This window comes from Cohnella sp. 56 (genome assembly GCF_037963805.1).
Classification (GTDB): Bacteria; Bacillota; Bacilli; order Paenibacillales; family Paenibacillaceae; genus Cohnella.
On record NZ_JAZDQE010000010.1, the window covers coordinates 230686 to 271422 of the forward strand.

Consider the following 40737-nt stretch of genomic DNA (forward strand, 5'->3'; position numbering starts at 1 on the left):
TCAGCGAGACGGCCAGATTGCCGGTATTCGGCATCAAGAGCGGCGAGCGCGCGCTGGTCGGCATCATTGAAGAAGGCGATGCGATGGCCAGCATCCAAGCCGATGTCGGCGGCAAGCTGAACAGCTACAACTACATCTACGGCAGTTTCCTGCTCAGGAGCGAGGACAGCGTACTGATGCCCGGGACCGGTTCGCGGCTCAATACGGTCCAACTCGTGCAGGCAACGCGGTACAAGGGTAATATGAGTGTCCGTTACGGGTTTCTATACGACGGAGAAGCCAGTCTCGGCGGCATGGCCGATATGTATCGGGCGCGGCTGCTCGGCGGGGAGCAGCCGACGGACGCGAAGCGCAGCGGCGCGAACGGAGCGCTGCCCTTTTTCCTGGATGTCGCGGGAGACATTCCGATTCGGAAGTCTGTGCTGGGCATTCCTTACGCATCCATGGAACCGCTCACGACCTTCAGGCAAGCCGGGGCGATGGTGTCGCAGCTGAACGACAAGCAAGTCGGGAATGTGAATCTGCGATATCTGGGCTGGTTCAACAAAGGCGTGAACCACAAGGTCCCGACGCACCTGTCCGTAGACGGCGCGATCGGCGGTGCAGCGGGTTTGAAGTCTCTTGCCGACAGCGTGGTCCAGGCGGGTGGCCGGCTCTATCCGGATGTGGCATTCCAGAAAGTATATCAGGACGGGGGCGCGTTCTCTCCCGCCAAGGATGCGGCCCGCTTCGTCACCAAGGACCCCGCGAAGCGTTACCCGTACGACCTGGCAAGGATGCGGCAGACCGCCGACAAGAAGCCGTATTACCTGCTGTCGCCTTCCCGGCTGGCTCCATATGCGGAGAGCTTCGCAAAAGCGTATGAAAGGCTGGGCATTCCGGGGCTGTCGCTGCGCGATCTGGGGGACGATCTGCACTCCGACTACCGGGACGGACGCACCTACGACCGGCAAGCAGCCGAAGCGGAAGTCGTCAAGCAGATTGCCGCGCTCAGCCGGACGGCGCCCGACCTGCTGGTCGCGGGCGGTAACGCCTATGCGCTCCCCTATGCGGCGCAGATCGTCGACGCACCGCTCGGCAGCAGCGGCTTCAATCTGGCAGACGAGACCGTACCGTTCTATCAGATGGTGCTGCACGGCTATGTCGATTATGCCGGTGAAGCGATGAACCTCGGTGATGAGCAAGATCCCGAGCTGCAGCTGCTCAAGCTGGTGGAATACGGAGCCAGTCCGCATTTTCTGCTGACAGACGCGCCGTCCTCGAAGACGAAGTACACCGCGTTTGACGATTGGTATTCGATTGGCTTCCAGGACTGGGCCGATACGGCCGCCGAGCTGTACGCCCGGGTTGCGCAAGCGCTGCAAAGCGTTCGCGGCGCGCGCATGTCAAGCTATGAGAAGCTGCAGGAGGGCGTGTACAAGACCGGTTACGACAACGGGCGCACGATCGTCGTCAACTATACCGATGCGGCTTATCGGGCGGACGGCATCGTCGTCCCGGCCAAAAGCTTCCTGGTCGGAGAGGGGGAAGGCTCATGAACAGGCCGCTGCTGACACTGGCAAGACGACGCGCTGCGCTGGGCTGGATATTTATTCTGCCTTGGGTGCTCGGCTTTCTGTTCTTGTTCGCCATTCCGCTTGCCAAGTCGCTTCGCTTCAGCTTCAGCAAGCTGACGGTCGTCGCAACCGGCTATCACCTCGATTATGTCGGCTGGCGCAATTATTTGGATGCGCTGTACGTGGACGCGAACTTCAACCGGATTCTGACGGAGTCGGTCGTCAACATGATCGTGAACGTGCCGCTGATCCTGTTCTTCAGCCTGTTCTCGGCTGTGCTGGTCAATCAGAAATTCCGCGGCAGGGCGATGGTTCGCGCCATGCTGTTCCTGCCCGTCATTCTGGCGTCGGGAGCGATAGCGGCCGCCGAGCTGTCCGGTCTTTTGGCGCAAGCCGGCAATACCGGGATGGCCCAGGACGGAGACAAGACGATCGGTGCCGCTGCGATGCTGGCGAGCTACAGGCTGGAGGATATTCTGCTTCAGTCGGGCATGCCGGAGTCGTTTATCGATTATATCACCGGGGCGGTCAGCCGCATCTACGACATTATCAGCAAGTCCGGCGTGCAAATTCTGATCTTCCTGGCGGCGCTGCAGTCCATTCCTTTATCCATGTACGAGGTGGCAAAGATGGAGGGCGCCACCGCCTACGAGACATTCTGGAAGGTGACGCTGCCGATGGTCAGTCCGCTGATTCTCACCAATGTCATCTATACGATTATCGATTCCTTTTCGGACAGCAAGGTGACGACCGCCATCACCTCGACCGCGTTCGCCTCGCTCAACTTCGGGTTAAGCTCCGCCATGTCATGGCTGTATACGGGCATGATTGCAGTCATCCTGCTTGCCATCGGCATCATCACTTCGCGGCGGGTATTCTATCACAATTGAATCGGCGGCAAAGGAGGGGAACCCGTGGACAAATCGGCCTATCTACTCGACTACAAGCTGAAATCGATCCGCTGGAGGAACAAGGGAGTGCAGTGGGCCTGGAAGCTGTTCCGCGCCATCCTGCTGGCGGGAATATGCTTTGTCATTCTGTATCCCATCCTGCTCAAAATCGCGGTCTCGATCAAATCGCAGACCGATCTGTACGATCCGACGATTATTCTCATCCCGCGCCACTTCACTTGGGACAACGTCCGTGCGGCCGTACATGTCATGAACTATGGGGTGACGCTGCGCAACACGCTGATCGTTAGCGGGCTGACGATGCTGCTGCAGACGATCTCCTGCGCGCTCGCCGGCTACGGCTTTGCCCGATTCGAGTTCCGGGGGCGCAGCGTGTTATTCGCGCTAGTCATTCTGACCATTCTCGTGCCGACACAGACGATGATCGTGCCGATGTACTTGCAATTCCGGCACTTTGACGTCTTCGGGCTTATCGGGCTGTTGACGGGCAAAGACGGCATCAGCCTCATCAATACATTCTGGCCGAGCGCGATCACCGCGCTGACGGCGAACGGCCTGAAGTCGGGCTTGTACATCTATATTTTCCGGCAGTTTTTCCGCGGGGTTCCGAAGGAGATCGAAGAGGCTTCGCTGATCGACGGTGCCGGAGGCTTCCGCACGTTTTTTGCCATCATGCTGCCCAACGCCATTCCGCCGATCGTCACCGTGATGCTTTTCTCGTTCGTCTGGCAGTGGAACGATACGTTTTACAGCTCGATGTTCATGGGGCAGATCGATCTGATCTCCAACAAGGTGACGACGCTCGCGTCCGGCATCGGCACTTACCTGGCAGGCATTTACGGCGTCAATGACACCAGCTATCGGCCTGACCCGAACTACGTGTCCATGATCGTCGATACCGGTGTGCTCGTCTCGATCGCGCCGTTGATCTTGCTCTACCTGTTCGTCCAGCGCTTCTTCGTCGAGAGCGTGGAGCGGACGGGCGTAGTCGGTTAAGCGGCGGGCGGCATCTGCTGCCCGCATCCCCCCGCAAAGGAGGTGAGGCTGTCCATTAAATCCGAACAGGAAGCGGCTACATACTGGACAATGAGGAGGAAGGAACGGAAATGAAAAAAGGATTGATCTTTTTGGTCATCGCATTATGGATCTCGCTGTTGCCGGATATGAGCAGCCGCGCGGCGGCAGCCCCGGTAACGTACGAAGCGGAGGATGCGGCTCTGAACGGCGTCAGCGTCTCGAGTGCGGGAAGCGGATTCTCCGGGAGCGGTTATGTGACGGGCTTCGACGATCCGAGCGATTCCGTCGCGTTTACCGTGAGCGTACCGTCCAGGCAGTTGTATACGCTTACCGTTCGATACCGCTCCCCGTTCTCGAACAAGAATACCGCTTTGTCCGTGAACGGACAATCCGCCGGCGAGCTCGTGCTGGCGCAGAGCGCCGACTTTGTAGATATGGCCGGCGGCAAAATCCTGTTGAACGCGGGTACGAACCAAATCACGCTGAGCAATGACTGGGGGTATTACGACATCGACTGCATCCGATTGGAACAATCGCCGGCGCCGGCGCCGCATGTGATCGACCGCGTCCCTGTCAATCCGGGCGCTTCGCCGGCCGTACGCTCGCTGCTGAATTACTTGGCGGATCAATACGGGACGCATATCCTGTCCGGCCAAGCGGATATGACCGGCGTCGACTGGCTGCAGACCAACATCGGCAAGCTGCCGGCGATCGCAGGCTTCGACCTGATGGATTACTCGCCGTCGCGAGTCGCCCGCGGCGCCACGTCCAACCAGATCGATCAGGCGCTCGCATGGGATCAGCAGGGCGGGATCGTGACGGTGTACTGGCATTGGAACGCGCCGTCCGGTCTGATCGACCAGCCCGGCAAGGAATGGTGGAGGGGCTTTTACACCGATGCTTCGACGTTCGATGTCGCCTATGCGATGAGCCACCCGTCGTCACAGGAATATCAGGACATCGTGCGCGATATCGATGCGATCGCCGTTCAACTGCAGAGGCTGAAGGACGCGAACGTGCCGGTGCTGTTCCGGCCGCTCCACGAGGCCGACGGCGGCTGGTTCTGGTGGGGGGCCAAGGGAGCCGGTCCTGCCAAGCAGCTGTATCAGCTGCTGTACGATCGGCTGACCAACTACCACCAATTGAACAATTTGATCTGGGTCTGGAATTCGGGCAACCCGGATTGGTATCCTGGCGATGCCTCCGTGGACATCGTCTCGGCGGACGTCTACTCTGCGGCCGGAGACTACAACCCGCTCAGCAGCGTTTACGACAGCATCAATACGCTGGGTCAGAACCGCAAGCTCGTCGCGCTCGCCGAGAACGGACCGATTCCGGACCCGGATCTGCTGCCGGTCTATCATGCCGACTGGAGCTGGTTCATGACCTGGCCCGGCGACTTCCTGACCGACGGCGTGCAGAACAGCCATGACCATCTCGTTCACGTGTTCAACAGTCCATATGTCATCACGAAGGACGAACTGCCTAACATCAAGACCTATACGAGCGTCAAAAGCAACAATGGCTATCCGCTGTTCAAGATCGTGAACCGCAACAGCGGAAAAGCGATAAGCGTGCCGGGCGTCGATCCGAATCCGGGTGCGAACGTGGCGCAATGGAGCTATGCGGGCAACCCGGATCAGTGGTGGAGTCTGGAGCCGACGGGCGACGGCTACTTCGTCGTTCGGGCGAACCATAGTCAGCTGGTGCTCGACGTGCTTAACTTCGGTACCAACGACGGTGCCAACGTGATCCAGTACAACGACAACCATACGGCCAATCAGCAGTGGCGGCTCATCTCGCTGGGCGACGGCTACTACAATCTGGAGAACCGCAACAGCGGCAAGATGCTTGATGTCGCGGGAGGCAGCACCGATGACAACGGCAATATCCAGCAATGGTCGGCGAACGGGGCGACCGCCCAGCAGTTCCGGCTGGAGCCGGTCGGCAACTTCAAGCTGATCAACGTCAACAGCGGCAAGGCGCTGGACGTGAACGGCGCGTCACTGGCCGACGGGGGCAATATTCAACAATGGGAAGACAACGGCTGCCTCTGTCAACGCTGGCGCTTCGATACGCTGGCGAACGGCTACTTCCGAATCGCCAACGAGAACAGCGGGAAGGCGGTCGACGTAGCGGGCCTGGTCGATGCCAACGGCACGAATATCCGGCAATGGAGCTATCTGGACAATCCGGGCCAGCATTGGCGACTGGAGTTCGCAGCCGACGGCTCCGTATCGCTGCGGCCAGAGCTGAACGGCAGCCGGACGATCGATGTGGAGGGCTTTTCGACGGCGAACGGAGCCAATGTCTCGCTGTACGACGCGAACAATACGTCCAATCAGCAGTGGCGGCTCACGCCTTGACCTTCGCAAATTGCAGGCTGCAAGGCTGAATACTTGATCGGAAAACCGAAGGGGATGAGCGGCGGCGAACATGGCCGTCTCCCTTCGGTTTTTCCGTTACAGCAGATGATTCCGGTATTCGCCGGGTGTGATGCCGGTTACTTTTTTGAAGGCGCGGTTCAGCGATACGGTCTCCTGATAGCCGACCAGGCTGGCCACCTGGTAGATTTTCAGCTCGGCGTCGGCCAGCAGCTTTTTGGCGGCTTCGATCCGGGTTTCCGTCAGATAGTCCACGAAGTTTTTGCCCGTACTCGACTTGAACAGCTCGCTGAAATAATTCGGATTCAAATATACGAGATCGGCCAGCGTTTTGAGCGTGAGGTCCATAAAGTAGTTTTTGGCAATATGGGCTTTGGCGATCTCGATGGCGCGATTTTTGTCCGATTTGCCTTCCAGGCCGCCAAGCAGGCGATCGAAGCGATCGAGCAGGTATGCCTTGGTCTCTTCGTAAGAATCGGAGTCCTGGATGCGCGACAGCGTCTCTGCATCCGGTTCCCCATCGACAAGCGCCTGCATCAGTCGGCTGAGCGAATGCTTCAGCTTGTCCGGCGTCAGCTTCAAGGCTTCCAGCTGGGCCAGCCTCTCCTCGAACTCCGTGCGGGCTTTGGCCGCGTTGCCCACTTTAACAAGATTGACCAATGATTGAAGCTTGGGGGACCGGAGCGGATCGGTATCGGTATCGGTGTCGGCCCGTTCAAACGCGGGCGTGTAGCAGATGATGGGCTCGTCCTTCCAGTAATACTTTTGGGAGAGCGAGACAGACGCTTCTTGGAAGGCTTGCCGGAATTGCTCGAAGTTCCCGTAGACGCGGCTCAGTCCGAAGGTTGCGGGGCTCAGCTCGCCGTTGCTGACGCCCTTGTAGAGCTTGACGATGCACAGCTGGAGCAAAGAAGAGGCGCTGATGGCGCTGCCCAGCACAAGAAACAGCACCTCGCGCGCATTCAGCACATGGCTGGTGACGAGGCAGTTGATCTCCTCCTGGAAGCTGGCCTCCAGCAGTGTCTGTATGCTGCGGACATCCGTCTCGTCCCCGTCCGCTTGCTCGGCGGAGACGAGAATCATCAAGTACTGATCGATGCGCAGGGCCAGCAGGTCGTTCATGAACGGCAGCATCAGACGCGGATTCGCGTCCGGCTTCGACAGATGCTGAAGCAGGTATTCTTCCTTCAGAAAGGATAAATGGCGAATGAGCTGCTGATGGGTGAGGAGGGCCTGCTCCTTTTCCTTCTCGAGCCGTATCGCCTCCTCCATCTCCGCCAGCAGCGCGCCCAGCTTGAGCGGATCGATCGGCTTAAGCAAATAATCCACGGCCCCGGTTCGCAGCGACTCCCGCACATAATCGAATTCGTTGAAGCCGCTGAGCACGATGATTTTGACGGACGGCAGGATGTCCTTGAGCCGGCGGATCAATTCGATTCCGTCCACGGCGGGCATTTTAATATCGGTAATTACCAGATCGACGCCCAGGTCCGGGATCTCCTCGAGCGCGATGCGGCCGTTGCTGGCTTCGCCGACGATCGCATAGCCGGGATCCAGCGCAGAGACGATCTCCCGCAGCCCGCGCCGTACGATCTTGTCGTCTTCCGCGATGTAAATGTTCATTTGTTGCTTCCTCCGTTCGGGTAATCGGACGGGCGCTCGCGCCTGCTTGCCGCGTTTACAAAGGACGGGTTATCTTCTAGTATCAGAAATATCCGTCCGTGGGGGAGATGCCGATGCTGAAGCTGTTCAACAATGTCCCGCTGTTCCGCAAGCTGATGTTCGTGTTCGGGTTCGTTTTTGCGCTGACCGTCTTGATGTCTTTCGTTAATTATAGGAACTATTACGATGACAAACAACAAATGACTCTAAATGTGCTGAGCCAAAGCAATGTACAGGCCGGCAACAAAATTGACGAGTATCTGACGGATATTAGCGGCTTGCTCAAGCTTCCTTATGTATTGAACCGCAACGACAGCTCCTTCATGGAGCTGCTGGCCGAATACAATCGGACCAATACGCTCGATTATCAGCTCAAGGTCGCGTTCAACGATATTTACAGCAACGTGTACGAGCTCAAGCGAAGCGTCGAATCGGAGTTTATTTTTAATATCAACGGGGCCAACGACTCGGCTTTTTACGACGACAGCAACATCGAGGCGGGCTATAATCCGAGCGGCGAAGCCTGGTTCGTTCAAGCGATCCAAAGCGGGGGCAAGCCTGTCGTGATCGGCGCGAGGGTACTGTCGACGCTCGGCAACGGCCAGCCGGTATATACCTTTTCCGTGGCGCGGGCAATCGTGGACTATCTGCAGCCTGCGACGCTCGGGGTCATGCGGATCAATACGAATGTCAACGAGCTGGACAAGTATTTGCGTCCGACGATCCTCACGCCTTCTCAGCGGATCCAACTGATCGACGCGGACGGCATGACCGTGTACGACAACCAGAAGCAGAATATGATGAAGCCGGCGCCGGACGATATGAAGGCAGTCATCCATTCGGGGCGGGACATCTCCCGCAGCAACGGTTGGATCGTGAGCAGGCACCATTTGCCTTTCTCTGGCTGGACGCTCGTCAGCATGGTTCCGGAGAAGGAATTGTACAAGGATTTGAACCGGACAACGCGATTTGTGTTGATCGTGACCGGCGCCGTGCTGCTGGCCACCACCTTTTTGCTCCTGCTGCTCACTGTCAACATCATGGCCCCGATCCGCAGGCTGATGACCCACATGAAGCGTATGGAGCTCGGCGACTTCAGCCAGGGGACGCTGGAGGATCGCAAGGACGAGTTCGGCGTCCTCTCCAACAACTTCAGCAAGATGGCGAAGCAGATCAAGAAGCTGATCGATGAAGTATACCTGGAGAAGCTGACGCAAAAAGAGCTTGAGCTGCAAATGCTGCAATATCAGATCAACCCTCATTTTCTGTACAACACGCTGGAGTCGATTCAGATGATGGCGATCATCAACAAAGACAGAGAGACGGCCGAGATGGTACAGGCGCTAGGCAAAATCCTGCGGTACAGCATCAGCTCGAAGGGAGACTATGTGAAGCTCGGCGAAGAAGTGGAGTTGCTCGGAGACTACATCAAACTTCAGCAGCAGCGGTTTGAAGATCTGTATCGGATACAGCTGGATATCCCGGACGAGCTTGCGGACGCTGTCGTGCCCAGGCTAATGCTGCAGCCCCTGGTCGAGAATGCGATCTATCATGGTCTTCGGAACAAGGAAGAGGGCGGCAGGGTGGACATCCGCGGACGCAGAGAAGGCCATGATATCATTCTTGAGGTGCAAGATAACGGCACGGGCATGGAGGAGGAGGAGCTGCGGCGGCTTCGACAATATATCGAGGACGACAGCGAGGAAAGTCACAGCATCGGACTTAAAAATGTAAACAAACGAATCCGGCTGTATTACGGAGATGAGTTCGGCATCCGGATCGACAGCGTGGCCGGCACAGCAACCACGATGAGCATCCGGCTCCCCTATTTGCTCCGCGATTAATTCGAGGCATATCGCACAATCAAGCGAATGATCTGAATTCAGGTTAAGAAAGACGAAGGTAAGCCATGTTGCCCAAATAAAGGACAGGTTACGATAAGAACGTCAGATCAAGCATGCGCACAAGCAACGAACCAAAATCATCGGTTGGGGGAAAAACAATGCGTAAAACAGCATCCACGATTGCGGCACTCACTCTGCTCGGAGGGCTCTTGGCAGCCTGCAGCAACGACAAAAACAATGCGAGCGGATCTCCGTCCGCAAGCGAGGCATCCGATCCATCGTCAGCCGCATCCGCGTCGAATAGCGAACCGAAGCTGAGCGGCAAGATCGTATTCGCGACGAACCGCACGGACAAAGCGGACTCGACCATCCGGGATCTGGCCGACGAATTCGAAAAGCTCCACCCCGGCACATCGGTCGAGATCGAAGGCATCACGGACGGCAATACGCTCAAGACCCGCGCGGCCGCCAACGAACTGCCCGACGTCGGCATCCCGATCCCGGATCTCCCGCTCGAGAAAATGCCGGACTACTATCTGCCGCAGGACGATCTGGGCTTCAGCGCGGATACGATCTCGTTCTACGACTATAACAAAGTAGACGGGAAAGTATACGGCATCCCGATCTCCGCAGGTTATCAAGGCATCGTGTACAACAAGAAGGCATTTGCGGAAGCCGGCATCACGACGGCGCCGAAGACGCTCGACGAGATGCTCGCGGACAGCGAGAAGCTCAAGGAGAAGGGGATCATCGCACTCGCGACGTCGTACAAGGATGGCTGGCCTGTCGGCTACTACACCGCGACGCTGCCTATGGAGATGGCCGGCGACCCTGACTGGTACGGCAAGCTTGCGGATTCCGATACGCTGTACAACGAGGACAACTACTCGATCGCGGTACTCGATTTCCTGACCCAGATGAACGACAAGGGATATCTGGAGCCCGATCTGATGTCCGCCAACTGGGAAAATCAGAAGCGCCTGCATGCGCAAGGCAAGCTGGCAATGGCGTATCTGGGCACCTGGTACCCGTCGCAGCTGGCGGATAACGGCGCCAACATCGAGGATATCGGCATGTTCCCGTTCCCGGGCATCAAGACGATATCGGGCGGTCCGGACGGGTCGCTGTTCATCAGCAAAAACACGGAAAATCCGGATCTGGCGAAAGCGTTCGTCAAATATTGCATCGAGAACGGCCGCTTCGCGATCGCCACGGGCTCGATTCCTTCGGACAAGAACGCGCAGCCGCCCGCCTATGTGACCGAACTGCTCTCCTCCGGACTGCCGGTCATCACGTCGTCGCCGACCTCCTCCAAGATTCAGGACATCATTAACAAAGGCAACATCAACATGACAGGCAATCTGCAAGAATACATCGTCTCCAAAAAAGACAAGCAAGCCGGTCTGATCGCGAAGTGGAACAAGCAGTTCCAGGACGCCAAGAAATAATAGGCTGGACAGGAGAAGCGGGGGCGCCGTGCCCGATGGCGCCCCCGCTTTTTGTTCTTCCGGCGCCCAAGAAGGAGAACCGACACATGAACAAAGCCTTGCAGCTTAAAAAACGGGGATCCATGAAACGCGAAAACACCGAAAGAGTCGTTCTCGGCACGTTGTTTCTTTTCGTTCCTCTGGCCTTTTTGATCGTGTTCAGCTATTATCCCGCCGTGCGGCTGTTCCAGCTGAGCTTCAGCGACTGGGACGGACTGTCGAACAACTTCCATTATGTCGGCTTCGACAATTACAAGTCGGTGGCCCGTGACGAGACGGTCATGCACGCGTTTCGCAATACACTGGCATATGTCGCCATGATGTTCGTTCAGCTTGCCATCGCACTTTATGTTGCAGTGGTGCTCGACAGCAAGATCAGAGCCAAAAACTTTTTTCGATCGGTCATCGCGCTTCCCTTCATTTTGAACGGCGCAGCCGTCGTATACCTGTTCACGCTCCTGTACGACTACCAGGCGAGTCCAATCAACTTTTTGCTGCAGAAAATCGGACTCGATCCGATCCACTTCCTTCCGAACAGCTATGCGCTGAATTTGTCTCTTGCGTTTATGGGATTGTGGAAAGGACTGGGGCTCGGCGTCATCATCTTCCTTGGTTCGCTCCAATCGATCCCCCGGGATCTGTACGAAGCGGCGGAAATCGACGGCGCCAGCTACTTTCAGGCCATTCGCTACATCTCCATTCCGAATATTACGCGAATCATCGAGCTCCAGCTGTTTCTCGGCATTACGGGATCGCTGCAGGCTTACGGAGAATCGCTTATTACTTTTCCGACCGGCGGGCCGGGAGGCATCGCCGATACGTTGATGACCCGGACGCTCAGCATTGCTTTTAAATATTCGCAGTTTGGCCGCGCAGCCGCGATGGGCGTCATGCTGATGATTCTCATTTTGCTGGTCGTCGGCGTTCAGCGCATGCTGCTTCGCAGAAATGAGGCATCCGAATGAAATCCGCCAACAAGAGCTTCGGCTTGAGGGAAAATGCCGCCGTCAAAGTATTGAATTACACGGTATTGATTTTGTTGACGATTATGGTGCTGTTTCCGCTTTATTTTGCCTTCGTCATTTCGTTCAAGACCAACCAGGAATACTTGAACACGAGTCCGATCAGCCTGCCGCACAATTTCCTCAACTTCGACAATTACCTGTTCCTGTTCAAAAATGCGAATCTTCCCCGCGCGTTCGGCAATACGATGCTGTTCGTCGTCACTTCGGTGGTGGGGAGCGTGCTGATGGGCTCCATGGTCGCCTTTGCGCTGGCCCGTCTGAACCTTAAGTACAGCAAGTACATCATGCTGCTGTTCATCATTCCGATGTTCATTCCGGGCCTGACGACCCAGGTGTCCGTATTCAACATCATCAGCAGCATGCATCTGTACAATACGATCTATGCGGGTATCGTGCTCTATCTTGCCGCGGATATCGTACAGATCTATCTGTTCACCCAATTTATCGAAAAGGTGCCGCGCGAGCTGGACGAGAGCGCCAGGATGGAAGGGGCGAGCTACTTCCGCGTCTACTGGAACATTATCGTTCCGCAGCTCGTTCCGGCTTTTGCGACCGTCGCCATCCTGCGGGTAGTTGGCATCTACAACGATTTGCTCACGCCGTACCTGTACATGCCGAAGTCGTCGCTTAAGACGGTTACGACCGCGCTGATGAGCTTTGCGACCGACCGGGGCACGCAGTGGAACATGATGACCGCCGGCATCGTGACGATTATGATCCCGACGATACTGCTGTATTTGTTCCTGCAGCGGTTCATCATTGCCGGCTTGACGGACGGCGCCGTCAAATAAATCAATAACGACGAAGGAGCCAGTTCATGATGTTCAGCATTTCGCTTGACGGAGCCTGGGGGCTTGAGAACGGACGGAGCGGCGAACGTTACCGGGCATCCGTGCCGGGCTTCGTGCAGAAGGATCTGATGGAGGCCGGCTTGCTGCCTAACTTGTACGACACTTTGCTCGAATCCAAGATTGAATGGGTCGAGCACGACGATTGGATATACAGCCGCAAGTTCCGCCTGTCTGAGGAGGCGCTCGGCAGCGAGGCGCTGGAGCTGGTATTGGAAGGCGTGGATACCTATGCGGAGCTTGAACTGAACGGCGTGGCGCTCGGACGGACGGATAATATGTTCCTGACGTACCGCTTCGATATCAAAGCGGCGGCGCAGGCGGACAATGAGCTGGTCGTCCGCATCCAGTCGCCGACGGCGACCCTGCAGGGCAAGGAGCGCGAATTCGGAGACAAGCTCACGCTCTGGAACGGCATTCCGGCTCGCCTGTTCGGCCGCAAAGCGCAATACGGCTACGGCTGGGACTGGGGCGCCAGGCTGGTCACCGTGGGCATCCACAAAGCGGTCCGCGTGGAGGGCCACGCTTCGATCCGCGCGTTCCAGCCGGCTTACGAGATCAGTCACCTGTCGGATGAGCTGGCGCTGCTGAACGTCAGCGTAGCGGTAGACGCCAAGCTGGCCGCTTCGACGGCGGCGAACTTCACCTTTCGCTTGTACGATGGCGGACAGCTATGCGCGCAGACGCAGCAGCCGCTGACGCTGAAGTCCGGGGAGCATCGCTATTGTGCCGGATTGAGCGTCGAGCGTCCGAAGCGCTGGTATCCGATCGGGCATGGCGATCCGCATCTGTATCGGCTGGAGGTTGTCGTCGAGGCAGGCGGAGCGTCCGTCTCCGCCGAATGCCCGGCGGGCCTGCGCGAGGTGAACATCTCCATGCCTTACGACGAGCAGGGGCGCAAGTTTATTATCGAAGTGAACGGCATTCCCGTACTGTGCAAGGGCGTCAACTGGATTCCGCTGACCCTGTTCCCGGGATTGGACACCGCCGAGGATTACCGGCGCGAGCTTGAAGCGATTGCGGACGCCAATATGAATATGGTTCGGATCTGGGGCGGCGGCAATTACGAGAATCACGATTTCTTCGACCTATGCGACAGGATGGGCATCCTCGTCTGGCAGGACTTTATGTTTGCTTGCGGCGATTATCCGGACGACGAGGCTTTCTGCGAGCTGGTACGGCGCGAGGCCGACTTTATCGTCGCCGAATACGGCGCTCATCCGAGCATCGCGCTGTGGTGCGGCAACAACGAGAATCAAGTGTTCGTGGAGCGCAGCCGGGAAAAGCGCAAGCAGGGGTACGGCGAAAAGCTTTACTTTGAGGTGCTGGACGACGTCTGTGCGAAGGACAAGCTGCGTCCTTACTGGCCGTCAAGCCCGTATTGTCTCACGTTCAACAGCACAAAGCTGGAAGGGGATTACGGAGACCAGCACTATTGGGGCGTATGGGGCGGCGTCGTTCCTTACGAGCAATACTTAAGCGTCAACGGCCGGTTCCTGTCCGAATTCGGCATGCAATCGTATCCGTCCATGCGAATTATGGACAAGGTGGATGCGGCATCGAGCCTGCGGGGCAAGCGGTTCGACGCGATGCAGAAGTCGCCGAACGGCATTCAGCGCCTGCTGTATTACACTTCCGGCGACTACTACATGCCTGCGGACAAGGCCGGCTTCGTCTATGTCAACCAGCTGATGCAGGCGAACGCGCTTCGGCTGGGCGTCGAGCACTGGGTGACGAGGATGCCGGATACTTCCGGCGCGCTCGTGTGGCAGTGGAGCGACCTGTGGCCCTCGATCAGCTGGTCGATCGTCGATTATGACAAGGTACGCAAGCCTTCCTACTATTATATGAAGCGGAGCTTCCAGTCGCCGGGCGCGCTTCTGAAGCGGCCGCCCGGCGCGGCGGAGTCCGAGCTCTACCTGGTCCATGACCGGGGGGATTTCCAGGGGCGGGCAGTCGTTGAGGTTTACGATATCGCGACGGAAGCCGTTGTGGATGCCGCGGCGTATGCGGCCGAAGGAAAGGGACACCGCTCGACGCGGATCGGCGGCTTTAAGACGGATGTCTTGAATCCTTCGCGTCATGTGCTGTTCGTCAGTCTGTACGATCATTCCGGCTCACGGCTGGCACGCAGCAGCTATCTCGTCGGCAAGCCGCATGAGCTTGCGCTGCGCCCGGCCCGCCTCGTCGTGAAGGAAGCGCGCGGCGAGAACGGCGAACGCCGCTACTCGCTGACCAGCGACGTTTTTGCCAAGGACGTCTGTCTGCCCAATGTGCCCGGCACGATATCGGACAACTACTTCGACCTGCGGGCTGGCGAGACCGCGGAGATTGTCGTTCATGGACCGATGCCTGCGGACTTCCTTGCCGCGCCGATCTGTTTGAACAATATCGGCACCATCGACTACGTTTAAGGAAGGTGCTTGACCTATGGCTTGGCTGGACTATGTAAATCCGCTGCAAGGCACAGCGTCCTACATGAACTACTCCAACGGCAACTGCCTGCCGTTGACCGCAAGGCCGTTCGGCATGGCAGCATGGAGTCCGCAGACGAACGAGGCGGGAGGGGGCTGGTTCTTCCACCCGTCTCACCGCTTGTTCGAGGGCATGCGGCTCACGCATCAGCCGAGTCCCTGGATGGGCGACTACGGTCATCTGACGCTGCTGCCGCAATCCGGCGCGCCGTTTCCGTCGGCGGCCACCCGCGGCTCCTCATTCCGTCCGGACGACATGGTCGTCAGACCTGATTATTTCCGGATCAAGCTGCTCCGCTATCAGACCGAGCTCGAGCTGACCCCGACCGTCCGCTGCGCTGCGCTCCGCCTTCGCTACCATCGGCCGGAGGAGACGAGCCGTCTCGTGCTGGCGCCGTTCGACGGGGAGTCATCCGTTCGCATCGTGCCGGCGGAGAGAAGGGTAACCGGCTATACGCGGGCCAACAGCCATGGCGCTCCGGCTTCATTCGCGCTGTACTACACGCTTGAATTCGACTGCGATGTGGACGCGGTGCAATCCGGCGTATTCGATCGGTCTTATGAACCGACCGCCGAATGGAGCGGGGAGGGCGATCGCGTAGGCGCCTCCATCGTGCTTGCACGGCCCGAATCGGGCGTCGTAAACGTCCGCATCGGCACCTCCTTCATCAGTCTGGAGCAGGCAGAACGCAACCTGCGGACGGAGATCGGGGAGCGGTCGTTCGATGAGGTCCGTGCGGAGGCGGCGGAAGTCTGGGAGCGCACGCTCGGCAGGATCGAGGCGGAGGACGAGGACCGGGGCAAGCTGGAGACCTTTTATACTTGCCTGTACCGGACGAGCTTGTTCCCGCGGGTATGGTACGAATATGACGAGTCCGGCGAGATGAAGCATTACAGTCCTTACGACGGGAGCGTTCACGACGGTCCGATGTATTCGGACAACGGCTATTGGGACACGTACCGGACGGAATACCCGCTGCTGTCGATTCTGGCTCCGACGGTGCTGGGCGAGATTTTGCAAGGCTGGGTGAACGTATACAAGGAAGGCGGCTGGATGCCGAAGTGGGCATCTCCTGGCGAGCGCAGCATCATGCCCGGCACGCTGATCGATGCGGTGTTCGGCGACGCCGCCGTCAAAAATATCGGGGGCTTCGATCTGGAGACCGCATACGAAGGGCTGCGCAAGCATGCGATGCAGGAGGCGGATACGCCGGCGCTCGGGCGCAGGGGACTGTCCGATTACTTGCGGTACGGCTTTTTGCCGAGCGACCGTTACCATGAGAGCGTCAACAACACGCTGGATTATATGTACGGAGACTTCTGCATCGCGCAGATCGCCGCGAAGCTGGGCAAGCGGGAAGACAGCGAGCTTCTGACGGCACGCTCGCGCGGCTATGTCAAGCTATTCGATCCGCAGACCGGGTTCATGCGGGGGCGATTGGCGGAGGGCGGCTGGAGGGAGCCGTTCGACCCGATTGCCTGGGGCGGCGACTATTGCGAGGGCGGGCCGTGGCAGTGCAGCTGGGCCGTTCAGCACGATGTCCGTGGGCTGGCGGCGCTCGCCGGGGGCAGCGGCGCCTTCAAGCAGCGGCTGGACGCGCTGTTCCGAATGGCGCCGGACTTCAAGATCGGCGCCTATCCGGTCGAGATTCACGAGATGACCGAGATGGCCGCAATCGACTTCGGCCAGTTCGCGCTCTGCAATCAACCCAGCTTCCACATTCCTTATTTGTATACGGCGATCGGTTATCCGGCGGGCGCGCAATATTGGGTTCGCCGGGCGATGGAGGAGCTGTTCAGCGCCGGTCCGGACGGCTTCCCGGGAGACGAGGACAACGGCAGCATGAGCGCCTGGTACGTGTTCGGCGCGCTTGGCATATACCCGCTGTGTCCGGGCGTACCGGAATATGTCATCGGCAGTCCGCTGTTCGCACGCGTGTGCATCCATCTGGAGAACGGCAAGAAGATTCGGATCGAGGCGGCGGACAACGGCTTGGACAACAAGTACGTCCGCAGCACCAGGCTGAACGGAGAGCTGCATCCCCATTTGTACTTCACGCACGAGGAGCTGGCGGCCGGAGCCGAGATTCGGTTCGAGATGTGCGATGCGCCGTCCGAGGAGCCGTACCCGGCGTCGGCGCTGCCTTATTCGCTGTCCGCCGCCGGCGGGGAAGGCGAGCGCATATGATGAAGCTGCTTCACAACGAGGCCGGCGCCGACAGTCCGCTTCCTTACCTGCTGGCGCTGCCCGACGGCTATGAGACGCCGCCGCCGGGCGGTTGGCCGCTCGTCTTTTTTCTCCACGGCGCGGGGGAGAGGGGCGCTGATCTGGACAAGCTGAGCGTCCACGGATTGCCCAGGGAGCTGGCGGCCGGCCGCTCGTTCCCGTTTGTCGCGGCGGCGCCCCAATGCCCGGAGGAATCCGACTGGTATTGGCATTTGAGCGATGCGGCCGAACTGCTGGACGTCCTGTGCGGACGACTTTGCGTCGACAGATCGCGCATCTATCTGACCGGCATCAGCATGGGAGGTTTCGGTGCCTGGGAGCTGGCGCTGCAGCTGCCCGAACGGTTCGCGGCGCTCGCGCCCTTTTGCGGCGGCGGCATGGCCTGGCGGGCCTGGCGCCTGTCGCATTTGCCGATCTGGGCATTTCATGGCGCGCTCGACGATGTGGTGCCGCCATATCTGACCGAGCATCTCGTGGAAGCGGTGCGCGGCAGCGGCAACGCGGCGATGCTGACCCTGCTGCCGGACGCCGGACACGATTGCTGGACGGAGCCGTTCGCCGGCGATGAGTTGTATCACTGGCTGCTGGCGCAAGCCAGGCCGCATCCGGATTCGGAAGGAGCTTAAGAGCGGCTTATGAGAGAGATTGATATAGATGTCGGAGCGAAGTCCGAGTCCTACGCGCCTTTGTGGAAAAAAATGATAACTGCCGGACGCGCCGCCGAAGGTCTTCGCGACGATTGGCGGCGGCAGCTGGCGGAGGTTCAGCGGGAGATCGGATTCGAATATATTCGGTTTCATGGCTTGTTCCACGACGATATGTTCATTTACAACGAACGTTCCGACGGCACCGTGTTTTACAATTGGCAGTATCTGGACAGCCTGTTCGACTATTTGCGCTCGATCGGCCTGAAGCCATTCGTCGAGCTGGGCTTCATGCCCTCGGCGCTCGCTTCGGGCACCACGACGATGTTCTGGTGGAAGGCCAACGTGACACCGCCGAAGGACTACGGGAAATGGACCGATCTCGTATCGGAGACGGTGAAGCATTGCGTGAACCGGTATGGCCGCGAGGAAGTGGCTGCATGGTACTTCGAAGTATGGAACGAACCGGATTACGAAGGCTTCTGGTCGGGCGACCAGGCGGAGTACTTCAAGCTGTATGAAGCAAGCGTGCGGGGAGTCAAGGCAATCGACCCGCGCTTCAAGGTGGGCGGCCCGTCCACAACGCAATTCAAGCAGGGGCAGGCACCTTGGGTGGAGGCATTTTTGGCCTATTGCGCGTCTCGGGAACTTCCGGTGGATTTTATTACGAACCACCCTTATCCGAACGATCTGATCACCGATCTGGAGGGGCATACGCCGCTCACCTATCGGGGCGAAGAGAGCACGGCCGATGACTTGCGATGGCTGAGAGCGGCCGTCGCCCGTTCCGCATATCCGCAGGCCGAGATTCATCCGACGGAATGGAACACTTCATTTTTCTCGCGCGATCTGGTGCATGATACTGCCTTTATGGCGCCTTACGTGATCCAGAACAACGTGAAGAGCATCGGAACCGCCGATTCGCTCGGCTTCTGGACATTTACGGATGTGTTCGAGGAGATGGGCGCCGGAGAGACCTTGTTCCACGGTGGCTTCGGCATGATGACGCTGCAGGGTCTCAAGAAGCCTTCCTATTACGGGTATTGGTTCCTCGCGCGGCTCGGTTCCGAGCGGCTGGCTTCCGGGGACGGCTTTTTCGCGGCGAGAAAAGGCGACCGCGTCCAAGTGCTTTTGTGGAACTACGCGCATTACGGCGAAGCGTTCGCCGCAGGGAACGCATCCGCCCTGAAGCCGCTCGACCGATATTCCATTTTTGATGGACAGACGCAGCGAATCGTTCTCTCGCTGTCCGGTGCGAGAGGCAAGCACCGTATTCTAACCTACCGCTTCGGCCGGGAGCACGGCTCCGCATACGACGAGTGGCTGGCTAACGGAGCGCTGTCCGATCCGACGGCAGAGGAGCTGTCGATCCTCGAATGCCGGACGGGACCGCAGGGAAGCATCGACACTGCGGATATGACGGAGAGCTGGCAGCGGGAGCTGTCGCTCGCGCCGCATGATGTCGTTCTGCTCGAATTCATTCCGGAGATGTAATTATAGACAATCAGCATTTGGAGGGGATTGGCCGTGACAACCATTGAAGACCAAGCAGTCGTCCTGTTTCAAGGGGATAGCATCACCGATTGGGGGCGGAACTACAGCGACTTCGGCAGCCTCGGGAACGGCTACCCGTTGCTTGTAGCGGCGGAGTTCGGCAGACAATATCCGGAAAAGCAGGTCACTTTCCTCAATCGGGGCATCGGCGGCAACCGTGTCGTCGATCTGGAACGGAGATGGCAGGAGGACTGTCTGGATTTGAAACCGGACTGGGTGTCGATCTATATCGGCATCAACGACACCTGGCGGCGGTACGACAGCGGCGACACGACTTCCGTAGAGGCGTTTTACGAACGGTACCGCAAGCTGATCGTACGTACGCGCGACGAGCTGGACGCGCGGCTTGTGCTGGTCGAGCCGTTCGTGCTGCCGGTTCCCGGCGATCGAAAAAGCTGGCGCGAGGATCTCGACCCGAAGATTCAAGCTGTCCGCGAGCTGGCGCGCGAATTTTCCGCCGCATACGTGCCGCTGGACGGGCTGTTCGCGGCAGCCAGCTCCCGCGTCGATCCGGCCTACTGGGCGGGAGACGGCGTCCATCCCTCGCCGGCCGGCCATGCGCTGATCGCAAAAGCTTGGCTCGATGCGGTATCGAAGTAAACGCGGGACAGAGATCGAGAGACTGGCTCAATCGAGGGGAGATGCAGCTTGATGCTCAAGCAATGGATTGCAAGCACGGAACAATGTCGCTGGGACGATCGAACAACGGCGGCCGCAGCTTCTGAGGCCCCGGCAACGCTGACAGTCACGGAGACTGAATTCCAAACCGTGGAGGGCTTCGGCGGCTGCTTCAACGAGCTTGGCTACCTCGCGCTGCAGGCGTTGGGCGAGGAGGAGCGCGCAGGCGTCATTCGGCGGCTGTTCGACCCCGCAGGCGAATGCCGTCTCAATATCTGCCGTTTGCCGATCGGGGCCAGCGACTATGCTGCCGAGTGGTACAGCCTGAATGAGACGGACGGCGATTTGGCCATGACACATTTCTCGATCGAACGCGACCGGCAATTGCTGATACCCTATATCAAGGAAGCACTGCGATGGAACCCGAACCTCACGCTGTTCGCTTCGCCTTGGAGCCCTCCGACCTGGATGAAGTTCCCGAAGGCGTACAATCACGGCACGATTCGCTGGGAGCCGGACATACTGCGGGCGTACGCGCTCTACTTCGTCAAGTTCGTGCAGGCCTATGCTGCGGAGGGCATCCGTATTCATCAGGTGCATGTCCAGAACGAGCCGGTGTCGGACCAGAAATTCCCTTCGTGCGTCTGGACCGGCGAGCAGCTGCGCGATTTTATCCGAGATTATCTCGGTCCGGCCTTCCGCGAGCACGCTGTCGACACGGAGATTTGGCTGGGCACGATCAACGGCCCGGACCCTTGGCAGAACAAAAATTCGGACTACGATGTCTATGCCAACGTCGTCCTGAGCGATGCGGAAGCTCGCCAGTACGTAAGCGGGGTCGGCTATCAGTGGGCCGGCAAGTACGCGATCCAGCGGACGGTCGAGAGCTATCCGGAGCTGCGATACATGCAGACGGAAAACGAATGCGGCGACGGCAACAACTCGTGGGAGTACGCCCATCACGTATTCCGGTTGTACAAGCACTATTTTTCCAACGGCGTGAACAGCTATGTCTATTGGAATATGGTATTGGAACCGCGGGGCAGAAGCACCTGGGGCTGGGAGCAGAATGCCATGATTACGGCGAACTCCTCGTCGGGTACGACAGCGAATAATCCGGAATACGAAGTCATGCGCCACTTTTCCCGATTCGTTCGGGCCGGCGCCAAGCGAGTGGGGCTGAAGGGGCCTTGGGCGGGCAACGCCGTGGCGTTTCGCCATCACGATGGGGAGACGATCGTCGTAATGGCGAATCCGTTTCCCGATCAGCGCGAGCTGGTGCTGAGAGTCGGCGAATCGCACGTTCGCTGCATCCTCCCCGCGCAATCCTTCCATACGATGATCTTGCAGGCGGGACGCGCATCCGTGCATTAAGTCTTGCGCAGTCCGCTCCAGGACGACTGACGAATCTCCTTGGCGGTTCGTCCGGTCGTCTTTTTGATCATGCGGGCAAAATGATGCGAAGTTTTAAAGCCGCATCTTGAAGCGATCTCCGAGATCGTCAGGCCGGTAGTGGCCAACAGCTCGATCGCGCGTTCGATCCGGTAGCGCCACAAGTAATGAATCGGTGTCGTTTGTTCGTGCTGCTTGAACAGCCGCAGCAGATGCTCGGACGACAAACCCGCACAGGCCGCCAGATCGGAGAGCGATATCTCCTCGGCGTAATGCTCCCGAATCCAGGCTACGGCCAGGTGGACGGAAGGATGCTTCTCCCGCTGCTCGCTCATACGCATCGATTCGGTCGGGTACAGATGCAGCGCGGCCAAGCCGAGACTGCGAACGACCGGCATGTCGCCGGGCAAATAGGATTGCAGGTTGAGCAGCAGGTCTGTCAGGCGGTTCATCTCTTCGGTCAGGGGCAGCACCTCCGGCAGCCGGTACAGGGCATCCCTGGTGTGCGCTTCGAGCGGGTCCAGATGAACGGCGATCCAACGGTGCCAGGACTCCTCGGTTCTCGAGAAGGCAAATGATTCTTCGTGCCCAGGCTTGAGCAGTACCGCATGCCCGGGGAGCACATGAAGCGTCCTGCCGTCGATCGCGACATTCATCTGTCCGGTGTATAGCAGCACGAGCTGGATATCCTGCTGTATGCGGGGACCGAATCGTCCTCCCGGCGGGTAGACGATCGAGCCTGCGCTCGCATAGCGCACCTGATCGAAGTGAAACGTAGCGTTGTAATCGGTCATCGTCAGGCACACTCCTCCACTGAAGGCTGCGTTCAGTATATATCGGATTACACCAAATATCAATTATGGGCACATTTATGAAGATTACAGCCATTGTCCGGCAAGCATGCGCAGGGTTATGCTTAACCCGTGCGTATCATCCTGCAAACCGGAAGGAGAAATGAAAATGAATCGGGAAGTCCCGCCTATTCTAAAGCCGCTCAGCGAAGAGCAAATCGCCTTTTTTCGGGAGCGAGGGTATGTGCTGCTAAAGAAGGGCATGAGCGAAGATCTGATCGATGCCTTTAATGGACACGTTTACGATATCCGCAACCAGGACCCGATGCCTGAATGGGCGGCGTGCGACGAAGCCAAAAAGTATTCCGTTCGTCTGTTCAATCCGCACAAGCATGACAGCTTCTCGCGTCAATTGATGAAAAATGCGCTCGTGCGCGGCGCACTGGCGCAGTTGATGGGCAAGGAGGCTGTCTGTGTGCAGAGCATGTATTTTTACAAAGAACCAGGCTCGCCGGGGCAAGCCTCCCATCAGGATTATTACTACATTAAGAACGATCCGATGACGATGATTGCCGCCTGGACCGCGATGGAACAATCCGTGGACGTCGAGAACGGTTGTCTCTGGGTGATGCCGGGCACGCACAAGCTGGGACTGCTGCCGCACGGCGCGGTGAAAAATCTGGAGGAGCACGAATCTTGGACGGAAGAGACCGAGGGCGTGGATACATCCAAGCAAATTCCGGTGGAGATGGAGAAGGGCGACATTCTGTTGTTCAGCGAGCTGCTCATCCATTCCTCGAATAAAAACCGGAGCAAGGATCGCTGGCGCCGCTCCTACGTCTGCCACTATATCCGCGAAGACTCGAACGTGCTGCATCGCGAAGATCTGCGTCAGAAGTATCCGTTGTATTAAGACAAAGCCCGGGCGACGGCCATCGCCCGGGCTTTTAAACTGAAGGAGGCAGCGACGTACATGACGATTCCATCCGCCCCGACGGGGGCAGACAAGCCGAAGCTATATCTGGAGCAAAGCTGGTGGGCAATGAGCGGTCTGGGAACCGGGGAGCGGGAGTGGACGCTCGAGGAGAAGTTCGCGAAGATTGCAGAGGCTGGATACGACGGCATCTGCGGCTTTATTCCGGGCGAGACGGATACGCGGGCATGGCGCAGACTGCTGGACGAATACCGCCTCGGCTTCAGCGGACTTGCCTTTCCGTCCTCGGTCATGGATTTGAAGCGGACCATGGCCGAGGCGAAGCGCTTTGGGAATGTGAATTACCTGAATGCGCAGGTGATGGACGCCTTTGTAGCCGGAGACGACGCGGTTCGGCTGCTGCGGGAGCTGCTTGACACGGCAGAGGAGGCCGGCATCGCACTGCGAATCGAGACGCATCGAGGAACGGTGACCCAGGATTTGCTGCGCACCGTCTCCTATGTGGAGGCGATTCCGGCGCTGCCGCTCACGATCGACCTGTCCCATTATGTCGTCGCCGGAGAGATGAACGGCACCGGCGAAGCGGCGGAAGCCTGCTTCGACCGCCTGCTCGCGCATACGGCGGGCATACACGCCAGAGTATCCGACGGTGAGAAGGTGCAGGTGGACATCGGTTCGGATGGAGCTCATCCGATGCTGCCGCATTTCAGACGGTGGTGGGGCAAGGGAATGCGCGAATGGCGCAGGCGGGCGGCTCCCGGAGCGGTTCTCCCGTTCGTCACCGAGCTCGGCCCTCCGGGCTATTATGCCATCACTCGTCGCTTGCCGGACGGCAGCGACGCTGAGATCTCGAATCGCTGGGAGCAGGCGCTGCTCTTCAAGCGAATTGCGGAGCGGCTGTGGGCGGAGATCGACGCCGAAGGATAAGCAGGTTTTTCGTTAGACATTCGCACCGCTTCCGGGCCGTTCGAGCCGGAGGCCGGTGCAAACTGCCGAAACGCGGATAAGTTTACCGAATCGAAGTCATGTCCAGATGTAGCGCGGTCTTTTACACTAATCCATGTTCCGATTATATTTCATTCCAAGGGAGGAAAATGGAGGATGTTTGACAGATCGATTTGGAAGCGCTTGCTGGCGTGCGCGATTGCGTTCACGCTGTGGGCATCTCCGATGTCCGGCTTGAATTGGGCGAGGGCTGCGGCAGCTGTGCCGGGGAGCAGTATCACAATCGACTTCGAGGAGGGGATTGACGGATGGTCGAAGGGGTACACGCCTAATCTGCTCGCCGTCTCGCACAGCGAGGAGCTATCGTCCCAAGGCAACGAAGGATCGCTGAAATTGGATGTCGAGTTCAAGGGAGGAGACTGGGAGGAAGCCAATCCGCAGTTCGATCTCCCGTCGGGCGATCTGTCCGCATACGAGTCGATCTCTTACGATCTGTACGTGCCCCAGACGCTTGGAGCAGGCAGCCTGGAGGTACAGACGATTCTGAACGGTCCGTGGGCGGAGCTGGGAACGCGGGACGCATATCCCGTATCTAAATATTTTGAATATCAGTTCAGCACCGTTCAAATTCACGGGATCTCCTATGCGGTATTCCACCGCACGGACGATCTGCTGGATGCTTATACCAACAAGCAGAAGCAATTGTTTATCCGGATCGTGGGCCGGGGCATTACCTACAGCGGGCCAATCTATGTCGATAACGTCGTGCTCACGGCGCGGACCGTATTTCCGGAGCCGCCGCAGGAAGAACAATTCACGGGAGGCACCATTTTTGAGGCGGAGGCCGCGGCTCTAACGGACGTGGACGTGGCGACGGCGCGCGAGGGTTACTCGGGAACCGGGTACGTGACGGGGCTGGACAACAACGAGAAGGATAATATCGCCTTCAGCGTGAACGCGCCCGAGGACGGGAATTATCCGGTTACTTTTCGTTACGCGGCCGATGCGGAGAAGACCCAGTATGTGCTGGTCGACGGCAACCGGACCGCAACCGCGGTGTTCCCGGCTACGCAAGGCAAGTTCAAGGAGATCCGCGTGGCCAATCTGCCATTGAAGAAGGGCATGAACAGCGTGACCCTTCTCTCTTACTGGGGGTATATGGACGTGGATTACATGCGGGTGCTGGATGCCGTGCCCCGTCCGGATTACAATCGGGCAAGCGAGCAGCCGGTTAATCCGTACGCCTCCGCGCAGACCAAGGCGCTTATGAAGTTCCTGAATGGCATATACGGCAGCCGCATATTGTCCGGCGGGCAATGGAGCAATTTTGGCGAGTTCAACTATATATACGCGTTGTCCGGCAAGCTCCCGGCAATCAAGGGATTCGATTTTCTGGAAAAGGACATGTCGATTAAAGACGCTATCGAGTGGTTCAATTATGGCGGCATCGTCACCTATTCCTGGCACTGGCGCGCGCCGATGTACGGCAATGACTTCTACACCGGCAACACGCTGTTCGACGTTCGCCGTGCCGTCACGCCGGGTACGCCGGAGTACGATGCGGTCCTAAAGGATATCGACACCTTGGCGGGCTATATCAAGAAATTAAGCGACGCGCATGTGCCGATCTTGTTCCGGCCGCTGCATGAGGCGCAGGGGGGATGGTTCTGGTGGGGCGCGCACGGTCCGGAGCCAGCCAAGCGGCTCTACGGCATGATCTACGATCGTCTCACCAACGTCTACAAGCTGGACAATATCATTTGGGAATGGACGACGGGAACCTCGGAGACCGCGAGCGATTGGTATCCGGGCGACACCAGCGTTGACATCGTCGGACCCGATATTTACTTCGGGGAAGGTGAAAATTACGGTCCGCTGACCTCTGAATTCGACAAAACCGTCGATCTCGTCGGAGGCAAGAAAATGGTCGGATTGCTGGAGAACGGTTCGATTCCGGATCCCGCCTTGCTGAGCGCAGGCCATACGCCATGGCTGTACTTCAATACTTGGGGCGGGCCGTTCGTTCTTAACGGCAAATACAACACGGAGCAGCATCTAATCGACGTGTACACGAATCCGTTCGTGCTCACGCTTCAGGATCTGCATCGGCGCAATATTTACGGGATGAAGTTAAAAAATCTGCCTCCGTGTCCGACCGTGCCGGTGGCGGCACCCGTACCGGCAGGATACAAGCTGTACGAGGCAGAGAAAGGCGAGCTCAAGGGCGCAAACGTCGGCGTCTCGAATAAAGGCTTCTCCGGCGACGGCTATACGACCGATATGACGGTTCCCGGGAGCTCGGTGACCATTAAGGTGGATGCGCCGACGGCAGGCAGCTATCATCTGCTGCTGCGCTATTCCTCGCCTTTCGAGGATCATCCGAACGATCTCTACGTGAACGGCAAGCAGGTCCGAAGCTTCCCGTTCCTGTTCCATCCGGGCTTCACGGACGACGACCTCGGCGTCATCCAGCTCAACAGAGGGGTTAACGAGGTCAGCATCGTCTGCACGACGGGCTATATCGATATCGACGCGTTCCTGATCAAACGCGCGGACAATGCGAAGCTGGCCGATTTGAAAGTGAGCGGGAGCACGAAGTCGTTCAAGTTCGATCCGGCCAAGTCCAGCTATCAGGTGAAGGTCGACAAAAAGTCGAAGTCGTTTGTCGTGACGCCTAAGGCAGCCGATCCTTATGCGACGGTAACCGTAAACGGCGTAAAAGTCTCGAGCGGCAAGCCTGGCGCGAGCTTCAAGCTGAACGGCAATCATTCGCAGACGGTCAAGGTGGTCGTCACCGCGCAGGACGGCAAGACCAAGCAATCGTATTCGCTGGTCGTGGCACGCGAATTTAAAAACTAACAGGTCCGCAAGCGAACATCGCACAGTGGACGGATTCAAGGCTGTCGGAGTCGCCGGCGGGATCGACGCGAACGGCGAAACATGGACGTCGAGGGCTTTTCTGCGATAGATGGAGGGAACGTATCGCTATACGACGCAAATAATACGGTGAACCCAGCGCTGGCTGATCGTACCGGCAGGGGGCTGCCAAGCGACAGGAGTACGAACGTTATATGAGAGAGGGAGCGAAGCCGTGAAAAAACGATTCTGGGTCAAGCTTGGCTATAACGGATTGTTGTTCGCTTGGCTATTGGGGATGATTGCCGGTGCCATACCGGCGAGAGCGGCGGGCGGGTCGTTTGTTAACCCGATTATGAACGGAGCCGCCGATCCGCATGTCGCGCAAAAGGATGGCTGGTATTATTTTGTCATGACCCAAGTTGACCGCATCGACATATGGAAATCGCGCGATTTGACGCAAATATCGAACCAGTCTCCGACACGAGCCTTCACTCCATCGTCAAGCGGCTGGGGGAGTCAAAACATTTGGGCGCCGGAATTGCATTTTCTGAACGGGAAATGGTATTTATACTACACGGCCGACGATGGAACGGACGCCAATCACCGGATGTTCGTGTTGGAGAACGCTTCTGCGGATCCAACGGCGGGCACTTGGGTGAGCAAAGGCCAAATTAATACGCCGGGCGGATTCGCGATTGACGGAACGGTGTTCGAGCAAGAGGGGACGTTGTACTTCGTCTGGTCGTCACGAAACGGGCCTCAATCTCTATGGATATCGGCTATGTCCAACCCGTGGACCTTGACGGGGGTCGTCTCCCAAATTGCGACACCGACTTATGGCTGGGAGCCATACGTCAACGAAGGACCGGCTGTCTTGCAGCGCAACGGCCGCATTTTTATCACGTACTCGGGCAATGGTTGTGACAGCGACGATTACCTGCTCGGCATGTTGACCGCGCAGCAGGGTAGCAACCTGACCGATCCCGGCTCTTGGATCAAATCACCGTTGCCCGTGTTCAGTAAAGCAAACAGCGTATACGGACCTGGGCACAACAGTTTTGTTGCGTCACCGGACGGTACGGAGGATTGGATTGTCTATCACGCCAATTCAGTATCGGGAGCGGGTTGTACGGGGGAACGGAGCACTCGAATTCAGAAATTCACGTGGAATGCGGACGGTACGCCGAACTTCGGCATACCTGTCGCGGCCGGCGTCCCGATAACCAAGCCATCTGAGAGCACCGGCTTCATGGGTTATCCGCTGTACAGCATCATTAATGCGAATAGTGGAAAAGCGGTAAGTGTAACGGGAATTGATCCGAATCCCGGGGCGAATGTCGCACAATGGAGCTATGAGGCTCATGCCGACCAGCATTGGAGCCTTGAGCCAACAGACGGCGGTTTTTTTAAGATACGTGCCAGTCATAGCCGACTGATTCTTAATGTGCAGGACGCGAGCATCCTTGACGGAGGCAACGTGATCCAAACTGCGGATACGAATGCGTTGAGCGCGCAATGGAAGCCAATATCGCTGGAAAGCGGTTATTATGTGCTGCAAAATCGGAACAGCGGAAAAATGCTGGATGTAGCGGGCGGCAGTATCGACGATAATGCCAATATCCAGCAGTGGTCGAATAACGGCGCCACCGCCCAACAGTTCCGGTTCGAGCCGGTCGGGAGCGTGAAGCTGCTGAACGTCGGCAGCGGCAAAGCGCTCGACGTTGCCGCTGCCAGTACGGCCGATGGAGCGAACATTCAGCAATGGTCGGACAACGGCTGTCAGTGCCAGCGCTGGCATTTCGACTCGCTGGGCAATGGCTACTTTAAGATTGTCAATGAGAATAGCGGTAAAGTCGTCGATATTGAAAATATGATCGATGCGAACGGCACGAACATTCGTCAATGGACCGATCTGAACAATGCCGGGCAGCATTGGCGGCTAGAGATTATGTCAGACGGTTCTATATCCTTCCGCCCGGCGCTGAACGGTAACCGCGCGATAGACGTCGAGGCATTCTCGAATGCGGACGGAGCCAATGTGTCACTGTACGATGCGACAAACACGATCAATCAACTGTGGAGGTTGACTCCGTGAGCGCTGCGATCAGCAGGCCGCGCGATAGAGCTGCTGCCTCCCTCGCCCGCAGGTATGGAAGTTCCGGCTCGACGGCTGCACAGGCAAGCAGCCATTAATGCCGATAGCCGCCTCGCCGTTCGCTTATGCGACGGCCGAGGCGGCTGTCTTCGTTTCGGAAAATATCAGGAAGGTCTCGCCTCGTCAGGGAGCGCTCCGCGGTGAATGATATCCGTCAGACGCCGATGCCAGGCGATGTCATCCCACATGCCCCTGAACTGGGGACCGGCAAAATTGCTGGTGGCGATCGCAGCCCATCTCCCGGTCTTGGATGCTTCAATCGTGCCGAATTCACACAGCGCCTTGACCCAGTCCCATCGCAGCGTCGGCCAATCTTTGTAGAAGATGACGCCCCAGCATTCCGTCGTAATGAGCGGTTTGCCGACCTTGACGGAGTATTCGCTGAACAGTCGGATGCCGCTCAGCAGACATCGCACCCAATACGCCGGGTCCGCGGCGTACAGTTCGGCGCCGCTGCGCGCGAGCCGCTTGAACGTCGAAGCCCGGTCCTCGTCGTCTCCGATGCCGGCCCGCCGGTAGAAGTCGCTGAAGTCCACCATCCAGATATGCGGCTCCAGCAGGTCCATATGCGACGGGTCCTGCCGGTCCAGCGTATCGAATTCCGAAGAATAAGAAAAGCATAGCGGCACCTCGGGATAATGCCGGCGCAGCGCATCCAGCGATTCGTTCATCCACTCGACGGCGGGGCCCGCCACCCGGTTCAGATCTCCGGTAATGAAAGGCACCCAATTGGGATATTCATTCGTCAGGTCGACGTACAGCACCATATCGAGCAGATCGTTGGCGCCGAGCAACTCCAGCGTTCGTTTCCAGATATCCGCCAGCATCTGCGGCGAATGGATGAACATGCGGACGTTGCGGGCGTCCTCCCGGAACCAGGTAGACAATCCGACTTGCAGGCCTCGCGCCTTGCATTTTTCCATGAATACGATCAGATTCCCTTGAACGTCATGAAGCTGAAGCGCTGCCGGACTGCCCCAATCGAGATCCGGCCATACCGGCGGCAGCTGCCAGACGGTGTCCGATGTCCCGAAGGCGATGAAGTGCGGGTACGGATCAATGCGGACCGCATTGTAACCACGCTCCTGGAGCTCGTCGAGCGCACGGTCCCAATCCTCGTAGCCGCCGCCCGGCCAACGTCTCTCCAGCCACGAGAAATCCCACATCGCGATTGCCGCCGGTTGTTGTAATTTGTATCGCATATTGATCGGCTCCTTTTTTGGGTGATTATCATCTCCGTCTCTTCTTGATTTTAAAAGAAATTAAACTTGAATTGGATATCTGCAATGTTTATGTTTGTGTCCTGGAGCGGCATTTTGATGCGAGTGCAGACGGCGGGCGGGTCCGGAAGCGACATTCCGGGCTTTTTGCTGCAAGCACGAATGTGTTTCGTTTTTATACTTTTTTTAGAATTGCTTCGGAGACCGTTTAGACTTGCCGGGTATGCTTGATTACAGGAAGCGATGGCGGGCGGCGCCGGTCGCCGGCTTCCAATACGAACATGACGGAGGTCAACGATATGAACAGAAAATGGTGGATGACGGGCGGCGCATTCGGGATCGGCGCGGTGATGCTGCTGACGAGCGGGTGGAGCGCGATGGCGGGCACTTCCGGGTACGAGACGTACAATGCGGCGATGAAGCGGACGGCGGCGGCCGCCAGCCTGACGGCCAGCGTGGATCTGACGGTGACGGACAACGGCAGGTCGCTGCTCGCGGCCGCATCCGACATTCGCTGGGACAGGGCGAGCCATGCCGGCAGCCTCGCAGCGAAGGCGGACGGCGCTGGAGAGGCCCATGCGGCGAACGTCTATCTCCAGGACGGCAAGCTGATCGTCAAAACGGCCGACAGCGACGTATATCGCGTCAAGGAGATGGACGGCGAGGCGGCGGCCGAGGCCGATCAAGCGAAGCGTGAGAAGCCGCATGCGCCCCCCAAAGCCGTCCTGCAGCTGTTCGACGCGCTGACGGGGAATATGAAGGAGCTCGCCACCGCACAGACGACGGCGGACGGCGGCAAGCAGGCTTCGCTGCATCTGTCGGGCAGCCGGATTCCGGCCGTCGTGAACGCGCTCGGCGCGCTCGCCGTATCCGGCAGGGCAGGCGAAGATCAAGGCGGATCGAAGGCCGATCTGCCTGCGCTCACCGACAATGTCAAGGTCGAGCGCATCGACCTGGACGCGAAGATCGCACCGGACGGCCTTATCGACGAGCAGACGGCGGATATCGTCGTGTCGGGCAAGGACGAGACGGGGACGAAGCATGAGATTGAGCTGCGCCTGCACATCGACTTCGCCGGCTACAACGAGACGACGCCCGAACGCGTCGACCTGACGGGCCAAAAGGTCGAAGCCTTCGAACAAAAAAATGCGGACCGCGGGCCGTGGCATCGGTAAGGGAACCCAAGCGAATCGCCGAAGGCAAACGGGCAGCCTGCTGCCCGCTTGCCCGGCCTTCCGAAAGGACGTGAATGCAAATGGAAACGGTGCTGAAGGTGAAGGATGTCAGCAAACGATACAAAAATAACCGCGGCGTCCGGGACGTCAGCCTCGAGCTTGCCGCAGGCGACATCTTCGGCCTGATCGGCCCGAACGGGGCGGGCAAGACGACGCTGCTCAAAATGATCGCGGGACTCCTCCGGCCCGACGGCGGCACGGTCGAGCTGTTCGGCCGCCCGGCCGAGGAGCGGTTCGAGCAGGCGATGTCGCAGGTGGGCTGCGTCATCGAAGCGGCCGGCGTCTATCCGAACTTGAGCGCCTGCGATCAGCTCAGGCAGGCTGCCAGGTTCTACCCGAATGTGGCGCGTTCCCGGATCGACCGGGTGCTGGAGCAGGTCGGCCTCTACGCCTATCGCAAGGAGAAGGCGGGCGGCTATTCGCTCGGCATGAAGCAGCGGCTGGCGCTCGCCGGCGCGCTGCTGCACGAGCCGAAGCTGGTCATTCTGGACGAACCGGCCAATGGGCTGGATATGGAAGGGATGGCGGAGCTTCGCGAAGCCATTCGCCGGCTTGCCGCCGAGGACGGCGTCGCTTTTCTGCTGTCGAGCCATCTGGTCAACGACTTGGGCACGATCGCCACGCGCATCGGCATCATGAGCGAAGGCAGCATGATTCGGACCGAGCTCGTTCAGGCGGAGCTGTGGGGACCGATGTCGCTGGAGCATTATGCGCTGGCGCAAATTCGGGAAGACAGGGAGAAGAGCTGCCATGAATAGTCTGTATGCGAATTTTCTCAATGAGATCGAGCGGCTGTCGAGACGGCGCAAGACGCAGGGCTTCGCCCTCTTGACCGTGCTGCTGCCGGTACTGGCCGCTTGGGCGCTCACCGCCATGCCCGACGGCAGCGCCGTGCAGAGTGCCCTGGCCGGCAATCTGCCGATGCTGCTGCTGCAGCCGTTTGCGCTTGCCCTGCTGCCGCTGTTTTTGTTTATGACCGCCGCGGATCTGTTCGCGGGCGAAGTCGCGGCAGGCACGCTCAAGCTCACGCTGCTGCGTCCGATCACGCGTGCCAAAGTGTATGCTTCGAAGGCGCTCGCGCTCGCCTTTTATGCAGCCGTGCTGCTGGCCGCGCTCTGGATCGCTGCTGCGGCGTCCGGCGTCCTGATCGCCGGCGGCGAAGCGGGTCAAGGACTGGCCGGGAGCCTGAAGGCTTATGCGGTCACGCTGTTGCCGATGATCGCGGCGGGATGGCTGGCAACGCTCGTCTCCCTTAGCGTCGGCAGCGTCGGCGGCGCGCTGGCGCTCATGCTGCTGATCTATGCGGCGGCGAAGCTGCTGCCGTTTATACTGCCGCAGGCCGCGGTCTGGTCGGCCTTCTCCTATACGGATTGGCAGGTGCTGTGGGCGGGAGACGGGGCCCCGGCGGGCAGTCTGCTTCGCGCGTCCGGCGTATTGATCGCTTATTGTATAATGGCTTATACGGCGGGCGTCGTCCTGCTCGAGCGCAAGAAATGCTAGCTCGCCCGCACACAGTTGTCCGCAAAAGGAGATTCGAACATGTCCATCAAGCTCCGGCTCGTCCTGTCCTATGTGGCGATGACGGTCATCCCCGTCGTATTGTTCGCGCTGATCGTGATGACCGTCGCATCGCAACTGTTCAAGGCGTCCTCCGACACGGGCGGCCCGACCAGAATTCCGGCCACATGGGAGGCGTCGAACACGCTCGACGAGTTGACCGCGGGCTTGAAGTTCATCGCCGGGACATCCCCCGATCTGTTCACTGACGGCGTCTTCCTCGGCAAGATGGCCGAGCGGTTCCGTTCGCTCAAGGCGGGGCTCGTCGTAGCCAAGAACGGCGCTGTCGCCTATACGTCCCCGAACGTCGCGGACATCCCCGAGTTGTACGACCGGCTTCAGGAAGTCCGACCCGGAGATACCCGCCCCTCGTGGGGTGGGAAAAAAGTAGGCGGCAAGTACAGCGTCGTCCGGTACGATATCCCGTTCGGCGACGGGAGCGAGGGCGGCGTTTACGTGCTTTACGACATGAGCGGCTTTTTTAGCGGCATGCGTTTCTTGTTTTTGCTGGCAGTCGCCGCTTTGCTCGTCGTCGTCGCGCTTACGAACGGCATTTTGACTTTTTTCGTATCCCGCAGTCTCATCAAGCCGTTGTTGGCTTTGCGGAGCGCGGCGGAGCGGATCAAGGACGGCGACCTGGACCGGCAGGTGAACCTGAAGCGCAAGGACGAGATCGGCAAGCTCGGCGAAGCGTTCGAGGCGATGCGCGTCAGGCTGAACGAATCGATCCGGCTGCAGCTTCAGTACGAGGACAACCGCAAGGAGCTGATCGCCAGCATCTCTCACGATCTGAAGACGCCGATCACCGGCATCAAGGCGTGCGTCGAAGGCATCCAGGACGGCATCGCGGACACCGGGCCGAAGCGGGACAGATACCTTGGCATGATCGCCAAAAAAGCGAGCGATATGGATCGCCTCATCGATGAGCTGTTTTTGTTCTCCAAGCTCGATCTGAACCGGCTGCCCTTCGATATGGAGCCGACGGATCTGGGCGCATACTTGAGCGATTGCGCGGAGGAACTGCGCGCCGATCCGCGGATGGCCGGCATTGCCGTGCGCTATGAATCCGCGGGGGGGACGGCGATCGTGGCTGCGGACCGGGAGAAGCTGCGCCGGGTCGTCATGAATATCGTGGAGAACAGCCTGAAGTATATGGATAGGCCGGACAAAGAACTGTCGATCGCGTGGACGGACGGGGAACGGGAGGCGACGGTGCGGATCGGGGATAACGGTGCAGGCATCGCATCCGAAGCGCTCCCGCATATTTTCGACCGATTCTACCGGGCGGAGCTGTCCCGCAACACGGATACAGGCGGCAGCGGTCTCGGCCTCGCCATCGTCAAGCAGATCGTCGAGGGACAGGGCGGCCGCGTCTGGGCGGAGAGCGTGGCTGGCGAAGGCACGCGAATATATTTTACGTTGGTCAAAACGGGAACGGACGGTGTGCGGCCATGAAGCGAATATTGATCGTCGAAGACGAGCAGGTGATCGGAGAGGTGCAAAAGGATTATCTCGAGGCGGCCGGCTGCGCAGTCGATATCGCCGCGAGCGGCGACGTCGGGCTGGCGATGGCGCTCGAAGGAGACTACGATCTCCTCATTCTCGACCTCATGCTGCCGAAGGTGGATGGCTTCGAGATATGCAGGCAGATTCGGGCGCGCAAAAACATACCGATCCTCATGGTGTCCGCACGCAAGGAGGATATCGACAAGATCCGCGGGCTCGGACTCGGCGCCGACGATTACATGACCAAGCCGTTCAGCGTCGGCGAGCTGGTCGCGCGGGTCAAAGCGCATCTGTCGCGCTACGACCGGCTCACCGAGGGCGGCCGCGCGCGTCCCGCGGACGAGATCTCTCTGCGGGGCATTCGCATCGACAAGCCGTCCCGCAAAGTATTCGTGAACGAGTCCGAGGTCGCGTTTACGTCCAAGGAGTACGATCTGCTGCTGTTCCTCGCGTTGCATCCGAACCGCGTGTTCGGCAAGGACGAATTGTTCGAGAAAATCTGGGGATTCGACGCGAACGGCGATACCGCGACCGTGACCGTCTATATCAGCAAGCTGAGAGAAAAAATAGAAGCCGATCCGTCACGGCCCCAATATATCGAGACGATCTGGGGCGTCGGATACCGGTTCAATCTGTGAAGACCAATCTGTGAAGACGGGAGCGTCTGTTGTGGTGAAACAAAATAAAAGCTGGTGGATACTGCTGTTGCTGTCGCTTGCCGTCATGCTGCCGTTCGCGGCGCCGTACGCCAAGCTCGATCCTGACGCAAGCCGCGTCGCGCTCGCTTCGGGGCGATGGCAATATCCGATTCTCGTTGCCCATATCGGCTTCGCGATGCTCGCGATGCTGACCGGCTTCGCGCAATTTTCCGAGCGGCTTCGCATTCGCAGACCCGGGCTTCATCGCGGGCTGGGCCGCGTCTATGTCATCTGCGTTGCGGCCGGCGGCGCGCTGGCGATCGCGCTTGTCTTTTATATGGACTCGTTTACGAAGGCGACGGCTTTTCTGGCGCTGTCGGGCGTCTGGCTGTACGCGACCTGGCGGGGATATCGCACGGCCAGAGCCCGCCGGTTCGACGAGCACCGGATCTGGATGATCCGCAGCTTCGGCATGACGCTCGTCGCGGTGAGCGGGCGCATCGTCGTGCCCGTCCTGCTGCTCGCCTATGCCGCACAACATGGCTTCAAGCTGCCGGGCGGCAGAGAGGGCATGGTCGCAGCGGTATTGGATGTGAACATATGGGCCGGCCTGGTGCTGAATCTGATCGCGGTCGAGTGGATCGTGCTTCGTCCGCGCCGCGCGGGCGGGCGACAGGCCGCAGGCGATGCCGGCACGCCGTCCGTCTAAAAAGCCGTACACGCGCCCCTGTTGGCGCCTGTACGGTTTTTTTTTGAGACTGACAGACGTCTGCCGTTCGCGGCTATAGCGCTGCGCCTCCGCTGACGGTCGGTGCATGCCCGTAGATGTTGCGGTATGCTCTGAAGAAGGACGAGTAGTGGCCGAAGCCGGCGTTCAGGGCGGCCGCGCTTGCCGACTCGCCCTTCATCATGAGCTGTCTGGCCAGGACGACCCGCTTGTGTATGACATAGTTGCCGACGGTCGTCCCCGTCGCGTCCCGGAATACTTTGTTCAGGTGATGCTTGCTGATGAAAAAACGCGCGGACAGCTCGTCGAGCGTGATCTCCTCGGCGATATGCGCGTTCAGGTAGCCGATGATCCGATCGACGGTCTGGCGCGGGCGCTGCTCGTCCGAATCGCGGTGGATCGTCCGGCTCATATGGAGCAGCTGGGACAGCAGCGCGCCGAGCCGCAGCCGCAGGGACAGCTCCAGCATATCGGCCCCGAGCTCCGCGCACGCGATCAGCTGCTCGAAGTATTCCCGCAGTCCGAACCGGTCCGCCCCCGTATAATAAATGTCCTCCGGCGCGCTCGCCTCATGGAACGGCGACAGCAGCAGGGCGCGCGCCTCTGCGGGCAGGACCGACGACTCGAAGTGAAGCGCGAACCGCTCGTAGGGCCGGTCGCTCTCGACCTTCACGCCATGGAAGACGTTCGGGGAGATGAGCAGGAGGCTGTGCGGCTCCGGCGTATACTTGACGCCTTCGACCAGGTAGCTGACATCGCCGTCGATATAATAAAAAATCTCGTATAAATGATGGCAGTGAATCGCGTATTCGTCCGTTTTGCGGCGGTCGACGTTGTGATGGAACCATATGGAATCGGTATGCAGCTGTGCGATATTCGTCACCTCTTCCCCTCCAGCAGACGATGCGGCGCTTGCTTCAAGATCGCTATTTTTGCAATATCGGCCGTGCTATTCACAATGGTCCTGCGCCAAAAAATCCTTATACTAAAAGTAACACATTAAGGACGCCGAAGGCGAGGAGGAAGCGGCAACAATGAAACTGGGCGCACAGCTGTACACGGTGAGATCGTATATCCAGACGGAAAAAGATATCCGAAGATCGTTGGAGAGGATTGCGAATATCGGCTACAAATCGATCCAGGTATCGGCGATGGGCAGCATCGCGCCGGAGGCGCTCAGAAGCGTCTGCGACGAGCTGGGGCTGGAGATCGCGCTGACGCATGTAAGCGCTGACAGGCTGTTGAACGACACGGAGGCGCTCATTCGCGAGCACGACATTCTCGGTTGCCGGTACATCGGGCTCGGCGGGCTGCCGGACAAGTACCGCACGGAGGAATGGTACGACTGCTTCGCCGAGGACTTTCGCGGTCCGGCGCAGAGAATCGCCGATGCCGGCAAGCTGTTCATGTACCATAATCACAACTTCGAATGGCAGAAGCTCGGCGGCAAACGAATGATTGAGCGGCTGATCGAGGACTTCACGCCGCAGGAGATGGGCATCACGCTCGATACGTACTGGGTGCAGGCGGCAGGCGCGGACGTCGTCGAGTGGATCGGCAAGCTCGCGGACCGGCTTCACTGCGTTCACCTCAAGGATATGGACGTGCGCGGCTCGGAGCCGATCATGGCGCCGGTCATGGCGGGCAACATGAACTTCCAGGCGATACTGGACGCGCTCCGGCAGGCGGGCACGACGCGCTACATGCTGGTGGAGCAGGACACATGCCAGGGCAGTCCGTTCGATTGTCTGCAGACGAGCTACGACAATCTGGCTGCGCTGGGCTACCGCTGACCGGTCGCGCACTTAATAAGAAGGAGAATCGAAGATGAAGCAATTGAGACTCGGCATTATCGGCATGGGCAATATGGGCAGCTCTCACGCGCGCAAGCTGGTTGAAGGAGCGGTGCCGGACGTGCTGCTGACAGCCGTCTCGGATCAGCAGGAGAGCAGGCTCCAGCTGGCCGCCGGCTATCTGCCCGATTCGGTGGTCCGCTATACCGATCCGGAGGCGCTGATGGACAGCGGACTGTGCGATGCGGTATTGATCGCGACGCCGCACTACGACCACCCCGCACTTTCGATCAAGGCGTTCGACCGCGGGCTCCACGTGCTGTGCGAGAAGCCGGCAGGCGTATACACGAAGCAGGTCCGGGAAATGAACGAGCGGGCGGCGGCGAGCGGCCTCGTGTTCGCGATGATGTTCAACCAGCGCACCAACCCGGTGTTCCGCAAGCTGCATGAGCTGGTGCAGGGCGGCGAGCTCGGCGCGATCAAGCGGGTCAACTGGATCATCACGGACTGGTACCGCACGCAATCGTACTACGATTCCGGCAGCTGGCGCGCGACATGGTCGGGCGAAGGCGGCGGCGTGCTGCTCAACCAGTGCCCCCACAACCTCGACCTGCTCCAGTGGATATGCGGCATGCCGGACAAGGTGCGCGCTTTTTGTCACAACGGCAAATGGCATAACATCGAGGTGGAGGACGACGTCACGGCGTACCTGGAGTTCCCGGGCGGCGCGACGGGCGTATTCGTCACGAGCACCGCGGATGCGCCGGGCACGAACCGGCTGGAGATCACGCTCGAGTGGGGCAAGCTCATCTGCGAGCACGACCGGCTGACGCTGCACAAGCTGGATCGCAGCGAGCGGGAGTTTTGCGCCGATCCGGCTGTGGGAGGCTTCGAGCGGCCGGGCGTCACGATCGTCGAGATCGAGACGGAGGGCGACAATCCGCAGCATATCGGCGTCATCGCGGCATTTGCAGGACGGATACTGCGCGGCGAGCCGCTGACGGCCGAAGGAGCCGAAGGCATCCACAGCCTGACGCTGTCGAATGCGATGCATCTGTCGAGCTGGCTCGGGCAGACGGTCGAGCTGCCGCTGGACGAGGAGCTGTTCCTGTCCGAGCTGAACAGGCTTGCCGCCTCTTCGAGGCATAAGACGGCCAGCGGCGCGCTCTTCAATACGGAAGGGAGCTACGGATCATGAGCGATGTCCAGAAAAGCGACGGCATGAACTACGCGCCCAAGGGCAAGCCGAGTCCTGTCGTGGGTGCCGGAGAGTTCGTATTTGCGGCCGTCGCCCTCGATCACGGCCATATCTACGGGATGGCGAACGGGTTGTCGGAGGCGGGGGCGACGCTGAAGTGGGTGTACGACCGCGACCGGGCCAGGGCCGAAGCGCTCGCCGCCGCCCATCCGGGCGCACGGGTGGCGGATTCGGAGGCGCAGGTGCTGGACGATCCCGAAGTCCGGCTCGTCGCGGCTGCGGCCGTCCCTTCGGAGCGGTGCGCGCTCGGCTTGCGTGTCATGGACGCCGGCAAAGACTACTTCACCGACAAGACGCCGTTCACGACGCTGGCGCAGCTCGAATCGGCCCGCCGCAAGACGGCGGAGACCGGGCGCAAGTACATGGTCTACTACAGCGAGCGCATCCACTCCGAAGCGGGCGTCTATGCGGGGCAGCTCATCCAAGAGGGCGCCATCGGGCGCGTCCTGCAGGTGATCGGACTCGGTCCGCACCGGCTGAACGCGGCCTCGAGGCCGGAATGGTTTTTTCAGAAGGAAAAGTACGGCGGCATCCTGTGCGATATCGGGAGCCATCAGATCGAGCAATTCCTGTTCTATACCGGCTGCACGGACGCCAAGGTTCTGCATAGCAAGGTGGCCAACTACGCCAACCCGGATTATCCCGAGCTGGAGGACTTTGGAGACGCGACATTGGTCGGCGACAACGGTGCGACCCAGTATTTCCGCGTCGACTGGCTGACTCCGGACGGCCTGTCCACATGGGGAGACGGCAGAACGACGATACTCGGCACGGACGGCTATATCGAGCTGCGCAAATACGTCGATATCGCGCGTGACCAGTCGGGAGACCACGTCTACCTGGTGAACGGGCAGGGCGAGCGTCACGAGGAAGTAGGCGGCCGGGTCGGCTTCCCCTTCTTCGGCGAGCTGATCCTCGATTGCATCCACCGCACCGAGCGGGCGATGACGCAGGCCCATGCCTTCAAGGCTGCCGAGCTGTGCCTGCTCGCGCAGGACGGCGCGATCCGGCTGTGAGCTGCGGCCATCGTCTGCACGACGAGAGGCGATTGGCCCAGTTGGGCCGACGGAGCGTCCATCGCCTGCACTAGTAGAGGCGATTGGGCTCGGCATGGCGCCGGGCGGTTCATCGCCTGCACGACGAGAGGCGATCGGCCTGATTGGGCCGACGGAGCGTCCATCGCCTGCACTAGTGCAAGAAACCTCAAATAAGCAATCGATTAGCATTTCAAGACCTTGCCTGCATATGTCCATTTAAAAGGCTTGGCCATCGTTTTGTTAAAGTAATCAATGAAATCAAGAATCTGTTGCCGTAGATGTTGAGTGGAATAGAAACTCCCTCGCCTTAATAAGCGACGCACGAGGATGCTGAACCACATTTCAATTTGATTGAGCCAGGAACAATGTTTGGGTGTGTACAGGAACCGGATGCGATGCGTCGGGTCGCTCAAGAAAGCACGACGACTTTCTAAGGAAC

32 protein-coding genes (1 of these 32 only partly in view) are annotated in these 40737 nt (G+C 59.2%); 27 read left to right on the forward strand and 5 right to left on the reverse strand.

Annotated features, from left to right (window positions below):
- From VQ071_RS18270 to VQ071_RS18285, 4 genes are all read left to right on the forward strand, one after another.
- Positions 1–1538: the 3' portion of a DUF5696 domain-containing protein gene (locus VQ071_RS18270; RefSeq protein ID WP_340515553.1), read on the forward strand. The gene continues 1072 nt to the left of window position 1, outside the view; the window shows 1538 of its 2610 coding nt (coding positions 1073–2610); its start codon lies off the left edge, out of view; it ends in the stop codon at positions 1536–1538.
- Positions 1535–2446: a carbohydrate ABC transporter permease gene (locus tag VQ071_RS18275; RefSeq protein ID WP_340515554.1), complete on the forward strand. Its 912-nt coding sequence runs from the start codon at positions 1535–1537 to the stop codon at positions 2444–2446. The genes VQ071_RS18270 and VQ071_RS18275 overlap by 4 nt, the downstream gene beginning before the upstream one ends.
- A gap of 24 nt (positions 2447–2470) precedes the next feature.
- On the forward strand, positions 2471–3463 hold the full coding sequence (locus tag VQ071_RS18280) for a carbohydrate ABC transporter permease (protein ID WP_340515555.1): 993 nt from the start codon (positions 2471–2473) through the stop codon (positions 3461–3463).
- 110 nt (positions 3464–3573) lie between these two features.
- The gene (locus VQ071_RS18285; protein ID WP_340515556.1) at positions 3574–5850 is read left to right on the forward strand and encodes a glycosyl hydrolase; all 2277 of its coding nucleotides are present in this window, start codon (positions 3574–3576) and stop codon (positions 5848–5850) included.
- 96 nt (positions 5851–5946) lie between these two features.
- Here VQ071_RS18285 and VQ071_RS18290 read toward each other — a convergent pair whose 3' ends face one another.
- Positions 5947–7491 carry a response regulator transcription factor gene (locus VQ071_RS18290; RefSeq protein WP_340515558.1) on the reverse strand — a complete coding sequence of 515 codons (1545 nt, stop codon included), beginning with the start codon at positions 7489–7491 and terminating at the stop codon, positions 5947–5949.
- 113 nt (positions 7492–7604) lie between these two features.
- Between VQ071_RS18290 and VQ071_RS18295 the strand changes: the two genes are divergently transcribed.
- The 10 genes from VQ071_RS18295 (at position 7605) to VQ071_RS18340 (ending at position 21625) form a co-directional block, all read left to right on the forward strand.
- Positions 7605–9374 carry a cache domain-containing sensor histidine kinase gene (locus tag VQ071_RS18295; RefSeq protein ID WP_340515559.1) on the forward strand — a complete coding sequence of 590 codons (1770 nt, stop codon included), beginning with the start codon at positions 7605–7607 and terminating at the stop codon, positions 9372–9374.
- 158 nt (positions 9375–9532) lie between these two features.
- A complete protein-coding gene (locus tag VQ071_RS18300) occupies positions 9533–10822 on the forward strand; it encodes an ABC transporter substrate-binding protein (RefSeq protein WP_340515561.1) in 1290 nt (429 codons plus the stop codon).
- 86 nt (positions 10823–10908) lie between these two features.
- Entirely contained in the window at positions 10909–11826 is a 918-nt protein-coding gene (locus VQ071_RS18305; protein WP_340515562.1) for a carbohydrate ABC transporter permease, read from the forward strand.
- Entirely contained in the window at positions 11823–12677 is an 855-nt protein-coding gene (locus VQ071_RS18310) for a carbohydrate ABC transporter permease (protein ID WP_340515563.1), read from the forward strand. Before VQ071_RS18305 ends, VQ071_RS18310 begins: the two co-directional genes overlap by 4 nt.
- Positions 12678–12703: 26 nt before the next feature.
- Positions 12704–15148 carry a beta-mannosidase gene (locus VQ071_RS18315; protein WP_340515564.1) on the forward strand — a complete coding sequence of 815 codons (2445 nt, stop codon included), beginning with the start codon at positions 12704–12706 and terminating at the stop codon, positions 15146–15148.
- A gap of 16 nt (positions 15149–15164) precedes the next feature.
- The gene (locus VQ071_RS18320) at positions 15165–17396 is read left to right on the forward strand and encodes a GH92 family glycosyl hydrolase (protein WP_340515565.1); all 2232 of its coding nucleotides are present in this window, start codon (positions 15165–15167) and stop codon (positions 17394–17396) included.
- On the forward strand, positions 17393–18061 hold the full coding sequence (locus tag VQ071_RS18325) for a carboxylesterase family protein (protein ID WP_340515567.1): 669 nt from the start codon (positions 17393–17395) through the stop codon (positions 18059–18061). Before VQ071_RS18320 ends, VQ071_RS18325 begins: the two co-directional genes overlap by 4 nt.
- A gap of 9 nt (positions 18062–18070) precedes the next feature.
- Positions 18071–19573, forward strand: a complete 1503-nt coding sequence (locus VQ071_RS18330) for a GH39 family glycosyl hydrolase (RefSeq protein ID WP_340515568.1) — start codon at positions 18071–18073, stop codon at positions 19571–19573.
- Between the two features lie 33 nt (positions 19574–19606).
- Positions 19607–20233: an SGNH/GDSL hydrolase family protein gene (locus VQ071_RS18335; RefSeq protein ID WP_340515569.1), complete on the forward strand. Its 627-nt coding sequence runs from the start codon at positions 19607–19609 to the stop codon at positions 20231–20233.
- Between the two features lie 51 nt (positions 20234–20284).
- Positions 20285–21625, forward strand: a complete 1341-nt coding sequence (locus VQ071_RS18340) for a glycoside hydrolase family 30 protein (RefSeq protein ID WP_340515570.1) — start codon at positions 20285–20287, stop codon at positions 21623–21625.
- Here the strand turns inward: VQ071_RS18340 and VQ071_RS18345 are convergent.
- On the reverse strand, positions 21622–22437 hold the full coding sequence (locus tag VQ071_RS18345; protein WP_340515571.1) for an AraC family transcriptional regulator: 816 nt from the start codon (positions 22435–22437) through the stop codon (positions 21622–21624). The genes VQ071_RS18340 and VQ071_RS18345 overlap by 4 nt on opposite strands.
- Before the next feature lie 166 nt (positions 22438–22603).
- On the opposite strand from VQ071_RS18345, the gene VQ071_RS18350 reads away from it, so the two are divergent.
- From VQ071_RS18350 to VQ071_RS18365, 4 genes are all read left to right on the forward strand, one after another.
- Positions 22604–23347, forward strand: coding sequence for a phytanoyl-CoA dioxygenase family protein (locus VQ071_RS18350; protein ID WP_340515572.1), 744 nt, complete (start codon positions 22604–22606; stop codon positions 23345–23347).
- A 60-nt stretch (positions 23348–23407) separates the two neighbouring features.
- Positions 23408–24295 carry a sugar phosphate isomerase/epimerase family protein gene (locus VQ071_RS18355; RefSeq protein WP_340515573.1) on the forward strand — a complete coding sequence of 296 codons (888 nt, stop codon included), beginning with the start codon at positions 23408–23410 and terminating at the stop codon, positions 24293–24295.
- Positions 24296–24469: 174 nt separating this feature from the next.
- Positions 24470–27172: a glycosyl hydrolase gene (locus VQ071_RS18360; RefSeq protein ID WP_340515574.1), complete on the forward strand. Its 2703-nt coding sequence runs from the start codon at positions 24470–24472 to the stop codon at positions 27170–27172.
- A gap of 232 nt (positions 27173–27404) precedes the next feature.
- The gene (locus tag VQ071_RS18365) at positions 27405–29267 is read left to right on the forward strand and encodes an RICIN domain-containing protein (protein ID WP_340515575.1); all 1863 of its coding nucleotides are present in this window, start codon (positions 27405–27407) and stop codon (positions 29265–29267) included.
- Positions 29268–29431: 164 nt separating this feature from the next.
- On the opposite strand, the gene VQ071_RS18370 is transcribed toward VQ071_RS18365, so the two are convergent.
- Positions 29432–30529 (reverse strand): cellulase-like family protein, encoded by a 1098-nt coding sequence (locus tag VQ071_RS18370; RefSeq protein WP_340515576.1) that lies wholly within the window; start codon positions 30527–30529, stop codon positions 29432–29434.
- Positions 30530–30846: 317 nt separating this feature from the next.
- On the opposite strand from VQ071_RS18370, the gene VQ071_RS18375 reads away from it, so the two are divergent.
- The 6 genes from VQ071_RS18375 (at position 30847) to VQ071_RS18400 (ending at position 36192) form a co-directional block, all read left to right on the forward strand.
- The gene (locus VQ071_RS18375) at positions 30847–31722 is read left to right on the forward strand and encodes a hypothetical protein (protein WP_340515577.1); all 876 of its coding nucleotides are present in this window, start codon (positions 30847–30849) and stop codon (positions 31720–31722) included.
- An 80-nt stretch (positions 31723–31802) separates the two neighbouring features.
- Positions 31803–32540 carry an ABC transporter ATP-binding protein gene (locus VQ071_RS18380; RefSeq protein WP_340515578.1) on the forward strand — a complete coding sequence of 246 codons (738 nt, stop codon included), beginning with the start codon at positions 31803–31805 and terminating at the stop codon, positions 32538–32540.
- On the forward strand, positions 32533–33282 hold the full coding sequence (locus VQ071_RS18385) for an ABC transporter permease (protein WP_340515579.1): 750 nt from the start codon (positions 32533–32535) through the stop codon (positions 33280–33282). The genes VQ071_RS18380 and VQ071_RS18385 overlap by 8 nt, the downstream gene beginning before the upstream one ends.
- 39 nt (positions 33283–33321) lie before the next feature.
- Entirely contained in the window at positions 33322–34794 is a 1473-nt protein-coding gene (locus VQ071_RS18390; protein ID WP_340515580.1) for a sensor histidine kinase, read from the forward strand.
- Positions 34791–35483, forward strand: a complete 693-nt coding sequence (locus VQ071_RS18395; RefSeq protein WP_340515581.1) for a response regulator transcription factor — start codon at positions 34791–34793, stop codon at positions 35481–35483. The genes VQ071_RS18390 and VQ071_RS18395 overlap by 4 nt, the downstream gene beginning before the upstream one ends.
- A gap of 34 nt (positions 35484–35517) precedes the next feature.
- Positions 35518–36192, forward strand: coding sequence for a DUF2306 domain-containing protein (locus VQ071_RS18400; protein WP_340515582.1), 675 nt, complete (start codon positions 35518–35520; stop codon positions 36190–36192).
- 73 nt (positions 36193–36265) lie between these two features.
- Here VQ071_RS18400 and VQ071_RS18405 read toward each other — a convergent pair whose 3' ends face one another.
- The gene (locus VQ071_RS18405; protein WP_340515583.1) at positions 36266–37093 is read right to left on the reverse strand and encodes an AraC family transcriptional regulator; all 828 of its coding nucleotides are present in this window, start codon (positions 37091–37093) and stop codon (positions 36266–36268) included.
- Between the two features lie 151 nt (positions 37094–37244).
- Here VQ071_RS18405 and VQ071_RS18410 point away from each other — a divergent pair, with 151 nt between their 5' ends.
- Genes VQ071_RS18410 through VQ071_RS18420 form a run of 3 tightly spaced genes read left to right on the forward strand, consistent with a single transcriptional unit; the run spans position 37245 to position 40277 of the window.
- Positions 37245–38003: a sugar phosphate isomerase/epimerase family protein gene (locus tag VQ071_RS18410; protein ID WP_340515585.1), complete on the forward strand. Its 759-nt coding sequence runs from the start codon at positions 37245–37247 to the stop codon at positions 38001–38003.
- A 34-nt stretch (positions 38004–38037) separates the two neighbouring features.
- The gene (locus VQ071_RS18415; RefSeq protein WP_340515586.1) at positions 38038–39201 is read left to right on the forward strand and encodes a Gfo/Idh/MocA family protein; all 1164 of its coding nucleotides are present in this window, start codon (positions 38038–38040) and stop codon (positions 39199–39201) included.
- Positions 39198–40277, forward strand: a complete 1080-nt coding sequence (locus tag VQ071_RS18420; RefSeq protein ID WP_340515587.1) for a Gfo/Idh/MocA family protein — start codon at positions 39198–39200, stop codon at positions 40275–40277. Before VQ071_RS18415 ends, VQ071_RS18420 begins: the two co-directional genes overlap by 4 nt.
- Positions 40278–40480: 203 nt before the next feature.
- Here VQ071_RS18420 and VQ071_RS18425 read toward each other — a convergent pair.
- Positions 40481–40737: transposase (locus VQ071_RS18425; protein ID WP_340515588.1), on the reverse strand; the 257-nt coding region annotated here is incomplete at its 5' end.

Bases quoted from the DNA above. Each gene is read 5' to 3' on its own strand.
- VQ071_RS18355 (WP_340515573.1), top strand. From the start codon at position 23,408: ATGACGATTCCATCCGCCCCGACGGGGGCAGACAAGCCGAAGCTATAT.
- VQ071_RS18385 (WP_340515579.1), top strand. From the start codon at position 32,533: ATGAATAGTCTGTATGCGAATTTTCTCAATGAGATCGAGCGGCTGTCG.
- VQ071_RS18325 (WP_340515567.1), top strand. From the start codon at position 17,393: ATGATGAAGCTGCTTCACAACGAGGCCGGCGCCGACAGTCCGCTTCCT.
- VQ071_RS18415 (WP_340515586.1), top strand. From the start codon at position 38,038: ATGAAGCAATTGAGACTCGGCATTATCGGCATGGGCAATATGGGCAGC.
- VQ071_RS18300 (WP_340515561.1), top strand. From the start codon at position 9,533: ATGCGTAAAACAGCATCCACGATTGCGGCACTCACTCTGCTCGGAGGG.
- VQ071_RS18295 (WP_340515559.1), top strand. From the start codon at position 7,605: ATGCTGAAGCTGTTCAACAATGTCCCGCTGTTCCGCAAGCTGATGTTC.
- VQ071_RS18290 (WP_340515558.1), bottom strand. From the start codon at position 7,491: ATGAACATTTACATCGCGGAAGACGACAAGATCGTACGGCGCGGGCTG.
- VQ071_RS18340 (WP_340515570.1), top strand. From the start codon at position 20,285: ATGCTCAAGCAATGGATTGCAAGCACGGAACAATGTCGCTGGGACGAT.
- VQ071_RS18410 (WP_340515585.1), top strand. From the start codon at position 37,245: ATGAAACTGGGCGCACAGCTGTACACGGTGAGATCGTATATCCAGACG.
- VQ071_RS18310 (WP_340515563.1), top strand. From the start codon at position 11,823: ATGAAATCCGCCAACAAGAGCTTCGGCTTGAGGGAAAATGCCGCCGTC.
- VQ071_RS18420 (WP_340515587.1), top strand. From the start codon at position 39,198: ATGAGCGATGTCCAGAAAAGCGACGGCATGAACTACGCGCCCAAGGGC.
- VQ071_RS18305 (WP_340515562.1), top strand. From the start codon at position 10,909: ATGAACAAAGCCTTGCAGCTTAAAAAACGGGGATCCATGAAACGCGAA.
- VQ071_RS18395 (WP_340515581.1), top strand. From the start codon at position 34,791: ATGAAGCGAATATTGATCGTCGAAGACGAGCAGGTGATCGGAGAGGTG.
- VQ071_RS18330 (WP_340515568.1), top strand. From the start codon at position 18,071: ATGAGAGAGATTGATATAGATGTCGGAGCGAAGTCCGAGTCCTACGCG.
- VQ071_RS18390 (WP_340515580.1), top strand. From the start codon at position 33,322: ATGTCCATCAAGCTCCGGCTCGTCCTGTCCTATGTGGCGATGACGGTC.
- VQ071_RS18375 (WP_340515577.1), top strand. From the start codon at position 30,847: ATGAACAGAAAATGGTGGATGACGGGCGGCGCATTCGGGATCGGCGCG.
- VQ071_RS18275 (WP_340515554.1), top strand. From the start codon at position 1,535: ATGAACAGGCCGCTGCTGACACTGGCAAGACGACGCGCTGCGCTGGGC.
- VQ071_RS18350 (WP_340515572.1), top strand. From the start codon at position 22,604: ATGAATCGGGAAGTCCCGCCTATTCTAAAGCCGCTCAGCGAAGAGCAA.
- VQ071_RS18370 (WP_340515576.1), bottom strand. From the start codon at position 30,529: ATGCGATACAAATTACAACAACCGGCGGCAATCGCGATGTGGGATTTC.
- VQ071_RS18345 (WP_340515571.1), bottom strand. From the start codon at position 22,437: ATGACCGATTACAACGCTACGTTTCACTTCGATCAGGTGCGCTATGCG.
- VQ071_RS18360 (WP_340515574.1), top strand. From the start codon at position 24,470: ATGTTTGACAGATCGATTTGGAAGCGCTTGCTGGCGTGCGCGATTGCG.
- VQ071_RS18315 (WP_340515564.1), top strand. From the start codon at position 12,704: ATGATGTTCAGCATTTCGCTTGACGGAGCCTGGGGGCTTGAGAACGGA.
- VQ071_RS18285 (WP_340515556.1), top strand. From the start codon at position 3,574: ATGAAAAAAGGATTGATCTTTTTGGTCATCGCATTATGGATCTCGCTG.
- VQ071_RS18320 (WP_340515565.1), top strand. From the start codon at position 15,165: ATGGCTTGGCTGGACTATGTAAATCCGCTGCAAGGCACAGCGTCCTAC.
- VQ071_RS18380 (WP_340515578.1), top strand. From the start codon at position 31,803: ATGGAAACGGTGCTGAAGGTGAAGGATGTCAGCAAACGATACAAAAAT.